The organism is Chryseobacterium urinae (genome assembly GCF_030518295.1).
Taxonomy (GTDB): Bacteria; Bacteroidota; Bacteroidia; order Flavobacteriales; family Weeksellaceae; genus Chryseobacterium; species Chryseobacterium mucoviscidosis.
Map to the genome: position 1 here is coordinate 57,672 of NZ_JAULSJ010000015.1, position 50,079 is coordinate 107,750.

Annotated in this window: 47 protein-coding genes and 4 pseudogenes (1 of these 51 cut by a window edge); 39 read left to right on the plus strand and 12 right to left on the minus strand. The window is 33.7% G+C overall.

Annotated features, from left to right (window positions below; genetic code table 11):
- Together QWT87_RS11355 and QWT87_RS11360 are read right to left on the minus strand one after the other, a co-directional pair.
- Positions 1–1,609: the beginning of a hypothetical protein gene (locus QWT87_RS11355; RefSeq protein WP_302716171.1), read on the minus strand. The gene continues 3,137 nt to the left of window position 1, outside the view; only the first 1,609 of its 4,746 coding nucleotides appear in the window; it begins with the start codon at positions 1,607–1,609; its stop codon lies off the left edge, out of view.
- Between the two features lie 303 nt (positions 1,610–1,912).
- Positions 1,913–2,311 carry a hypothetical protein gene (locus tag QWT87_RS11360; protein WP_302716172.1) on the minus strand — a complete coding sequence of 133 codons (399 nt, stop codon included), beginning with the start codon at positions 2,309–2,311 and terminating at the stop codon, positions 1,913–1,915.
- A 342-nt stretch (positions 2,312–2,653) separates the two neighbouring features.
- Here QWT87_RS11360 and QWT87_RS11365 point away from each other — a divergent pair, with 342 nt between their 5' ends.
- On the plus strand, positions 2,654–2,803 hold the full coding sequence (locus QWT87_RS11365) for a hypothetical protein (RefSeq protein ID WP_302716173.1): 150 nt from the start codon (positions 2,654–2,656) through the stop codon (positions 2,801–2,803).
- A 162-nt stretch (positions 2,804–2,965) separates the two neighbouring features.
- Positions 2,966–3,067 (plus strand): annotated as a pseudogene (locus tag QWT87_RS21290) (type II toxin-antitoxin system YafQ family toxin); the annotation flags it as partial.
- A 106-nt stretch (positions 3,068–3,173) separates the two neighbouring features.
- On the opposite strand, the gene QWT87_RS11370 reads toward QWT87_RS21290, so the two are convergent.
- Genes QWT87_RS11370 through QWT87_RS11380 form a run of 3 tightly spaced genes read right to left on the minus strand, consistent with a single transcriptional unit; the run spans position 3,174 to position 6,829 of the window.
- Entirely contained in the window at positions 3,174–5,222 is a 2,049-nt protein-coding gene (locus QWT87_RS11370) for a fibrobacter succinogenes major paralogous domain-containing protein (RefSeq protein WP_302716174.1), read from the minus strand.
- A gap of 30 nt (positions 5,223–5,252) precedes the next feature.
- Positions 5,253–6,029, minus strand: coding sequence for a hypothetical protein (locus QWT87_RS11375; RefSeq protein ID WP_302716175.1), 777 nt, complete (start codon positions 6,027–6,029; stop codon positions 5,253–5,255).
- An 11-nt stretch (positions 6,030–6,040) separates the two neighbouring features.
- Positions 6,041–6,829 carry a hypothetical protein gene (locus tag QWT87_RS11380; RefSeq protein ID WP_302716176.1) on the minus strand — a complete coding sequence of 263 codons (789 nt, stop codon included), beginning with the start codon at positions 6,827–6,829 and terminating at the stop codon, positions 6,041–6,043.
- Positions 6,830–6,925: 96 nt separating this feature from the next.
- Here QWT87_RS11380 and QWT87_RS11385 point away from each other — a divergent pair, with 96 nt between their 5' ends.
- Positions 6,926–7,312 (plus strand): helix-turn-helix domain-containing protein, encoded by a 387-nt coding sequence (locus tag QWT87_RS11385; RefSeq protein WP_302716178.1) that lies wholly within the window; start codon positions 6,926–6,928, stop codon positions 7,310–7,312.
- A gap of 16 nt (positions 7,313–7,328) precedes the next feature.
- Here QWT87_RS11385 and QWT87_RS11390 read toward each other — a convergent pair whose 3' ends face one another.
- A complete protein-coding gene (locus QWT87_RS11390; RefSeq protein ID WP_302716179.1) occupies positions 7,329–8,180 on the minus strand; it encodes a hypothetical protein in 852 nt (283 codons plus the stop codon).
- Positions 8,181–8,246: 66 nt separating this feature from the next.
- The gene (locus QWT87_RS11395; RefSeq protein ID WP_302716180.1) at positions 8,247–10,172 is read right to left on the minus strand and encodes a type IV secretory system conjugative DNA transfer family protein; all 1,926 of its coding nucleotides are present in this window, start codon (positions 10,170–10,172) and stop codon (positions 8,247–8,249) included.
- 864 nt (positions 10,173–11,036) lie between these two features.
- Between QWT87_RS11395 and QWT87_RS11400 the strand changes: the two genes are divergently transcribed.
- The 17 genes and pseudogenes from QWT87_RS11400 (at position 11,037) to QWT87_RS21260 (ending at position 19,675) form a co-directional block, all read left to right on the plus strand.
- Positions 11,037–11,282 carry a hypothetical protein gene (locus tag QWT87_RS11400; protein ID WP_302716181.1) on the plus strand — a complete coding sequence of 82 codons (246 nt, stop codon included), beginning with the start codon at positions 11,037–11,039 and terminating at the stop codon, positions 11,280–11,282.
- A complete protein-coding gene (locus QWT87_RS11405) occupies positions 11,282–11,887 on the plus strand; it encodes a hypothetical protein (protein WP_302716182.1) in 606 nt (201 codons plus the stop codon). Before QWT87_RS11400 ends, QWT87_RS11405 begins: the two co-directional genes overlap by 1 nt.
- Before the next feature lie 70 nt (positions 11,888–11,957).
- Positions 11,958–12,503, plus strand: a complete 546-nt coding sequence (locus QWT87_RS11410; RefSeq protein ID WP_302716183.1) for a hypothetical protein — start codon at positions 11,958–11,960, stop codon at positions 12,501–12,503.
- 30 nt (positions 12,504–12,533) lie between these two features.
- Entirely contained in the window at positions 12,534–12,968 is a 435-nt protein-coding gene (locus tag QWT87_RS11415) for a hypothetical protein (RefSeq protein WP_302716184.1), read from the plus strand.
- A gap of 5 nt (positions 12,969–12,973) precedes the next feature.
- Positions 12,974–13,201: a hypothetical protein gene (locus tag QWT87_RS11420; protein WP_302716185.1), complete on the plus strand. Its 228-nt coding sequence runs from the start codon at positions 12,974–12,976 to the stop codon at positions 13,199–13,201.
- Between the two features lie 19 nt (positions 13,202–13,220).
- On the plus strand, positions 13,221–13,430 hold the full coding sequence (locus tag QWT87_RS11425) for a hypothetical protein (protein ID WP_302716186.1): 210 nt from the start codon (positions 13,221–13,223) through the stop codon (positions 13,428–13,430).
- Positions 13,427–13,642, plus strand: a complete 216-nt coding sequence (locus tag QWT87_RS11430) for a hypothetical protein (RefSeq protein WP_302716187.1) — start codon at positions 13,427–13,429, stop codon at positions 13,640–13,642. Before QWT87_RS11425 ends, QWT87_RS11430 begins: the two co-directional genes overlap by 4 nt.
- Positions 13,643–13,733: 91 nt before the next feature.
- Positions 13,734–14,315 (plus strand): hypothetical protein, encoded by a 582-nt coding sequence (locus QWT87_RS11435; protein ID WP_302716188.1) that lies wholly within the window; start codon positions 13,734–13,736, stop codon positions 14,313–14,315.
- A gap of 322 nt (positions 14,316–14,637) precedes the next feature.
- Positions 14,638–14,874 carry a DNA adenine methylase gene (locus tag QWT87_RS21295; protein WP_139255407.1) on the plus strand — a complete coding sequence of 79 codons (237 nt, stop codon included), beginning with the start codon at positions 14,638–14,640 and terminating at the stop codon, positions 14,872–14,874.
- 63 nt (positions 14,875–14,937) lie between these two features.
- Positions 14,938–15,087, plus strand: a pseudogene (locus tag QWT87_RS11440) (DNA adenine methylase); the annotation flags it as partial.
- A gap of 342 nt (positions 15,088–15,429) precedes the next feature.
- Positions 15,430–15,576 (plus strand): hypothetical protein, encoded by a 147-nt coding sequence (locus QWT87_RS11445; RefSeq protein ID WP_302716189.1) that lies wholly within the window; start codon positions 15,430–15,432, stop codon positions 15,574–15,576.
- A gap of 67 nt (positions 15,577–15,643) precedes the next feature.
- Positions 15,644–16,417 (plus strand): annotated as a pseudogene (locus tag QWT87_RS11450) (DNA cytosine methyltransferase); the annotation flags it as partial.
- Positions 16,418–16,441: 24 nt separating this feature from the next.
- Positions 16,442–16,588: pseudogene (locus tag QWT87_RS21300) on the plus strand (hypothetical protein); the annotation flags it as partial.
- A 590-nt stretch (positions 16,589–17,178) separates the two neighbouring features.
- Entirely contained in the window at positions 17,179–17,418 is a 240-nt protein-coding gene (locus tag QWT87_RS11455) for a hypothetical protein (protein WP_302716190.1), read from the plus strand.
- A 30-nt stretch (positions 17,419–17,448) separates the two neighbouring features.
- Positions 17,449–17,586 (plus strand): hypothetical protein, encoded by a 138-nt coding sequence (locus QWT87_RS11460; RefSeq protein WP_302716191.1) that lies wholly within the window; start codon positions 17,449–17,451, stop codon positions 17,584–17,586.
- Positions 17,587–18,448: 862 nt separating this feature from the next.
- Positions 18,449–18,922, plus strand: coding sequence for a replication initiation protein (locus QWT87_RS21255; RefSeq protein ID WP_162088007.1), 474 nt, complete (start codon positions 18,449–18,451; stop codon positions 18,920–18,922).
- 6 nt (positions 18,923–18,928) lie between these two features.
- Positions 18,929–19,675 (plus strand): replication initiation protein, encoded by a 747-nt coding sequence (locus tag QWT87_RS21260; RefSeq protein ID WP_337250577.1) that lies wholly within the window; start codon positions 18,929–18,931, stop codon positions 19,673–19,675.
- A gap of 942 nt (positions 19,676–20,617) precedes the next feature.
- Here QWT87_RS21260 and QWT87_RS11470 read toward each other — a convergent pair.
- Together QWT87_RS11470 and QWT87_RS11475 are read right to left on the minus strand one after the other, a co-directional pair.
- Positions 20,618–24,019 carry a P-loop NTPase gene (locus QWT87_RS11470; protein ID WP_302716192.1) on the minus strand — a complete coding sequence of 1,134 codons (3,402 nt, stop codon included), beginning with the start codon at positions 24,017–24,019 and terminating at the stop codon, positions 20,618–20,620.
- A gap of 384 nt (positions 24,020–24,403) precedes the next feature.
- Positions 24,404–24,616 carry a hypothetical protein gene (locus QWT87_RS11475; protein ID WP_302716193.1) on the minus strand — a complete coding sequence of 71 codons (213 nt, stop codon included), beginning with the start codon at positions 24,614–24,616 and terminating at the stop codon, positions 24,404–24,406.
- 1,236 nt (positions 24,617–25,852) lie between these two features.
- On the opposite strand from QWT87_RS11475, the gene QWT87_RS11480 reads away from it, so the two are divergent.
- The 5 genes from QWT87_RS11480 (at position 25,853) to QWT87_RS11500 (ending at position 30,628) form a co-directional block, all read left to right on the plus strand.
- Positions 25,853–26,653: a hypothetical protein gene (locus QWT87_RS11480; protein ID WP_302716194.1), complete on the plus strand. Its 801-nt coding sequence runs from the start codon at positions 25,853–25,855 to the stop codon at positions 26,651–26,653.
- Between the two features lie 88 nt (positions 26,654–26,741).
- Positions 26,742–28,616: a hypothetical protein gene (locus QWT87_RS11485; RefSeq protein WP_302716195.1), complete on the plus strand. Its 1,875-nt coding sequence runs from the start codon at positions 26,742–26,744 to the stop codon at positions 28,614–28,616.
- Positions 28,617–28,690: 74 nt separating this feature from the next.
- A complete protein-coding gene (locus QWT87_RS11490; protein WP_302716196.1) occupies positions 28,691–29,494 on the plus strand; it encodes a hypothetical protein in 804 nt (267 codons plus the stop codon).
- A gap of 57 nt (positions 29,495–29,551) precedes the next feature.
- The gene (locus QWT87_RS11495; protein ID WP_302716197.1) at positions 29,552–29,845 is read left to right on the plus strand and encodes a helix-turn-helix domain-containing protein; all 294 of its coding nucleotides are present in this window, start codon (positions 29,552–29,554) and stop codon (positions 29,843–29,845) included.
- Between the two features lie 201 nt (positions 29,846–30,046).
- Positions 30,047–30,628 carry a hypothetical protein gene (locus tag QWT87_RS11500; RefSeq protein WP_302716198.1) on the plus strand — a complete coding sequence of 194 codons (582 nt, stop codon included), beginning with the start codon at positions 30,047–30,049 and terminating at the stop codon, positions 30,626–30,628.
- A 69-nt stretch (positions 30,629–30,697) separates the two neighbouring features.
- Here QWT87_RS11500 and QWT87_RS11505 read toward each other — a convergent pair whose 3' ends face one another.
- On the minus strand, positions 30,698–31,225 hold the full coding sequence (locus QWT87_RS11505; RefSeq protein ID WP_302716199.1) for an ImmA/IrrE family metallo-endopeptidase: 528 nt from the start codon (positions 31,223–31,225) through the stop codon (positions 30,698–30,700).
- Entirely contained in the window at positions 31,222–31,560 is a 339-nt protein-coding gene (locus QWT87_RS11510; protein ID WP_302716200.1) for a helix-turn-helix domain-containing protein, read from the minus strand. Before QWT87_RS11510 ends, QWT87_RS11505 begins: the two co-directional genes overlap by 4 nt.
- 134 nt (positions 31,561–31,694) lie before the next feature.
- Between QWT87_RS11510 and QWT87_RS11515 the strand changes: the two genes are divergently transcribed.
- The 14 genes from QWT87_RS11515 to QWT87_RS11580 all read left to right on the plus strand — a co-directional run bounded on the left by QWT87_RS11515 (position 31,695) and on the right by QWT87_RS11580 (position 46,927).
- Entirely contained in the window at positions 31,695–32,015 is a 321-nt protein-coding gene (locus QWT87_RS11515) for a DUF3892 domain-containing protein (RefSeq protein ID WP_302716201.1), read from the plus strand.
- Positions 32,002–32,970, plus strand: coding sequence for a nucleotidyltransferase family protein (locus QWT87_RS11520; protein WP_302716202.1), 969 nt, complete (start codon positions 32,002–32,004; stop codon positions 32,968–32,970). The genes QWT87_RS11515 and QWT87_RS11520 overlap by 14 nt, the downstream gene beginning before the upstream one ends.
- A 7-nt stretch (positions 32,971–32,977) precedes the next feature.
- Entirely contained in the window at positions 32,978–34,636 is a 1,659-nt protein-coding gene (locus QWT87_RS11525; RefSeq protein ID WP_302716203.1) for a ThiF family adenylyltransferase, read from the plus strand.
- Complete coding sequence (locus QWT87_RS11530) at positions 34,626–35,102, plus strand: Mov34/MPN/PAD-1 family protein (protein ID WP_302716204.1); 477 nt, start codon at positions 34,626–34,628, stop codon at positions 35,100–35,102. The genes QWT87_RS11525 and QWT87_RS11530 overlap by 11 nt, the downstream gene beginning before the upstream one ends.
- Positions 35,089–35,835: an NARF domain-containing protein gene (locus tag QWT87_RS11535; RefSeq protein WP_302716205.1), complete on the plus strand. Its 747-nt coding sequence runs from the start codon at positions 35,089–35,091 to the stop codon at positions 35,833–35,835. The genes QWT87_RS11530 and QWT87_RS11535 overlap by 14 nt, the downstream gene beginning before the upstream one ends.
- Positions 35,836–35,857: 22 nt before the next feature.
- On the plus strand, positions 35,858–36,484 hold the full coding sequence (locus tag QWT87_RS11540; protein ID WP_302716206.1) for a hypothetical protein: 627 nt from the start codon (positions 35,858–35,860) through the stop codon (positions 36,482–36,484).
- Positions 36,485–36,533: 49 nt separating this feature from the next.
- Positions 36,534–38,006, plus strand: a complete 1,473-nt coding sequence (locus QWT87_RS11545; RefSeq protein WP_302716207.1) for a caspase family protein — start codon at positions 36,534–36,536, stop codon at positions 38,004–38,006.
- Positions 38,007–38,249: 243 nt separating this feature from the next.
- A complete protein-coding gene (locus tag QWT87_RS11550) occupies positions 38,250–39,497 on the plus strand; it encodes a GTPase-associated system all-helical protein GASH (RefSeq protein ID WP_302716208.1) in 1,248 nt (415 codons plus the stop codon).
- Between the two features lies 1 nt (position 39,498).
- Positions 39,499–40,458, plus strand: a complete 960-nt coding sequence (locus tag QWT87_RS11555; RefSeq protein WP_302716209.1) for a TRAFAC clade GTPase domain-containing protein — start codon at positions 39,499–39,501, stop codon at positions 40,456–40,458.
- Between the two features lies 1 nt (position 40,459).
- Positions 40,460–41,290 carry a TRAFAC clade GTPase domain-containing protein gene (locus QWT87_RS11560; protein ID WP_302716211.1) on the plus strand — a complete coding sequence of 277 codons (831 nt, stop codon included), beginning with the start codon at positions 40,460–40,462 and terminating at the stop codon, positions 41,288–41,290.
- Positions 41,287–43,818, plus strand: a complete 2,532-nt coding sequence (locus QWT87_RS11565; RefSeq protein WP_302716212.1) for a GAP1-N1 domain-containing protein — start codon at positions 41,287–41,289, stop codon at positions 43,816–43,818. The genes QWT87_RS11560 and QWT87_RS11565 overlap by 4 nt, the downstream gene beginning before the upstream one ends.
- 4 nt (positions 43,819–43,822) lie before the next feature.
- Positions 43,823–44,968, plus strand: coding sequence for a hypothetical protein (locus QWT87_RS11570; RefSeq protein WP_302716213.1), 1,146 nt, complete (start codon positions 43,823–43,825; stop codon positions 44,966–44,968).
- A gap of 1 nt (position 44,969) precedes the next feature.
- Positions 44,970–46,007: a S1 family peptidase gene (locus QWT87_RS11575; RefSeq protein WP_302716214.1), complete on the plus strand. Its 1,038-nt coding sequence runs from the start codon at positions 44,970–44,972 to the stop codon at positions 46,005–46,007.
- Complete coding sequence (locus tag QWT87_RS11580) at positions 46,004–46,927, plus strand: DNA/RNA non-specific endonuclease (RefSeq protein ID WP_302716215.1); 924 nt, start codon at positions 46,004–46,006, stop codon at positions 46,925–46,927. The genes QWT87_RS11575 and QWT87_RS11580 overlap by 4 nt, the downstream gene beginning before the upstream one ends.
- A gap of 25 nt (positions 46,928–46,952) precedes the next feature.
- Here QWT87_RS11580 and QWT87_RS11585 read toward each other — a convergent pair whose 3' ends face one another.
- Complete coding sequence (locus QWT87_RS11585) at positions 46,953–48,845, minus strand: hypothetical protein (RefSeq protein ID WP_302716216.1); 1,893 nt, start codon at positions 48,843–48,845, stop codon at positions 46,953–46,955.
- Positions 48,846–50,079: the final 1,234 nt, after the last annotated feature.

Sequence of the window (50,079 nt, forward strand, 5' to 3'; positions counted from 1 at the left end):
CAAAATATTGTGCGGTAACATAAGGTGCTTTTGTCTGGAGTGTAAGTTCTCTAAATTGGATTCCTTTAAAATCTGCATCTTTTTTTGCATTCGGATCGCTGTTATTATCAGTTGGGCTTCCATTAGCTCCAATTGCCAAAGTTCCGGTAAGGACTGCCTTGGGTAAGAATTCTCTATTTTTAACTTTTAATTCTAAATAAGAACCTGGTGCGATGGTTGCTTTTGCACTCCAGATATCAAAACTGATCTCATCCAAGGTGGCAACCGTAATCATATATTCTTCTTCGGTAATTACTCCTTGATAACCAAGATGATTAGGTAAATTATTATTCGGATTAGCATTGTTTTGTTTCTGAACAGGTAACTGGACTTTTCCCTTTAGGTTAGCTCCTATAATCTTGGAAGCCGCTAAGTCTACACCAATCTGGTCAAGAGAATACCTCCAAGAGTTTTGCTCGCTTGTCAATCCTTTTTCTAAGGGAAACAAATTATTTGCAGAGAAACTACCCGAAACTCCATAGGAATCAATTAAAAGATTTTGTGCCTGAAAAGAAACTCTGTTATCAATATGATCTTCTGTTTTAAATTCCTGTGGAAGACCCACATACAATGATTCTACATAAAGACCACGCCATGTTTCCGTTCCTCCTATCAAATATCCATGAGTAGCATAATATTGCGGAAACAGAACATTGGAATCTGTTCTCAAGTCACTTAAATCTAGAACGGCATTATTGACATAGAAAGAGAAAAAACCTTTATCCTGATTTTTGATCTGTGATGTGATTGCAAAAGGAGTAATGCTTACATTGACTAAAATATCATTCCAGTCACTGGCTTTTAAAGCAAAGTTACCACGTACTCTATTGGTAAATCCATCATTTCCAATCTCAGGAAGTAAAGTTCCGTTACTATCTACCGGAACCAGAACGTTTCGGGAAATCTGAACATTTCCTTTTAATGACAGTTCTTTGATTCCATCACAGTCAATGACGACATAGGTTTTATCATTTATACTTTGTCCATTAAATTTATTAATCATTCCTCCCTCGAGAGTAAGCATCCATTGGTTTTGGTTAAAAGGAATATTAATGTCTCCAAGTAATGAAAGTTTTGCATCGCCGATAATTTTTCCTCCATAGGAAAGTTTAACTCCTTCAGCACCAAAATAAAGAGTTCTCCTTCCTCCTTCCGCCCCAGCTTGCGGCGTTACAACTCTTGCATATACATTAATTAAAGCATATTCAGGAGTGAATTGGGCTTTTGTTACGACAATACCATATTCAACATTCGATACATTCTCTCTAAGACCTATCGGAAACTCTGTAAGTTCATTAGGATTAATGGTATTTGTAAAATTTCCACTTCTTTCTAACTCTCCAAAAGCACCTATCGCTTTACCAATTTCTTTATCGGTTTCCGGATCATTATTGATGAATGAAGAAAAATTATCTAAGGGAAATAAAGAAACGTTTTTACCAATGCTCTTATAGTTTAAAGAATTTTTATTAATCTGAAGTGAATCCCCTCTCTCATCTAAGCTTTTAGCTTTGAAAGTGCTTAAAAAAATACACGATAAGGCAATAACTAGAGAATATATTTTAATCATCTAATTTGAGTTTTTTGCAAAAGTAGTAAAAAAAGAAAATTACCACACTCATCAACAAATTGAAAATCAATACAATTAAATCTAAAATCACAATCAAAAAAATTAGTGTATATATATTATTTTTTCAATATTTTAATAAAAACCAATTATAAACATCAAATTAATACTATTCATTAAAAAAAATAGCTTAATAAATTAACTTTAATTTCACGTTTGTTTTTCTGAATGATTTTTCTTCATTAAAAACATTTTTTGTTATCAATACTCAAAAACTCCGATGGAAAAACCAATCGGAGTTCATTTTTAATCCTTCTTACAGAATTCAGTAAGATAATACTCAACAGTTGACCAAGAGATCCCTTCGTAACGGTTGTGGTTGTTAATCATTTTATACAAAGCAGGAGTAAACTTGTCTCGGTCAAACAAGGAATACCCCGCTTTGCCTTCAAGTTCTTTGGCTTTCTGTTCAAAGTGTTCTTCCTTCCAGATGAGAACCGTTTCTAGATGAGAAAGTCTTTCAACAATCTCCTGATGTCCTAGATTTGGAAATACGGGAGTTCCCATCTTTTGAGATACAATGATCAAAACCTCGCTCTTTTTTGGAGCTAAAGGATGAGCTGCCATTTGTCCAGCTTCTTGTCCGTCCTCTGCATTGACCGTTCCGAATTCATACTTGACGAAATGAAAGTTTTTGCTTTCCATAAATTTTCTTGTTTTAAGTTAGGGGTGTACCATATCTAAAAAAACAAAAAAAGCAAGGGATTTTTTTAATTTAAGCGATGTAGAAGCAATGAAATCAACAATATTGTCCTTTTATTTACTGACAAACTAAGATTTTGAAAAACAATTTCAACCGGATCTTATTGAATTAAAATAACCTTGCAATCCATCAAAATTTGATTATAAATACCATCATAATTTATCCTTTACAAATCACAGATGCTCGCAGACCAGATGATTTCGGTAAGTGATTTAAGATATAAAACCAAATCGGTTATAGATTCTTTGAATACATGAGCCAAATATGTCCTGCTCAATAATAAATTGGAAGCGGTAATTCTTAACCCGACAGAGTACGAATATTTTCAACAGCTGCAAAAAGCGGAAGAATGGCGCTTGGATATTGAAGAAGCCAAGAAAAACAGTCCTGTATTTGATAATGCAGAAGATTTATTGTCCGAACTTTTAGCCTAAATGAAATTCCAAAGGACTTCCAAATTCAAGAGACAGTTTAAAAAGTATCAAAATCAACCAAAGGTATTGGAGAAATTTTCAGAATGCATTTCCCAATTATTGTCTTGAAATCTTTCTCCCAAACGAAAGAACCACAAGCTTCAATGAGCTTTTAAAGATTTTCGGGAACTTCATCTTGCTCCGGATATCCTATTAATCTATTATATTGAAAGCGACATTTGTTTTCTGTCTCAAATTGGAAGCCACTCAGATTTGTTTGGATAAAATCTATAAGAAAAAGGTCACCCATTCTATGAGCGACCTTACATCAAAATTACTAAAATAATAATCCCAACTAATTCACAATTGTAAATCTACATGGAGTACATTGCTAGCTTTTGATTACCCTCAGATTAAAATACGATTCAATCCATCCATAACCGGAAGGCGAATAAAAATCTATCTCATAAGGTTCTACGTTAACGGTTTGTGTGTTATGATTAATAACCAAACAGTACATATACGTTTTGCCTTGAGCATTAACAAAAGTTGTTCTTGAAGCAAAAATGGCTTTATTATTAAGGTCAGGATAATTAGGAGTTGCACCACCAAAATACCCCTGAAAATAAATATAGCCGTAAGGCTTGGCATTGAACCCTGCCTGATTGGTTAAGGTTTGGAAAGCTGAGGTTCCCAATCCTGAAAGAAGATTATCGAAATCATCTTTTGTCGGAAGGTTCCATCCCTGGGGAATTTTCACCCCTGCAATATTATCCCGGATCATTTTTCCACTGATATAGTCTCCGTAGATTGGGCTGTATAAATTGGATATGGCATTGCTTCCGTACCATCCCGCAAAATCCTGTGTTCCGTTAAATGTTCCTTTCCAGTTTTCTGCTGACCACCATCTGTTTCCCAGATTTACCGTTTTGTAATTATTGTTAAAAGTATCCGTTAAACTTGCCGTTCCGTCTGTATTCATGATGAATTCGGTTGTCCATTCGGTCGTGAAAGTTGCGGCAACGGCTTCTCCCAGATTAACTGCTGTTCCCGTAATCTCACCTGCGGCTTTTACTTTGAAAAAGGCTTTTAAAGATTTTTTAAATGCATTGACAATCTTTTCATCAGATGAGTTTTTTTTCATAATATCCAGATACAACTTGGCGTTGCTGTCATCAAGAATAAACTCTATCGTTTTATTGTAGTATATTTTATAGATTTCTTTCTTGTCGTTGTTAATTGCTGCTGTTGCGATATCGTTGTAAAATCCTGAGTCATTTTCTAAACTGCTTAGAAATTTAAGAATCAGTTTTTTTGTCGGATCATTATTGGGACGCCCTCGTAAATCAGCCAGAGATCCCCATTCTTTAAAACCTTCCACCATAGACATGGCAGGCTTGATGATGTCAAAAACCGCTGTGTGTACCACAGCTTCCAGCCCTCTTTTGTATTCTTTACTGTTAATACTTGGAAAACTTCCATTTTTAAGACCCAAGCCATAACACTTTATAAAGATTTTATCGGCGTCTTCTGTATTAACGAAAAAGTATTCGCTGTCTTTGGTAATCTGATCCTGTAGATTTAAAGTGAAAATCTGTTTCCATGCTTTTACCCAGTCAAACTCCCCGGAGTCTATTAATTGGTGGGTTTCATAGTTGCCGTTTTCTATTTTGATGTTCGTGTCAACCAATTGTCCGTTTTTATATTTTTCAGCATATACCGTGGAATATCTCTTTTTGTAATTTCTGATTTTAAATTTCAGTTCATTCCCCACTTTGCTGTTCTCAATGATCTGCATCCCGTTTTGGGTAATGTTGTAATTGGGGTTCAATGAGTTTAAGACCTCCGTTACTACGATTTTGTATTTCGGAATGGTATTCAAATCAATGTTGGGAGACTGGTTGTTTAAACTTCCGCTAATAAGGATATCTCCAATACTGTTTTTGAACTCGTTAAAAGTTGGAGCCGATTTAATTTTATCAATTAATGCCTGCGCTTCCAAAGGTTCAGACACCAGTAAATAGGGAGACATTAACAAAAGGGTTACTGCGGTGCTTTCTACGTTAAATTTGATTTCATCACCTGCTTTTGCATTTAAGCTGTATCCATACATAAATGGCTGCTCATTATTGGTAATGCTGTGTATCTGTATAGTATTGGGCTGGGTTTCAACGATACAGTATTTGGTCGTAGTTTTATTATTCAGTGTGGGAGGGGTTGAAGAAACAAGGTGGTTACTCGTACCCGATAAGATTTCCAGCGTTCCTATTTTATTGGAAGGGATGTTGTCGGGAATTTCAACATTACCCATAATTTGTAATTTTTTAACTTCGGGTACAGGTTCTTCATTTTCAAAATCCTCTTTTCGGCAAGAAGACAAAAAAGTTAACACTCCGAAAAAGAGTGCGAATAGTAGTTTCGTTTGCAGTAGTTTTTTCATGATATAAAGGTTGTTTTTATGTTTGTGCCATTAATACTCTACGGTATACACCGCAATAAAGCGATCCAGTTCTTCTTCATTCTGCCAATTGAATTTGTACGATTCGGTTTTATTTCTCGAAAGAGAAGTCCTGCAGTTATTGTCTGTGTTAAGATAGTTGACACCGCTTAAGTAAACCGGGCCAAAATAACTTTCGGCAGCGTCATAAAATAAATAGGTTGAAAACTGATTAAAATCGCAATTTCTCTTTTTTGCGGTTCTTATTGTATATCCGATTTCTATGGTAAAACTTTTTTTTGCTGAATGCTTCGGGATCTGAAACAGAAACGGCAGGCTTTCTATGGTTCTTACTGAAGTTCCGTTGGTGGGAATAATATTCGACTGCCTGTAAAACATATTGGTTGTGCCAATATCTCGGTATTGTTGTTGGCTGTACAATGCTATGCACTCGAAACAGTCGCTGTAAAATTCAATTTCACTTCCTTTGTAGTTACTTACATTTGGAACGGTAATGAGAAGATAATCACTGCTTCCATTACTGAAATTGTTGGTTCTTATTCGGTAATCGCCAATATCCTTTGTCCCGTCATTATTATAATCATTGTTTAATGTTATCGTTCGGTAAAATATTTTGTTATTGTAATAATTCCTGTTCAGCGGTTTTGAGACTACAGATTGCGTGAAAAACCAGCGTTTCTCACTGTTATCGAAATCTCCAAAAGATTTTTGTCCGCCTTCCAAATACTGAGCGAATGAATGAACAGAAAATAGTAAGCAACATCCAGTAATTAATTTCAATTTTTTCATCGTTTGTATAATTAATACTCTATGGTATGAACCGTTATAAACCGGTCTAATTCATATTCTTTTCCCCAATTGATGAGAGGTGTTTTAATAGTATGAGGCGTTTTTACCCTACTGAAATGGCAATTTTCTAAACTTTCCAAAAAGTAAGAATCACTTGCAGTAAGCCCCCGATGTTTGTTTTCATCATTGACAGGAAAAATCTGATAATCCGAATATTCATTGGATGAACAGGAGACTTTCTTTGCTACCTTTATTTTCATCCCGACTTCAATAGTGAATTTTCTGCGATTCATATAGCCCGGAATCTGTGCTAAAAGAGGAAGAGAAGTGATGGTTCTGACGTTTTCACCGTTGGTGGTAATTACTTTTGAATATCTCTTAAAGAAATTGAGATCGTTAAAGTTTTTTTGAAGACCGTTTTTATAAAAAACAATACACTCAGGGCAATCGGTATATATTTCCACTTCCGTTCCTTTATAATCTTTTACGCCCAAAACAGTCATGAGAAGCAGATCCGAAGATTGATCACGGGTGTAATTGTCTATTTTTATCGCATAATCTCCGGCATCTTTTACTCCGTCATTGTTGATGTCATATTCCATTTTTCGGGTAATGTGATAGACTTTATTGTTGTAAGAATCTCTGTTGAGAGGCTGGTTAAGGATTCTTTGCGTAAAAAACCAATCGCCTTGGTTAGGTGTAAAAATTCCGTAGTCTTTTTTACCGCCTTCCAAATACTGAGAAAATAGTTGTGTGCCAAGTAATAATGTACATCCCATTAATAATTTCAGATTCTTCATTGTGAATTTTTTATCTCACAAATATGCCTACATCTTGTTGATTTTATTACCTTTGTGAGGTTATAATATATAACCAAACCATTATAATTTATTCGTATGATTTTAGGTAATAGGGTAAAAATGATCAGGGAGCTAAAAAACTATTCACAAAAGTACGTTTCAGAGAGACTTGACATTAGTCAGGCTGCTTATAGTAAATTGGAGACTGGCGAGACCAAGATCACGGATGAAAAACTAAATCAAATTGCAGAAATTCTGGAAGTGAAGCCTGAAGATATCAAATCTTTTGACAGCCAAAAATATTTTAACAGCAATGGAAATATTGAGGGAGATTATAGTGGAAGTATTATTGTTGGATTAACAAGAGAGGATGTGGAACTTATCAAAAAACTCTATGAAGATAGGATTGTACTGCTGGAAGAACTTTTAAACCAACAAAAAAAGATAGTACAGAAATACGAATCAAAATACGGAGAGCTTTAACGGCTCTCTTTTATTTTTAAAATAGTTTGACCTGAGTTCCGTCAAACAACCACCAATCTTCAAATGCATTTTGTTTAATCTCCTCTAAAGATTTAAATAAGAAGTGAAATTTCGCTTCTGTAAAACGTTCGTCTTCAAGAAGTCTCTTCATCGCCATTTGTTTATACACCTCCAGTTCAAAAATACAGAGAATACGGCTTCCATAATCCAACCCAAACATTCTGCTCGGTTGCCCGACCGATAACGCCCTCAAATGATGAAACAGCGATTTGTGAACACGGCTTGTATCATCTCCGTTATACATTTCAATGGCATACAACTCTTTTCTTTTGGGTGTTTGCAGCATACAGATTGCATCAGCAATCAGGTAATCATTTTCAGAGACCTGAATAGACGATTCCGCTCTATAACCTTTCTTCTTTCCCGTAGAAACCTTATCAAAATAGGTCAAGAATAGAAGCATTTCACAACCGTCATTTTTGGAAATGCTTTCATGCAAAGCGATTTGAACATTAATCGTGTTCATTCTATGGAAGTAATCCTTTTGATAAAATTGACCTTCATTTTTCGGAAACCTGACAACATCTTCTCTCAAATAATCTTTAACAATTTCAGCACCCTGAGTCTTGAGAAAATGTACATTTTCGAGTTTTCCTATTGCGGGATGAACTCCGAATGCAATAGAACCCACCAACGGATCTTTTCGAAGTCTGAGTTCTGCAATTTGCTTGTTGAGATTCGCTCTGTCGGACATAATTCCGAGGCGGAGCAACTGCCCTGCTGTTAAATATTTGTAACGAGCCAAAGCTAAAAGGATTTTTTCCTGTGAAGGAGAAAGTGTTTGAAAGAATAATCTTTTGGTAACCATTTTTTTGAGTTTTAAAAAATTAAAAAAGGCGGCAAAAATGCCTTGTATTCTTTTAAGAAGTTGTGTTTATAAATGAAACTTAGGTTTAATACTTCCGCTGGACTCCGTGGAATTTTGAGATGCAGTTTCAGGATTTTCTATTGTCGGAGAATCCGGTGTTGGAGAAATTGTAGTTTCGGAATCTGATGCCGGATTTACAGTTTCATCAGTTCTATTTTCTAAAGTCGATTTGGCTTTTGAAGGAATCAAAGTTGGGGAATGAACCAGATTTAGTGTAGATTGGTTCGGTTGATTCTGGCTTTGGTTTTGAACCTGCGTTTGCAGTAGATTTGGATTTACATTAATAATATCTCTGTAAATTCCCGATTCAGACAGCAAATAGGCTTTCAATTTTTTGAGTTCTTCTTTGTTGCAAAAATATCTTTTCGGCTGTTTGATCAGAAAATCGGGGCTTTTAATTTTTATGGCTGGAAAATGGTCGTGCTTTAAATAGAATTCGTAGGGTAAAAGACTTTGCATCGCAGCATAAGAAACTCCAAAATCCCCTGCCAATTCTTTAAGAGCTGGCAAGCCATTGATTCCTGCCAATTTAACAGCTGAGTTATTCAAAACTGAATTCTTTAATGATAATGGGATTTGACCGACACTTTGTGTTCCGACAATCAAACGCAGTTTGTACTTCCTGGCCTCTGAAAATATCGTTTGGATGCTTCCGCTTTCTGTCGTGAAATTGTGAAATTCATCAATAAACAGATAACAAGGCTTTCTTGAATGTTCGGATTCGAATGCTCTTTGAAAAACAATGCTCAGAATTGTTGCCGAAACAAATCTTCCGAGTGCTCTGCTCGCATCTTCTCCCAATTTTCCTTTGGATAAATTAAACAGGATTATCCTGCCTTCCTGCATTCCTTTCTTTAGGTCGATATTGCTCTGTCCGTTCATCATGTGGTAGAACATCATATTGTTTTGGAGGTGTTGCAATCTTGTATAGATTGCCAGTTTAGTGGGAGCATACTTCTTACTGAGGAATGCCGTTTCAAAAAACTGGCGGTAAACCTGAAATGAAGATTTCTTTCCCAATTCCACCCATTTTGCATTTTGGTTATCGTCCATAAAAACTTGAAGATCGGATAATCCACATCCTCCTCTTTCCAGCAAAACTGAAAGACAAGGTTTCAACAACGCTTCCATTTGGAGAGACATTCCGGCTTCCGGAATTAATTCTGAAAATGCTTTGGCAAATTGCTGAGACATCACGTCAATCATAAATGGCTCGGTTACACGCCTCCAAAATGGATTGATGCATGGGATTTTTCCATTTTCCAACTGCGGATCAATATACCACACACGTTCAGGTTTCTGAAGATTGATGCGGAAGCCTAATAGGCTTTCAGATAGATCCCCGTGAGGATCCAAAAGAATTATTGAGTGGTGCTGTTTTAGTTGTGATTGGTGCTGGATCTGGTAAGCAATCGCTTTCATAAATTCCGTTTTCCCACTACCTGTCCTACCGCTAAGGAAACAATGCCTGTCTAAAGCGGAAACGGGAAATGGGACAGGCTTTGGAGCAAAAAATAATGAGTGTAGCGAAGGTAGACAAAGTGAAAGAAGTTTTTGATAGTCGTGTTCATCATCGCCGGTAAAAGAAGATAAAATTTTCGGATGTTTCAATAAAAGATTCCAATATTCCAAAGCAGGCGAAACGCATACTGCCCTCTCCAATTTTTCTTTGCTTGTCGCTTTCTTGGTTCTCATTTCTTCAAATTCCTTGAAGGTCAGAAATCGTTTTTGAAGTTCTTTGCGGTAATGAATTGAATTTCTATCCAGTCGGGAGAGGTTTTTATCGATTGCTTTTATTCGTTCTGAAAGTAAAGCGTCCCGACCCGAAGAATGTTCTCCGAGAAAATAATTTCCTGCTAAAATATAAGGTTCTTGGTTTTTAATTTTCCATAGAAAGGAAGTTTTGTTCCAGAATTGGATGGTTGAATTCATGATAAAATAGTTTTGGGTTTAAGTTTCAGTTTGAATTTTCAGATTAAATTTTTAAAGGATTCAGGTTTGAATTTTAAAAAATTAAGTGGTATCGCTTAACAAATTGCCTGATTCGGCAGAAGAAATAAAACAGAATAGAGGTGCATTTGTTTTTCTTGAATTAAAACTTGGCTTAAAAAAGCATGGTTTTGTAAAGGAAATAAAGAGCAGAATTATTGGCTTTTGATCGAATTTCCGAGAATGGGTTGCTAAAATATATCGGAATTGTTTCTCACAAAAGTGATGGTGCTACTTATGGATTTTTTATGCGAAGTCAAGTTCTTTCTATTAAGGTGTGCGAGTGTCGATAAAATGTCAATATACTTTAGAATACCTTATTGAGAACCTTTTAGACTACCTTTTTGGCAACCTCCAAAGGAAAGCGGAAATCGCCCTGTTTATCGAGCTTTTAACTGCAATTTCTATGCCATAATATCTTCCTTTTTCCACTTTCCATTATTACCATCTTCCTATCTCTAAAAAGTAAAAATGTAAAGTCAAACTGCATCAACTTCTCTTGCAAGTCAACCAAAAATCCATACAAGCACCATCGCCGGCAAACCTATCAAATCACTTAAAACAAAAATGTAAAGACACAAAAAATCTATCAATGTATCAATCTACCAATGTATCAAAAACAAAAATTCAAAAAATTAAAATTCTAAAACAAAATGAAACAATCCAAAACAACAAACAACCATCAACAAATTAAAACCCCTTATAACAAAGAATGAAAAAATCAATAACGTAGCAATCAACTAGTGACACAAAAATTAAAACAATCAAGAAAAACAAAATCTAAAAATTTAAAAATTCTAAAACAAAATGGAAAACAAAATCGGAAAAACACTAAACCTTGAGTTAGTCGGGGTCGACGGGAATGCTTATGCCATCATGGGAGCTTTCTCTAGACAGGCAAGGCGTGAGAAGTGGACGCAGGAGGAAATCGACTCCGTCCTGCAAGAAGCTATTGACGGAGATTATGATCATCTTCTCTCTACCATTATGACGTACTGCGAACCGCAGGATAATCCTGAAGTTGATTCTAACCCTGAAAATGAAAATTACTAATGGGAACAAGAAGCTTAACGGTTGTGGTTCACAACCAAGAAGTCAAAGTTTCTTCCTATGGGCAGTATGATGGCTATCCTGAAGTAGTAGGTTTGAAACTGTTGTGGTTTTTTAGCAATCCAAGGAACACCGAAAGCCTGAAAGAAATTCTTCCGAAAGTACGCCTTTGGAATGAACAAGACCAAAAGCAACAGGACGAGTTTCTGGAATCTATCGGCTGTACCAATGGGATTCTTAATTCAAGGCAGAAAGACAAATTCAAAGAAAGGTATCCCTTTCGTTACCGTGAACGCTACGGAAGATTAAGAGAAGGACAAATCCTAGAAGTCTTGCTGGAGTTTACTCATCTCGATGAACTGACAACCACCGATGCTTACGATTTTGCTTCCGACAGCCTGTTCTGCGAATGGGCGTATGTGATTGATTATGATAAAAATTCGTTTGAAGTCTACAAAGGTTTTAATACCGCTGGAATTTCAGAAGAAGACCGTTTCTTTCCTCTTTATGATGGAGAAAATGATTATTATCCTGTCAAAATCATTGTATCATTTCCGTTGGATCAACTTCCCGATGAAAACGAATTTTTACTTCGTTGCCAAAGGTAATTCTAATGTCTAACTCATAAAATCTAAAACAATGAACAAAAACAAAAATCGTCTTTTGGTGCAATGCTTTATGAAAATGCTCCAGCAAAGAATCGAAAGAGACAAAGTAGAAAACCTCAGTCCTGTATTCGGCAGTATCTTAAGCAAAGAAGAACTTCAAAACATTTTGAAGTGGCTATACTTGGATAAAGTACCTGAAACTTATGACTTGGAAACGATGGACAAGCAAGATTTACTTGAAGCCATTGGAGATGATATTCATATTCTGTCTTACTTCATCGAAAGATGGAAACAAGAATTGGAAGAGAAAATCACACCACAGAAAGTTTATGACGTTCTTTGCCAGTTACAAATCGAAACCCATTACCTGATGACCAAAATTTTGGCAGATTGGGACGAGTACGACCACAGCAACTTCAAGGCACTTTGCCGAAAGGCGGGAACTCCCGAACCGTTATTTGCCGTATTTGAATCTTCTATACAAGAAGAAGACAAATATATTTCTGTTCCTCTTTCCAAATATTATACAACTGAATGGGAAGCAGAGTCTAAAAAATCACTTCTCATTTCGGAAGAACAGTTTGAGGAACATCAGCTCCAGATCCTAAGCCTGTAATCTTTTATCCAATTATTTTTTAAAACAAAAATGAAACAATCAATATTAGAATTTTATAATAATCTGGATAAAGCCAGAGACAGAGCTTTATGGCTGGAGTTTGAGTACAGAAATATTCCCAAACAGTTTGTGGTGTTTGACGGACCGGAGGATAATTATGCCGTTGCAGATCTGCAAACTGCCGAAGAAATGGAAATTACGCATCAGTATTACTCGCTTCCCGAAAATTACCAGCATTGGACGTTTGGCGATCTGAAAGGAATTGCAGGCGATCCCGAAATGTTAGAGCATTGGGAAAATATCCTTGGAAAGTTCTCGGTAATGGAAGGCGAGCTGCTCAAATTTATTTTGAAGTACCAAGTTCCTTTGGATAAAATTATCCGTCATGAACTCGGTTGCAGAGGCTTTGATGCAGGCAACAGATGGATTGGCTTTAGTGAATCAGAAAAGATATGGAATCAATAAACCGTATGGACACAGAAAACAACAAGGCAACCCTTCAGGAAGTCTATGTAATTGCTCTTGCAGATATTGATGGGGAATTTGACTGGATTTACATTCATCCCAAACCCTATTATCTCACCGAAGCAGAAGCCCTAGAAATCAGAAATTTATTAATAGAAAATGAAGAATCTGTTACCGAAAGTAACTGTATCGTTAAAAAAATGTACAGGGTAAAACCCGAAAAAGAACAATAAAAAATCAATCAAAAACAAAATGAAAAACAAAAAATCGCTGCCACAGGTAATGATCCTTAACAGGAGAAAGCATTATGACAGCCATAAAGATTATGAAGCTCTTCCAAGTTTTGAAGAGTTTGTAAATATGGAATTGGGAAGTCTTTTCGATCAGGAAAGGGAAATCCTACAGATTATTCCCAATGAAAATGCCACTGAGTTTGTCATCATTTATACGATAATGATATGAACAGGCAGGATCATGGTGTATTTATCCTCACCGTGTTTATCATCGTACACAAAACCAGCGGTATGGATATCGTTTATTTTCAGCCGAAATCCTTTTATCAAAGTTACCTAAAGGCTGATCAGGTGAGACAATCCCTTATCCGAAACGGAAAACTGTCTGAAAACAATTCCTTTGTTGAAGGAGAACGCTTTATGGTGGTTTGCGCAAATTAACACGAAAACAAAACCGAAAACAAAAATCCGGCATCTGATATCTGATATCTGATATCTCATGTCTAAAGTCTAACATCTAATATCTAAATTTATGAACGAAAACAAAACGGCACTCTTGAAAATATTTTCAGCGGTGCTAAAAGAAAGAGTAAAATCTGAACCTCAGTATCAATCGATCAGTACGGAAATGGTCAAACATTTTTCCCGAAAAGAATTAATTGAAATTATTACCCACAACTTCGAGGGCGAAGTTCCATCTGAATATAACCTCGTGGAAATGGAAAATAATGAACTTTTACAGCTTATCGGAGATGACTTCAAAATTATTTCATATATGATGAGCCGTTGGAGCAAGGAAATGTCACAACTTCCAACCCTCCAAGAATGGATGCATTCCAAAGTTCATTCGTCTCCTGAAAAGGAAACGGAAGAAAACGTGGAATCAAAATCAGAAGAAACAGCATCAGAAAATTTGGAGAATCCTCTAACATCGGAAACTGTTTCAGAAAATTCTGATAAACCCAATTCGGAATCTCCGAAACCTTCGGATGTATCATCTGAAGCTAATAAATTGGAAGAGAAACAGAATTTCAATCCTGATTCTAAACCTGCTTCAGAAAAACCGCATTTCGGTAGGAAGCAGGAGGACAAGAAAACTGAAAAAAGCAAGTAAAACCTTTGGTATTCAAAGGTTGGGAATGGTTTCCGTTCCAACAATGAATTTATGGAAATAGCCCAAGTTTTTTACTCGGGCTATTTTATTTTCTTAAGCAGCACACTCCCCTGCAATAGATACATTACTTTATTTACAAAAAGTGAAAATGAACAATTTCTCTGAAAATAAAATAACAATAAAAAATAAAACTCCCCTGCTTAAAGCAAAAATGAAAACCCCGATTACGTATTATGGTGGGAAGCAGAATCTATTGAAAGAGCTTCTTTGATTGACGCCTCCCCATAGAATCTATGTAGAACCTTATTTTTGAGGCGGCGCACTGTTTCGGGCTAAAGAGCCTTCTCCTTCTGAAATTATCAATGACACCAATATGAATGTCGTTAATTTCTACGAAGTTTTGAAGAAAAACTATAAAGCATTACACGAAAAAATCGAAGCTACCCTTCACAGTAGAGAAACCTATAAAAAAGCACTTTTCATTTATGAAACTCCCCGGCTTTTTGCAGACAGTCCCGTCATAAGAGCACGAGCATTTTACGTCTCATGCAATCAATGATTTTGCAGTCGTATAGGTAGCTTTTGATATTCGAAGGACAACAAATGCCCTACAACATTTCAGAATAAAATACAAAATTTTAAAGAAGAAATGAGTAACCGTCTTTCTTACACGCAAATTGAACAGAATCAGGCGGATAAGGTCATCCAGTCGAGAGATCATGAAGATACCTTCTTTTACTGCGACCCTCCTTATATCGGAACGAACCAATGACATTACGGAGGTTATCACGAAGATGATTTCATCAGAGACCTCACGGTATTATCACAAATCAAGTGAAAATTTTTACTGAGTAATTTTCCATCTAAAATACTCGATAGGTTTGTCAAGGAGCATCAATGGTATGTAAAAACCTTTGACCAACCTTTGTCAGCCTCTCACAACAGCAAGAAAGCTCTGAACAAAAGGAAAACGGAAGTGTTGGTGGCGAATTATCCGATATAAAATGTAACAATATATCAATGTAACAGTTTGCCAATGTAGAGAATGAATCAATTAATTAATCACTAAATCTACTAATTTCTCAATCTTTTAATTGCCTAAAACAAAAATGAAATGAACACCTCAAAACCAAAATACAACCATCAAAGAAAAAATGTCGTGATGCGCAAGATCAAACCAAGAATCAAACAGAGAGTTTTCAAAAACGAAGAAATCCCCATCCATAAAATCAGAAAAGATTACGAAAAATTTAAAATATGACCGAAGCTTAAAGCATGATTACCCACCAGTTCATAATCTGAAAGTATTCTGAGCTTTTGTTGGAGGTGGTGGTTCTACTATGGGATATAAGCTCGCAGGTTTTCAACATTTGGGCGGTGTAGAAATAGATGGCAGGATGGCAAAAATCTACCAAGCCAATCACTCCCCTAAGTATTTTTACCACGAGGACATCAAGGATTTTAATCTTAAAAACGATTTACCTAAAGAACTTTATAATCTGGATATTTTGGACGGTTCACCTCCTTGCAGTGCATTCTCGATGTCCTGAAAACGTGAGGAATACCGGGGAAGAGAAAAAGTATTTAAAGAATGACAGAAAAAACAGATATTGGATGAACTCGTGTTTGTGTTCTGCGAGACCGTTGCCAAGTTCCAACCCAAAGTGGTCGTGATGGAAAATGTTCCGGGACTCGTTGCCGGAAGAGCAAAAAAATATGCGATTGAAGTTTATGACAGGCTTAGCCTGCTTTGATATCAGGTGCAAGTATTCAGGCTAAATTCCGCCACGATGGGTGTTCCCCAAGCGCGTGAACGTATTTTCTTTATTGCCAGAAGGAAGGATTTAGAATTCCCGGACTTAGTTTTAAATTTTGACGAATCCCCTGTTTACTTTGGAGCCATTGCCGACAGAAACTCTACCACCCATGCTCCGCTCCGACCTTCCATTGAAAAAAGACGACCCTATGTAGAATGCGGTGATCAAAATTTAAAGTTTGCCGATGCTAAATACAGAAATCTGAATACTTTCAATGCGTTCTTTAGTACCTATATTCTGTACGATGATATTGTTGCTCCTACATTGACTTCAAGTGGAGCATGAGTATATTACCCCGAAAAACGCAATCTTAACGACACTGAATATATCCGCATGAGCAGTTTTCCAACCGACTTCAATTTCTGCAACATATCAACCCGCTATGTCTGTGGAATGAGTGTTCCTCCATTGATGACGGCTAGAATTGCAAATGAAATAAGAAGACAACGGTTTTAATAATATGACAATCTGAAAGTTTAGCAATCTGCTAAATAAAAAATATGCTATCCAAAGCATTGTTAAACTGTTACATTGGTAGATTGTTATATTGTATATTGAATCCTCACTCCTCTCCTCTGTCTGCAACATTAACAAGGCTTTTCACAACCTTTATAAAGATTGCATTCACAGAAAAATAAGATAAATAATTGCTTTTCTGAAACAATCAACAAGGTGGTTGTCAAAGGTTGGTACACTCCTCTGCTATACTTTAACAAACCCTTGTCAGAGTCTGCCACAACTTTATCAATCCCATGACAAACCTTCTACAATGAATGTCAAGGCATTGTTAAAGTAAATCACTTGAAAAAGTGTTTTCAATGCTTATAAATCCGTAAGGGTTTGAATAACGTCTTTAAAACATTTGACAATCCATCTACCAACGTTTTATAAAGTTTTGCAAATCCCGTAACAAAGGCTTTACAAGCATTGATGCCGTTGTAATAAAGCATCAGAAAAACAAGTATTGCACTGACTTTATACTGCGTGATAACCAAAAGTTATCGGTCACTTATCAATACTGAATCATTTATCATTAATAACACGTTATGGAAATTTCAAAAGCAGAGGCAGAGAGAATGCTAGGTGTTAGTTCAACTACATTGTACAACCGAGCAAACAAACTGAACATCAAATTCATTAACAAAGTAGATTCTAAAGGAAAGAGCAGTTATCTCAACCGAGACGATCTAAAAAAAATGGGGAACGCAATGGGCAAACCTTTGAAAAAAGAATCTACTCCTGAAAAAGAAAATTCGAAAACGGAAAGCAGAGGAGCAGAGGAGTGAGAAGCCCAAGAATTTGTACAGGAAAAATTTATGCTTCAACTCAAAATCAAGGAACAGGAGGAGGAAATTAAATCCAACAATCAAATCATTGAATTTTATAAAGAAAACAATTCTCAACTGTTGATGAACCAACAGGAAGCTAAAAATCAAATCACAACTATGTACTGAGAAATGCTGGGAATATCCAAAAAAGCCACGACATACTATATTATTTCTATTGCTGTATCTGTTGTATTGCTCCTATTTGTTATTCTTGTTGCCACCGGAAACCTGAAATTTTAGAGCAGAGGAGCCTCCCACCCTGAAATTGTAGCCACTATCGAAATTATAAATTTTAGATTTTAGATGGAAAAACTCTAGTTACCCTAAAAATGTAGCTGTTCATGAAATTTAAAATTAAAGATTAACAATAGTCTTTAGACGCTGAATCTCTTTATCAAAGCCAATTCAAACACCAAAACAAACCTTTGTTAAACCTAAAACAATCTTTTGAATCTACCCTGAAAATGTAGCCGGGAAACAATTAAAAATGAATAATTAAGAATTAAAAATAGCTTCAAACATCGCTTTTAATTATTTAATAAAAAAAATATCCCTAAAAATTAGCAACAACGATTTTATTTTATCTCTGTTTAAGATGTTATATCACTTACATTCTTATATTGTTTATAGGCTTTGAGATTGGCTACTGCAAAGGCTTTACGAAGCATTGGGTATCAGATTTAGGGCAAAGGATAACAAAAACAGGGCGAAATATATCAAATTTAGGGTAAAAAGCACCGAAATTAAGGCACTACACCTACATAAAAAAGGTGGAATTGCTACTTATTCAAGGATTCTGTGAAATATAACAAATTTAGGGTTTAATGAAAAATCATCTTGAAATATACCATCCAAAAATTACAGTAGCTTGCAAAGGTAGCTTTTGAATAATGTACCAATATGAAAGTTTATCAATGTACCAATAATAAGCCAAAAACTAACCTTAAATACATTTACATCCGACATTTTACTTTGTACAATCAAAGAAATGACCCAACTTACCGTCAAGAAATCCCACGAACTCGTCACTGCAAGATATTCTTTTAATCTGATGGAAATGAGACTTTTTACCTTGATCATCAGTATGATCCAGGATAAGGATGAGGATTTTAAAACCTATAATATTCCGATTAAAAATATTATTCAGACTTTCGGAATTAAAAACAAGAATATTTATGCGGAGATTAATTCGCTCACCACTTCGATGCTCAAAAAAATTATTACCATTCCTGTAAAAGAGGAAGGTAAAGACAAAGAAATTAAAACGGCTCTGGTTTCGTCATTTAAATATTCCGTTGACGGCAGAGGAGTCTTGGAAGCTAGTTTTCATCCGGTACTCAAACCGTATTTGTTGCAATTGAAATCTAAATTTCTCTTGTACGACCTAAAAAATATTCTGAAAATTTCTTCCGGTCACAGCATCCGTTTCTATGAATTATTGAAAAGTTACGAGGGGATTTGAAAAAGAATTTTTGAAGTTCAGGAGCTCAAAGAAATTCTTTGTGTGGAAGACAAATATGCAAAATATGCCAACTTCAAAAAGAGGGTTTTACTTAAAGCACAGGAAGATATTGAAAAACATACCGACATCCGTTTTACTTTTGAGGAAATTTCCGAATTTTCTAGAAGTGTGGAAAAACTGGTTTTCACGATACACAAAAATAAAAATACGGTCATTGAAAGTAATAATACCAATAATGACACCGAAAATGAGAATGAAAGTGGTAAGGAAAATAAATGGCACGATGAAATCAGGACTTTCGGCGTGTCTCAAGTTGTTTTAGAAAATCAAATTTTGGGAGAATTCGAAGAAGAGTATATCAAACAGACCTTGAAATTTTGCAAAGATTATTTTAAAACCAATATTGTAAAGCAGAAAAGCGGATTTTTCCTCAAAGCCCTGCAAAATGGATATTACAGAGAGGAAATTGAAACCCTCTCGAAAAAATCCCAAAAGAAAAAAAATGTTGGACAGCTAAAATCTGAACAAACCGAATTGGAAAAACAAAAAAATATTGCAAAAAAACATAGGGCAGAGGAGTTAAGGGCGCAGTTTTTAACACCTGAACTCATCGAAGAGATTATTCAGGAACAAAAAGAAACCAATTTATTTATGTATAATGTTATCAATAAATCCTATCAGCAGGGGATTGTCAATCCTTTTCTGGAAGGATTGATTGATAAAAAATTATTAGAGGAGTTTGGAGACAATTAATTGATGATAATATTTGAAATCTAATTTCTAATAAAAAAGAGGATTACACATCAGAAATAATGGTCTCGATATTCAATAAAGTTTGTTCCATTGCCCGCCAAACTTTACTATGTGTCGAATCTTGGGAATAGGAAAGAATTTTTTCTATCTCGTCCAAATGGTTTTGGACAAGCAGTTCTATTTCCGTTTGGTACTGAATATAGATATCTTCCAATTCAGAGTCATCTTCTTCGTACCAAAACAAAGTATCCAGTCAGAATTCATTAACATCCGAAATAAATTCTATAGGATTATCTTGTTTTATCAATTCCTGTGAGATGAGCTTTTCGAGATTGTCTTCAGGCTGGTTCGCCATAAAATGTAATTGTTTCATTGCATTTATTTTGTTCATTGTCTAATACGGAAGAAATAAAAGAGTTAATCAAATTAACTAAATTCATTATATTCATTAAATCAGCGAATGCAAGAGAATTTTATCATTTTTTCAAAAAACAGAAAAATATAGTTTTGAACTGCGTTTTCTGTTGATACTTCTAAAAAATGCGCTTTACATTTTCGATTATTACTTTATTTTCTCTACAAGTTCTTCTATTTCCTTTTCCGTAAATCCTTGCTTTGTTGCCTGAATTTTAAAATTCTCAATAAACGTTTCAATAAATCTTTCAGATGGGGAGTTGGTAAGAATAGGCTTGATGAGTAATCCTTCCGAGGTTTCCTCTGCTATAAAAGAATGGGTATCATATTGTTCTCTCCGTTTCTTGGGGAGCGTGATCTGTCACGAATTAAACATTTTCAAAGGAAAATTCATTATTTTAATGAAATAATATAAATTCATTGTTTAGATTAATTAAACAAGAGAGTATTGCAAGAGGAAACAAAAATAAAATGTGAAATACATCTAGGAACTTTTGACTTCAATGTAGCAATTCAAAAAAAAGAGAATTAGCTTCCTATGATAAATTTTATTGGGTTCAATCTATATATTGGTAAATCTATAAAATCACTATCATAAGGCTCCCATTGCGGATATTTATCTTTATTTACAATATTATCAGCCAATTCTATAAAGCCCTCGGATAAATTAGATCCTTTATCTTGAAGCATCATTGCAGTGTGTTTTGCTTGTCGTTGTAGGCTAGGATGCCCCATCGCAACAATAAGATGCTCCCCATATTCCTTATCAGCTCCATACTGTTGGGAAATTTTTCTCAATTCAATATTCCAGCATAGCATAATATGCTTGCATAAAGTTTCAATTTCTTCAGGAAAATCCAAATGACTTCCCAATACACTGTACAATATTCTCCGATCATACATTTTCCAGTTTTCAATTATTTTTTTTGTTTCATTTTTCCAAGAAATACTATGATGAAAACTTAATTTTAACAATAGTAAATAATAAGGATTGGACTTTAAACAACGTGCAACATTGAAATCATCAATTATTTTTTTGATGGTAAATTCAACTTCATCGGGCAAAGAATCATTCCTTTCAAAACACATTAGACAACGAGAAAGTAGATCATCATGATAATTTTCATTATAACCGTGCGGAAAAAAATCTTTTGAAAATCTAAAACCACTATATATCCAATATTTCAATTGGAATGATGCCATTATCGGATCTTTTGTGATCTTCAGATATCGGCTTATCAAGTCTGTACCGGAAGTATGTTCTATCGACTCCCTAAAAATATTTTTCAATCTATCCCGTAAATTTTCATCACCAATATAATAGTGATCTAAAACGATGGAATAAAGTCGGTATGTATTTGTTGAAAGAGGTAATGCGGAAACATTTTCTATAAATTCTATTTTGAGAGCCGTCTTTGAAGTGGTTTTTAAACAATATTTTAAGATTTCATAGCTCGTTGCTTGGTAGTTCTTCTTTTTTAAAATGTTTTTGATTGTATTCTGTCGCTCTTCGCCTTCCAAGGCTTCCATCATACTTATCACAATAAAACTCTCACATTCTTCCCAATTGGCTTCCTTGAAAAATTTCTGAGCAAATTTCTGTTTGAGGTCATCATTTATAAAGCTCAGACACTCATGCAAAATAACGTTGGGAGTTTTTGAGAATCTGCTGTTAAAGATCGTATTGATGAATTTTTTCCGCACATTGGATGATGCGAGCTTCATACTAAGGTACGTGATGTCCGTATAAAATCTGGCGCAATTTACAATCTTTAAAATTTTATCTGCAAATGGCTGAAGCTCTTCCTTATTAATTCCTCCTATATCTAATAAGATCGACCATAATATACGCGGATGTACGTTTTTCCAATTCTCATCTTTTATTACATCCCCCACAGCAGATCTCACAGCACTCTCATTGTAAAAATCAGAAACAATATAATTGATTAAATTTTGATCAATTCTTATGAAATTTTCTAAACTACAAATTTTATCGAGCCAAAATTCTCGTACTGATTCTGTACACAATACCTTTCGCCAAAAGACTTTAGTATAAATCTCATTTTCCCACAACAGTTCGGCATAATGATTCAATTGTTTTTCATTATCTTGAATCAGTGACAATAATTGATGAATATAAGACGGATGATTATTTTTCTGACGAATCAGTTTATTTATATAATGTAATTTTCGATCATTATCCAATAAAAGTATGCAATATTCAAAACTTGACCATTCTCCGTCATCATCCTGGATCATGTCCATCCTTTTTCTAATTAGTGATGATAAAAATTCTGAAGCCGAATCATTATCTCCATAATCTGTAACAACATTTAGTAATTGGATCTTTATCGCGCCTCCAAATTCTTGCCAGTCAGGATAACTAATCTTGCTAAACCCATCTTCTGCTAATATTGGGCTGTTAAATTCAATAAATCCTTTTTCATCTTTAGAAAGATATTCTTTAATTATGTTCAAGACTTTACTTTCGCCACTTTCCCATTGGCTCAAAAATTCAAGATTATTTTTATCCTCTGTTTTTGCACTGAAATGATCTGCAATATGTAAAAATGTTTCATAAGAAATGGATATTTTGCTGTCTGCACAGATATTTCCGAAATAAAATAGAGCCTTTCCCAGTCCGACACTATTTTCGGCTATAAATTTTAATTGATCTTCTATTATATTTTGAAATATCTGTCGGGGTTCGGAAAGGTTTAAAGTTTTGTTATTAAAATCCTTCTGGTCAATACTGGCCAAAATGAAAAGCATTAAGAACAGAGAGGATTGGTCACTTTTATGTTTTTCTAATAACCTTTCTGAAGCTCTTTTCCAGTCGGGATGTTTTTCAACAATTTTTTCAATGATCTGCTCGTTTTCGGCAGGTAACAACTCTAATTCAAAATCGTTATTCCGATAACGTCTGTATGGTTTACCCTGAGTACTTTTATCTCCTATAACAATTCTTATATTGTTAATTTTCAGAGTACCCTCAAGAATCCCATCACTAAGCTCAGAATCGTTTTTTATTAGATGTTCCCAATCTTCAATAATAACCAAAAATCTTGCATTTTGATTTTTTTTAGCTTCTTCCTGAATTATGGCAAGTCCTTCTTCCATAAATTTTTTAGCTTCTTCCACCCAAATTATATGAATCAATTCCTGCTGAAGGTCGATGGCCAGTCTTTTGAGAAGAATACTTTTCCCACTGCCGGATGATCCGAAAACAATTGCGGTAACCTTTCCTACAACATTTTCATTAAAGCTGTTGGTAATCGTTTCTCTAAATTTTTTATAACCCTGTCTCATTACGTCAAAATCATTAATGACAGCAAACCATGGACAATCACCTTGTTTCGAACTGTAAAATTCAGGTTTGGTAAATGACTTACCAAACCTTATTGATTGAAGAAACTCTGTATTGATTATTTTAGCTCCCGGAATCAGGAACTTTTCTACCTTTTCTCCTGATAAATAAGGAATGTCCCCTTCTGTAGATGAGTATATCATTTCCACAAAAGCCTCTTCCATTTTCATGGTGTTTTTCAAAAAATCTCTCGTAATTCTGAATAATTCTTTATAACCCCCAAAATAAAAGCTATAAATAGCTATTGCTTGCCTATTCTTTAACTTGGGCAAACCATCTTTACGATGATCTGCTATTCTTTCTGCCGTATAGGCCAGATTATCAATCTTTTTCTCTTTCCCCCTAGACTTTGCCCCTGTCAAATATTGCTTTAATGGTGTATACTGTATTTTTTTTAAGAGAGCCAGCTGATAATGGTCTTTGTACCCTTTATAGTCATATGATTTCTCATAACAATCTTTCAATAATTTCAGGTTATACAACATAAAATCGGCCACCGATTGTATTTTATCTTCCGGCATGTCTTTAACAAGCTTATTGAGTTCGGCTAAAGTTTTCTCCATAAATTATTCATATCATTTGTAATAGATAAATATACTAAATTATGATTTTGCAAAAAAACAGGAATTACGATAATGTATCGTAGTTCCTGTCTCGTTAGTATTAATTTCTTACTTTTTCTCTTTACCCAATGCAGGATCAACTTCTAATAGAAATGATAAAAGGCCATCTTCCATAAATTTTTCTTTTTTGGCAAAAGGATGTGAGATGTATGGGCTGTCTAATCATTCTTGATAAGTGATTTTTGAAGCAAATCCTTTGTCATTAAACTTATATGGAAGCCATATATCTGTACCCGTTAAAGCACAGAGGCATCCTATAATATCCTCCACCTGTTCTTTATTTTTCGGATCATCCAAAAAATCCACATCTATCAATACATCCCGTCACAATTGGTTGGCAATAGTTTGCAAAATTTTGAAATGAAACGAATTGCTTTCTGCGAGCGATTCAAATGCTTTGGCATCCGACTTTTTCAGAATTTCTGAGAAGATTGGATTTTTCTTCAGGTTGGCAAACGATTTTCCTTTGGTAAAATCTTCGGGATCATTGTTCAGATCTTTCATTGTGAATGTATGGTCAATGATGGGATTGTCCATCGGTGTAAAAGTAATTCCGTTGATGTTATGAATTGTAATTCCGTATTTATTAATTCTGTTGCTGTAATTAAGTCACACCATTTTATGGAGTAATTCTCTTTTGGAATCCTCATTGTCGATATAATCTAACAGACTGTCTACCACAAATCCATGAACATTGGTATATATTCATTCATTGTGACCATCAGTATCTTGTCCTTTGATGCGGGATCTTACATAGTCCCTGATCTTGTATAATCCTAAATACTTGCCTTCATTGTATATAACGTGATTCTCATGTTTCATGTTTAAACCTTTCGGATTAGAATAAGGGTTTGGTTTAGCTACCGATTGTACCCGTGCCGGAAATTGTCATTGATATCTTTTAATGAGTCCATCGAAAAAACTGTTGTTTTCCTGCATAAATTCCAGAAAGTCCTTTCATTCCTGTGGGGTAAGTGTCTCTGTTTCATCGTCAATTTTACCTATAATCTTTCTTATGTACTGCTCTTTAAATTTACTATTAGGAGCAAGATGATCCAGGATCTTTTTTCAAAAATCACTTTGCAAAGCCTCGTAAGGTTGGGTAATAGCACATTGCTTGATCTCGGTATCAAGGTTAATATTGGCTGCCAGTGTCTTGGACATATTGGTTGTAACATTAAATAAAATAACTGATCACAACAATTCTAATCATTTTTATGATTTTGTCAATAAAATGAGTAGAATTTACGGTCTGTTGTTTTTAAATTTCTAAGGAAATTATTAGAATTTCAAGTTTTAGCGTATATCGGTGTTCTCTTTTTCAAAAAAAGCATAGTAAAAGTCAATTTTCCATCAAGATCTTTCAACCTGATTATCAATAAGTTAAAATAAGTCAGTTGGCTTGTTGTGACGATAGTTAAAAAAATACATTTATTTATCTCAAAATCAATACTTTACCTAAACATATTTCCGGCATATTTCCTAAGAATCTGTCATATTTCCTGAAAATTCCTCTATTCCTGTCATATTTCTGACATATTTCCGAAAATAAAAAAACACAATTAACTGATTTACAGATACTTAAATTTATTTTTATCACTTTTTCCTCTTACATTTGTAACAGAAAACAACAGCGAAAAAGCTCTTATATGAATCAGTTGTTTCAAGTGATCCAAAATCACCACAACTCCTTCGCCCTCATATAATTTCTCCCGATTCTAAAGGTTTTGAGGGCTTTCTTTTAAAATTAACATTTAAATAAATATAATTATTATGAACACAACTCCATTACCACAAGGTTCAACCGAAGCACCATTCTCATTCTGGTATTATCTATGCGGAAGACAAAGCGACCTGAAGCTACCGCCCAACGAGCATATTGCACTTACAACGACAGGCATCGTCAGCTTGATGGTTGCAGTTTCCTATGCTCTATTCTGCTTTATCTTCATGGATAAATGCATCGAAAATTCCACAACTCTTTTACAGGGATTTATGTTCTTAGTTATTTTGGTTTTCATCTTGTACTTTAACAGAAGTCTGTTTGTCTACATTCAAAAACGAAATAGAACCACCAAGTGGATAGCGATAAGCTCTTACTTGCTATTGTACACACTGATTTCGGTGTTGGCTGGTTATCTTTTTCTGTTTTTTTATCTCGAAACGGAAATAACTGCGCGGTTAGCCAAAACTTCATCATCTCTCAGACAAGCCGAATCTCTGCAAATTGTTTTAGCTTCTCTTACCAATGAGCAGAAATACAGTGTGGAATCGTTCCGTTGGATCATAGGCAGTGTATTCTTTGTATGGAGCTCACTCCCGCTTCTCAATATGCTCTTCTTCATCAGAAATTCCAACGTAATGATCTACGACCAGAACCTTCAATTGCTTCAGGAATTAAAATTCCGACTCCTGAAACAGAAGGAAAAATACGCTTTGTTAGGTGAAAATTTAGTAACACAACAAGATGGTTTGTTTGCAGATGAGGAGCAAAGTCCTGAGTTAATACAGCAGCAAAAGCAAGATATATTAATGCAGATACAACATTTGGAGGAATCTATCAATCTCCTTTAATTCTACAATTCTAGTTACACAGTAATTAAGTTATCCCATTTCATAATACCCATTTATTTCTAATTACTAACTCCTAATCCCTACTATTATGTTTTCAAAATTTACACAAAAATTAAGCTTTTTATTTTCTTTCCTTAAGAAAAAAGACGTTCTCGATATCTTGGAAGAACACATTGATGAAAAACTCCAGCTTGAATCCAAAGATTTCTTTGCGCTATCTTATTTATCTAAAAACAAAGTATTTACCAAGGAGTCTATTCTTTCATACTACCATTCCAATAAGTTTTCAATCATTGATGATCTCCATCATATTCGTGGAAAGTACCTGCATAAATGGGCGGAGCTTCGAAATACAAAGTTCCAATACACTTTATTAACAGCTCTTCCAAAAGATCGAAACCTTAAAAAATTTGAGGAACGCGAAAAATTCGAAGAAAAAGTAGAAACCCAAAATTCCTATGCTCAAAATGGAATGCAGTATATCCACGGCAATCTAGCTCAGGAGCATATTTTGAGCAGTGAAAACAATCTATTCCTGTCGAAAGCAGAACACCTCAAGGCTGAAAACTACTTTACTTCTATCGAAAATGCTTCCATCGGTCTGCAAATCGAAACGGCTCGAAATGAAGATATTTATGAACGAATGTATGAAAATCCTACGGAAACTTGGAGCCGTTATTCTGATCAAAATAGATCCAATGCAGATGTGGGTTCTAAAAATTCCGATAGTTCGAATAGTTCGCAGACGGTTCATGGCGTTGGTAATGCAAAGGGTTCGCACTCAATTGAATATCCCGAATTTCCGGAGCAAACCTCAGTTCCCAAACATAGTTTTGACCATGGTGATGTAAATACTTTTGTATACACACCACAAAATGCCAAACGTCCTATTGATGCCTCGGCATTTGATTCTCCGTTGGAATTTAAAAACTACGAAGATGAAGAAAGAAATATTCCCGGTTATTTACTGGAAGAATATGAACTCTTAAAATCGATTCACTCTTACGGAACTGCTTATTGCGATGCACATTGTTTTCCAAGAGAAGCACCTGAAACTGATATAACCTTGCCTCAGAATGCCAAAACCGCCACACACATCCCAAATGTGAAAGGCAATATTTTAAGTGGCGTTTCTTTAAAAACTGCACTAGCTTTTTTGATAGCAAGTTTACTGGGGATTGCTGTAGAATTCTTTGTTTTTCAATCGATCTTAACCAATTCTTTTATGCTAACAAAAGAAAAAGCAATGGTTTCGGGCGGAATTGCGGTTGCACTCAGTGAGACGATGAGCTTCTTATTTTTTGGCCAAATCAAAAGTTTTGTATTGATGGATAATGTATTAAGTTGGAAGAATCTTCCCAAATCACGGGTGTTCTATTTTCTGATAACGGCAATTTTGGTGTACACGGCATCGTTGGGAAGCGTTTATTTTTTCCACATCCAGCATAAAAAGGATGTCAGCGATTATGTGATGCTTCAATCTGAAAGACAAAGCAATATTGCTGAAGCGGAATTAAGTGAAACTCCAACAGATACTGCTGTTTATTCTGAAGCGGGCAACAAAAAACATCAGGAAGCTGAAGAAAAGGCATTAAAGGAAGAATGGTTTGTAACGGCTCTGAAAGCAATTTCAATTGGTTTAAGTTCTAGCTTGATGCTGTTGGTCAATGCAGTTCTTTTGATTATTACCATGCTGTTCTTCAATTCCTACTTTCTACAACTTAGGATTCGCAAACTTTCTGGATCTCTCGCATTGCTGGAATCGAATTTCAACAGCCGTCAGGACAGGCTGTTTTACCTAAGAACAAAAGGAAGGTACATTATCAGCTTAATTGGTCAGAAGCTCTTTATACAGTCTATCAAAGCACGTGGTTCCTACTCTTATTCAAAGACAAGAAAAAATAAAACTTCTTTCGATATGCCGTTTCCGTTGAATGGAAATGGTTCCAAGGTCCAGTTGTAAACTGTTGTACTCATTTCTTATAAACAATCAACATTTCTATTCACAAATATTATTTAACCCTAATTTTTTTTACAATGAAAACAATCCTATTATTTATCACCGTTTTATGCATCAATATTTCATGCAGTAACCCTCAAAAAAAGGCAAATTCAAAAGAACCAGAAAAAAAACTGTTGGTCTTTATCAATGACAAAAGTCAAAGCGTTCACGTCAATGGTGCTTCTGTAGATAAGCAGACGCTTTGGATCAAACGTTTCCTGCACGAGCATCAAGCTCCGAATACTGATATTTGGATCTCTACAATTGGCAGTCATTCCGCCAATCCTGCCAATGGTCATACCATCAAATGGAAGAATAAATTTTCTGATAATTCTAATCCCAGCGAAAATAACGGTTTTGAATCTGACGAGGATAAAATGCTTAGAGAAGTAACTGAGCGTAATAACTACCAAAAAGTGTTTAAAGCCAGGCAGAAAGAACTTCTTTACCATTTGTTTGAAAAGCCTGAAAAAATTAGCGGACAGACCGCTATTCTGGAACTATTGCCGGCTTTGGCTGCCAAAGTTAACAATTATAACGGAGGAGCCGATATCATAGTAATAAGCGATATGGTTCAAGAAAGTAGTTACCAAAATATGACCCGTGGGAAATTTCCTTTTCCAGACAGAAGTTATGCGGAGGAGCAAGCCGTCAAAGATTGGGAAAAGCTGCAGAAGGATCTGAAATGTTCTTCCAATGATCTTGCTTTCGTTAAATCGATTACTATTTTAGTGCCCGAAGCAGCAGAGGAAGCCTTTTTGGTCAATGCAGATGCTTACTGGAATTACTTGTTCAAACAGATGGGTTTTGAAGGTAAGGCTGAGTGGTCGAAGCCATAATATTTCTAACCACAGGAGGCAGAGTGCCTGCCTCCTTTTATTTAAAACTTTTTGATCATGGATTATAATTTCGACAATAAAAAATTTCCGCCACAGGTCTTTGTAATTGACTCAATCTCATTCTACAAATTGCTGAAGCAGGCTACCGAAAAACTGCTTAGTGAGCAGAAAGAAAAAAAAGAATGGTTAACAGCTTCCGAATGTATGGCAAAGTTGAATATTAGAAGAACGACACTCTCTAAACTACGTCAAACCGGGGCTATTTCTTATTCGAAATTTGGCCGTAAGATCCTTTACAATGCAAAATCTCTGGAGCTCTATCTTCAAGAAAATCAGCTTGAAAGGTTCTAAATTTAGATTTCTTTATTTGAGCTTCTTCGGGATTCTATTTCCAAAGCTCTCCCACTCTATTATTTTCAATATAGGTTCACAACTTTCAATTCAGTTACAGGATTTTACACGTCTTTTCTTAGGACATTCTGTATCAACCCATTTCGGGCAATCTATGCCGAAACCAATACTTTAAACTTAACAAAATCAAATTTTATTACAATGAAAAATTTATTTCAAAAAGAATTTCTGAATTCTTTATTAGACAACCACGAGTTTGCATATAATAAATACCGCAGAGAAGAGCTTATTAGTAATTTTTCGAGACTTAAAAATGATGTCCCTTTCAGTCCCAGACTCAATGAGTGGTTAACAGGTTTTTACGAAAAAAATAGAGAAGTTTTTGTTTTTACGGATTTTGATGATTTCGACAGTAGTAATATCAAACAAACGTTACAAAATCACATAAAAAGATTTAAGGATACTGGAAAAATTCATGTGTGGACCGGAAAAAGTGACAATACTATTTTTGGAACAGCAAGGCAGAACCATTTTTTTAGAGCATGGCATGAATATGTGCATATCACAAGAGCTCTAAATTTCGATTTTGTTGGAGAAAGCCTGGTTTGTGCATTCCAATGTAATATGCTGCCTAATTCATGGAGCCTGGAACGCGAAATTGTCTACATAGAGATTGTTGCCCAAAATCAGTTCTACTCGATCAATAAAAAATTCGTGGATAATCAACGACACTTTTGCATCAGTTATATGATAGATCCTGAGAAAGCTCTTACAAAACGATAAGAACAGATTCTCAGTGTTCTATCGGTAATAATTTTTGATAGAATATCTCCTTTAAGACAATTTGAAACTTTAAATTGGATTGATTATCCCTAAATTAATTAATCTATATCTCATTGATTCTTCGCTAACCAAGAATCTAGATGACAATTTGAAAACTATACTATCAATATCTTCAGTATCATTAATTTTCTCCAACTCTCTTTCAAGTAAAGGAACTGGCATTAGCAATGCGGCTGCAAAAGCATTTGCTTCCCTTTCCTGCTTCAGTTCTCCGGATGAAGATTTTTCATTACGAAAGAATTTAGAGTTATTATCTATGAAAAATTTTTGATCACTTTGTAAATGAAGCTGAAAATGCCCGAATTCATGGGCAATAGTAAATCGCTTTCTGTTTTCAGAATGGTTTTTATTATATCCTATCATTTTTATTTTTTTGTCGTTGACAAGAAAAAAACCTGACAAATTGTCTTCTGCGTCAATTGGCTCAACTTCTATGTCATAATACTGACAAATTTTCTCAATATTGACCGGAGCCTCAGAAATATTATTTTTCTCAATAATATTATTTACGATTCTTTCAATATCGTGGTAAATCATAATTTACTTTTGTTTATAACGGATAATAGGCTATTAATAGTATTTTCGTCTGTTATTCCTTTCTGAATGAAGATTTTTTTTAAGTCTTCTTCTTCAGTTTTTCTTTTATTTTGAACGTCAAAAACCGATGGCAGTATTTTCTCTAAAGGAATGTTAAATTTTTCTGCTATAGTGTAGATGTGATGCAAGAAGATGGGGTGTCTCCCATTTTCTATATTAGAAACAGATGTCCTGCTTAGCTTTAAAACATCAGCCAATTCTTGCTGGCTGATATTATATTCTTTCCTTATATCTTGTATTCGTTGGCCTACAATGGGATATAATGCTTCTTTCAAAGTAGTCTCATTTTCTATACAAAGGTACTAATGTTTATTTAATTTCACAACGTTTACCACATAAACATTACGGTTTTTCGTAAAACATATTTGGCATACTGTTTGTGAAAATTGATTCAATAAATTTTAAAAGTATGAATGAATTTAATTATTTTATTTCAGGTGTATGGAAAGATTCAGAAAGAATCACACACGTTATGTTACACAAAAAACAACCAGATGGCAGTCTTAATTGTGGTATAAAAGCTTCGGAAAAACATGTTGTCGGACTTCTCAAGAAAGGGGAAAGAGCCTGTACCATCACTTGGCAATATCCGGGATGGTTTATTGGAGCTGAAGTAGATTATGTAGAATCTGGCAACAATGAATTTTTAAGAACAGACCGAAATGACACGGCCGTAGATAATTTAGACAATTTAATTTCAATGAAAAGCATACACTATGGACAAAAGTAAACATTTAGAATCCGCAATTAAGACACACCAAATTACAAGAGAGGAGTCTTTATTACAAAAATTCAAAGACAGGAATAAAGAAGTAAAAGAAGCTTTGGAAAGATATTATGGAGATAAAATATACTCTCCTTTCAATTCTGGTTCTTATGCAAAAAACACAGCCGTCAATACAAAGTTTGACTTTGATCTGGTTTCTCCTTTCAAGAGAAATGCATTCGGGTCAAATGGTACTCTAAAAGAAATGTATGAAGATGTGCATAATTTCTTACAGGATGAGTTTGGCAATTCAGCCTATATAAAAAAGCAGAAAGTAAGTATTGGAATTGAATTTTATTCTGATTCTGACGGAGATGTCATAAAGATAGATGTAGTCCCCGGAAGAGAATTCAATCAGGATCAATATAAAGATGATCAAAATCTGAATTTATATGTTTATTCCAGCTATGGTCTTTTCTCCGCAGGCAGTGATCGCTTAAAAACAAATATTGAAGCACAAAAGAGCCACGTTAACGACAGAGCCACCAATGAAAAAGAAAAGATCAGAAAGATCATCAGGCTGCTGAAAATTTGGAAAATAGAGCACGGTAAAAAATACAAATCGTTCTTCTTGGAACTGTTTGTGATAAAGGCAGTGGAAAAAGTGGACGTAAGCGGAAACCTATGGGAAAAATTAAAAACTGTACTGCAATATATTCGTGATAACGCTACTGTAGAAAGTTTTACTTTGAAAGACCCAGGAAACTCTTCAAATAACTTGATGGACACCCTTGAAGATTTTGAAAGAACAACTTTGAGCAATGAAATGAAAAATATGCTTGAAAGAATAGAAGATAATGATGAAAATATCAAGGTCTATTTTCCTGAAAACGAAAAATTTGTAGAAGAGGAAAGTAATTCATACGGCTCTAAATCCGGCTCGTTATATTCTGTACCTCCTAAAACCAATTTTGGATAATCGTAAAATGGACAAATTAAAGTGTGTTGAAAATTTTATTCAGCAACAGACTGATATAAAAACCCTTAAACCATTTTCATATAATCCCGAATTATTAGGATTTATTGAAGGCTCAATTACTATCGAAATTGAGCCTTCTGTTGTTCTTGATTTCGAAGTATCCATCAACCCACTATACCCATTCCAATTTCAGAATCAAGAATCCATAAGTTTTAAAAATCCCGAATTGTTACCATACGGACACATTATGAAAGATGGCAGTATCTGTATTCATACCACCCATTCTGTTGATCTGGAGGAAAAACTACTATATGATTTTAACTCCCTTCGCCTTTGGATAAAGAAGTATTATATACAAGACTTGGAAGTGGGTGACAGAAAGTATGAGCATATTATGACACCTCTAACTTTATTTGAAAATTGTTATTACTCCCTATGCTTTAATAACGTTCAGAAGGATTTCATAAAAGGAGAATTCGGTCTGATTTCAGTTTCAGAGGTACAACCGGGAATGTATGATGAAAAAACAATAATACGTAATTTTTATCTGCAATCTTTTAACAACATTCATGCAAAAACATTGTATGATGTCAAATGGAATCCAAGAATAAAATCATTGCCTAAGAATAAGGGCATATATGTATATATCGAAGATATTCCAGCTGAGCATGGAAAGTTTACTTTTGAAAAATGGGGACAATTGAGACCTTATTTGAACGAAGGATTTCTGGAAATTCTTAATTATTGGAATCAAAATATCTTCAATAAAGGAGAGATAATTCCATTGATTGTAGGCTATAAAATTCCAAACGGAGAACTTCATTGGGAGGTGATTATTTTGAAAGCAGGAGATTTGCCAACTTATGGTGTTAAGGATTCCAATAAAAATTGGAAAACATCATTGGAGGAAGAAAAAGATATTGCTTGGGGCAAAACCCATAATATTAACTACAATTACTTCTTTGGAAGGGGAAAGCTTAATGATAAAATCACTAACGGCAGAATACTGCTCATTGGTATTGGTGCTGTAGGAAGTATGGTTGCAAATACCTTAGTCAGAGGTGGATGTAAAAATTTGTGTATTGTTGATTTTGATAAAAAATATCCCGAAAACATATGCAGATCAGAGTATACCTTAAGTCCTCTTGTTTGTTCAAAAACGGAAGAACTAAGAGAGCAGTTATATACAATTTCTCCTTATGTTGAAATTCCGGCTTTTGATATGGATTTAAAATTATTACTTCAAAACACGCCTGAAAAGATTCGTGCTTTTGAAGAAATTTTCAATTCCTATGATTTCGTTTTTGACTGCACGACAGACAATGACCTATTGTATCTGATGTCAAAACTCAATTTAAAAAATGATCTCTTAAGTCTTTCCATCTCAAATAAAGCAGCTCAGCTTGTTTGCGCCTGTGAAGGGAATCGATATAAATTTTCGCGTACACAGTTTAATAACGTGCTGGAATATGACATAGATGACCTTCACGATCCGGTTGGCTGTTGGAGTCCAACTTTCAAAGCGTCTTACAATGATATTGCCCTGCTTGTCCAAATTGCATTAAAACATATTAATCTTAAACTGGAAGCTAACAAAACAATAGGCAATTTTGTCATTGAGACTACATTTGAAGACAACCTGAAAATTACAATGAATGAATTCTAAATATTTTTTAAAAGAGAAAAACCTGACGATACAAATAGAAAACAAAATCATTGAAGCAATGCTTTTAGCTGCAAGGAAATATTATCCAAATGAATTTGGAGGTCTTCTTATTGGTTCTTATACCAATGAGAATAAAGATTTAATTATTACGGATATTCTTGCCCCAAAATCGTTTAAATCCAATCCTGTATATTTTGAAAGAGAAACGAAAGATCTTCAGGAAGAGCTAAAAGATTTTTATCATTCTGATCCTTCCAAATATTATGTTGGAGAGTGGCACAGTCATCCCAATGGAGGAACAAAACCAAGTGGCAAAGACATTAAAGCAATGAAACAAATTTCTAACTGTGAAGGAGTTTCTATAAATAAACCTGTGCTGTGTATCATTGGGTATACAAAGCAAAATTTTCAAATACAGTTTCACTTAATTACAAACAATAAAATCTACACTTATGAAAAAATTTAATTTATTATTCATTCTACTCATTCTTCCTGTATTTTTCTTTGCTAAGAAGGACACATTAACATTAGTTGATTTGAATGAAAGAATGTCTGTTTTGGAAAATTATAAAGAAAATATTGATAAAACAGCAAAGATTGATTATGACAACTCTATAAAAGAATTCAAAAAAAATACTGAAGAAACGTCAAAGTCTCTGTTCTGGTTATTTGGAGGATTGACTGTTGCCGCAATTGCAGCACTAGGTGTAAATTTATACAATCACTTTTGGGGATTAAACAAGAAAATCAACGAAAAAATAACTGATAAAATCGAAACAATCATTGAACAGAAAAGAGAAGATATTATTTCTATTATTAAAGATGAAGAATATGAACGAATATTAAAACGAACAAAAAAAATTCTCACCATCAGTTCTTCACAAGAGTCAGAGGAGCAGGTAAAAAATACTTTTTCAAAAATGAATTTTAACAATGTTATATTTAGGGTAAAGGATAATTTCACCACCATTCCCGACAATGACATTATTGTTTTTAACAATATAAATGGAGAACTTGACCAGCAATACATAGATACTATCGTGTCGCAAATCAATGATGAAGAGAAATGTTATATAGGATACACCATAAACAACCTTGCAAGGCACGAACAGTTCAATTTTGCTAATTCCAGATTTACATTGTACCATCAAATCTTGAACACTCTCAAATTTTCTGATCTGAGTAGCGCAATATCATAATTTTCACAAAAAACATATATAAATGATGAATTTAGATTGCAGAGGGGACAAAAACAAAGAAGCAATTGTCCGTGATTATTTGTTAAAACCCCTCATATATTCTACATTGCTAGAGGAGCAACAGAAGTTGGGGTGTTGTGGTAAACTAGAAAGAGAATACTATGTATTCAGGGCTAAGCACAAAAAAAACAATAATGAATTTTCTTTCTTTGTTGGCAAACATTGTGCAGAAAAATTTCTGTTACTTATTGATCATCCAAAATTAAATCTGTTCAATTTATTTATTTCTGAAACAAAGAATGAACACACGCAGAATAGCTCCAGTGATGGAAGTAGTGGTTTGAAAAAAATCCATCCAATCAATAAAGAATTAATTGAAGCAATCCATATATTAACGACATCTTGGAATAGTCCTCCGCCACCCTCTGTAATTAGTATTATTGAGTTTACACATAACAACGAAAGCATTGTTAACAAAAAAGGTATTAAATGGTTCAATGAAAAACTGGTTTATGACAAACAAAAGCGAACGATGACTGAAATATATCTGGATCTAAAGAATACAAATAAGAAAATCCGGAATTTTTCATTTGAAAAACTAAAATCATATTTCTCAGATAATTTTCCAAACGAAACTAACAGGTTCTAAAAATTGATATTCTTGATCAGAAAGATTGTAATAATATAAAAACTTAACTATGTCCGAAAATAGATTTGCCATACTCATTGGTATGAATAATTACGAAGGGAATGAATTACCATACTGCATAAAAGATGTCGAAGATCTGGAAAGCGTTCTCATATCCCATTGCCGTTTTCCTGAAAAGAATATATTCAAAATAACCAGCAGCGACAAACCTGTCAAAGAGCAGATTGATGAGGCTTTTGGTCTGATTGAAAAAGATTTCAAAATAAAAAAAGATCTATTATTCTTTTATTTTTCGGGTCATGGAGATTACGACAGGATCGAGGAAAAATCAAAAATTATTTTTGAGGATGATACCGAATTAACAATAGAGGATATACTTCTCAGATATTTTTATAAAATTAGACCGAAAAATCAATATCTTTTAATAGATGCATGCCATTCCGGAGCGGAAATATATTTTAAAGGAAATACTTCTGAAAAAGAAATAAGGCGGTTAAATTACAACTCTTCAGAATTATGCTTGATGTTTGCCACAGAAAGTAAAAAAAAGGCTATTCAAGGCGAGGATATACAAAACAGCTACTTCACTTATTTCTTATTGGAAGCAATAAGAAAAGATAGTTTGTATGACGAGGATGGCTTTTTAACGATACAAGCTATTGATAATTATCTTAAGAAAAGAGTGTTGGAGAAGAGTGAATTTCTGCAGATTCCTGTAAGTGAATTCAGAAGTTCTGGTTATAAAGTGTTTTCATTTAATGAAGAATTGATCGGTTCTAAAAAAAACATAAATAAAGAGGTCATGGAACAAAAAGAGAATAATAAACCCGTTGATAATTACGAACCATCATTTGAGGAAAGTTTATCTTTTCCACACAGAGAACAAGAACAAGAAAAATATTCTCAAATGATAGATCAAGTTTTGGAAAACTATATTAAGAGAGAGAATTTAGCACAATTTGATATCAAAAAAGAAAATCCATTTTTTGATATGGCGGACGCATACCAACAGAAAATCTACAAAAAGATCATTCAAAAAGCCAGACAGGAAGATCTCGAAGCCATCAATGAGCTATTCGAGGTAGAACAGGTAGAAAAACCAGCACAACCTAGCTGGATTGGAGGATTAAGCCAAATGCTAAATTTTTTACATGAGAATTCCAAGCCTGAGTATAATTATAGAATTTACACAAGTTCTGACCACATCTTTTGTACCGGAATATCTCTTAAAGCAAATTGCGTTCATCAGGTCAGTTGTGGTATTGGCATTTTGTTATATCAGGTAAAATATGGTTTTACCATTGCTTTGGTTGAATATAATTTTGATTGGGGCGGACAGAATGATAATGTTCTTAAGAATGTCAATGTTACATTGAAACCGTTTCCCCTTAACAAAGATAATTCTGAATCGGTTGTTCTATATGTATCCAAAAAGATAGAGAAATTTGACATTTCAATAAAAACCTTGTTTGAAAATCGAAGGAAAGATATTGACGATTTTATTAACAAAACAAATAAATAGTGTGTTGTTTAGGTATTATAAATATTCTAAAATCCTTCAAACCCCAATTGGAAAGCCACATCTTACTTCTTTGCACAATGCAACTTGTGCAAGGTAAAAGGAATTTCTAAATTATTTTATGAACCTAGTGGTTCTTCTAAAATTATTTATCTATATCCAGGAGGTCTTAATTAACTTATGTTAAAATAAAATTTTTAATTTTGTTATTTAACATACCTTTTTAAGCTAAAATTACAAAATACAATGATACAGAACTACTTAAGCGCAAACCTTCTTTCAGTAACCGATGATGGAGACTTCAAAAAGCTCAAAAAATCTGCGGATGAAATTGCTAAAAAATTGGCTAAAAATAAAACCAAAATCGTGTCATACACACTGTCGGCAATTGATCCAGATATATCTGTTGAAAATCCTGATATAGTTGAAGTTAAAGAAGCTATAATAAAAAACTGGAGTACATTTACAAACAATGCAAAAGACACTCCCCTAACGTACATAAGAGCTGTAATTTTTGAAGTTTTGAGTAATCTAAGCGAAGATATAAATCATGCAATGCTTATTTGGTTTGCTAGTCGTAACATTGTACAATATCATAAACTAATTGATAAAGAAAAGGAGATTATTTTTGAATTTCTTTCTAAGTTGGGTAATGATATTAACCAAAAAGCAAACAAGGAATGGACGCTATCAAATGAATCTAATACAAATAAAATTAGCATAGAACTTAAAGAAGTTACTAATTATTTAATTAATAATGATACTCTGAAAAAATATTTGGAAGATGCTTCCGGTCCAACTAATTCAGTAGGAGTTGCAAATTTTGATTCTCCCAATCCGTATTGGTCTAATAGTTCACAAAATTGGTCGTATCAATTTGCCCCACGAGCTACCAAAGGAATAAAAACTGTAGTTGATACATCTTTAAAATCCATTGTTACAGTTGTAAATGAAAATAGAATTAGCATTCAAAATAACTTAAATAAAGTTGTTGAACAGATACAAAAAGATCAAATAATTAGAGGTAAACCTTTACAGATTAGATCCGAACTCTTATGGTGGAAAGAAGCAGCGTATTCTTCTTCCATGGATAAAGGTTATAAAGAAATTGATAAAAGTATTATAGGGGTTTCGCTAGCTTATGATTATGCCTCTTTTATTCCTCCTATCTATCCTAAAAGTGCTGACTATTTTTTGAAAGAAACATATAATAATCTAAAAGGTAGTATTGATAATAAAATTACTTTTGAAGAGTATCTTAAAAACATTCATGAACATTCGGACGAATTAAAAAATATATTGCCAGAAAGTGATATTTTAAATGACAGACCAACATTATTGCTTTTCATTACTGGTTTAATATGGAATAAGTATCAACTAACTCAATTTGAAAATTTAGTAGGAATACCGATAGGCATCCAGCTATCGGAAACCAATATTGTTACTTGGTTATTTCACGATTTTGAGTTGATGAAAATTTTAAACACAAAGTAATATGTCAGGCAAATGTTCAAACCCTGATTGTGTTGCTCCTATCAGTTGTCACGAAGGAAAAGAAAATTATACAAAGTGTGAGTTTTGGAATGATGGAGGGACTCAGCAGGTCAAAAGTAAAAACAGTCAAAAAAAAGAAAGAAAATCTGAGCTACCGTGGTCCGGAGAGGCATTATCTATAGAAGAGTTATCTACAATAACTTTTAGAAATTCTCCAGTGGTAATTGGTATAATAGGAAGAGCCGACGCTGGAAAAACAACCTATTTAGCAATGCTTTTTACATTGTTATTACGTGGCGGAAAACTTAAGGAGTTTAACTTTTGTGGTACGAAAACAATAAAAGCTTGGGATGTACTATATCAAAAATTAAGTATTCAACAAGAAAAAGTTGCATTTCCTGACCCCACTCCTGTTCAGTATATCCGTTTATTACATCTTGCTACTCGAAATCAATCAAAAAAACTAAAAGATATATTTCTTACCGATGTGTCTGGTGAAGTTTTTTCTATTTGGTCAAAAAACAAAAATGACGAAAACGCAGAAAATGCAAGATGGGTTTATAAAAATGCCAATGCTTTCATTTTGTTTATCGATTGTAATGATTTAATAAGTAGAAAGGCACAAGCTAAAACAGATATTTTAGATCTTGCACAAATGTTGAAGCAGGATCTAAAAAATAGACCTGTAATTGCTGTATGGTCAAAAAGCGATAAGAAGGAAAAAGTACATCCTATAATAAGGGAAAAGCTGACAGAAGAGCTGAAAGAACTTTTTGAAGTCTACGAAGAAATAGATATTAGTAATTTTTCCTCTGATGACCCTGATATAAAAGTTCATGAAAACAATATATCAGTATTGGATTGGCTGCTTTTGAGGGTTTTCGAGACAAAGAAATCCGAAATATCAATTGAAGATGGTGAAACTGGAAAAGATATTTTTTTAAATTACAAAAGCATATAATATGGATACTTCTATATTGCTCATCGGAAAACCTCATTCGTCTAAGACGGTTTTTTTATCTCAATTTTATTCCCGATTACAGAAAAATAAGAGTAATCTTAAGCTTTATAAACCCGTTGATGATTTAACTCCAATCTCTGGAGCAAGAGATTCGTTAGCTGCTGGTATAGAGCCTCAGACAACACCTGCGGAAAAAAGCGTAAAATTCCATTTGCCTATACAGTTTGGTGAAAAGCAAGTTGATTTAAGGTGTCCAGAATATGGTGGAGAACAGGTTTTGAGTATTGTAGAAAATCGAGAATTAAATAAAGAATGGATGAACTCTATCAGGGAAAGTAATAGTTGGGTTCTGTTTATCCGATTGAATAACATAAATAAGCCTTTAGATATTAGTGAGGTAACTTTTTCTGAACAACATCAGAAAAAGCAGCAGAACGCAATTCTCGAAACTGATGACAAAATATCTGATCAGAGTTTTTTTATAGAATTATTACAGATTCTTTTACATTCAAAAGGCAATGATTATCATATTCTTAATGATACGCTAAAGTTGACTATTGTTTTAACTTGTTGGGACGAAATGAATGTGCAGGAAAAGCCTTATGATGTGTTAAAATCCAAACTCCCTCTTTTATTGGATTTTGTAGAATCTAATTGGGATAAGAATTATTTAAACATTATAGGTCTTTCTGCTCAGGGATTTGCTTTGGATACTCCTGAAAATAAAGAGAAATATCAAATTGAAGGACCGGAAGAGTTTGGATATTTGGTCTTTTCAGATGGGAATCAAACAAATGACATTACACAGCTAATTGAACAATCATTATTGTGAAAATTGTAATTCATCAATCAATTTGTGGAGAAGTAAATAAGGCATGGGGGTTAATAAAAACGACCATGTCGGATGTGAACCTGGCTAAAAATATAGCATTCAGAACAGATTTACACGAACAAACGGGTGGAGTTGATTGGCAACCGGCAATTAGAGGGTTTTCTGAAGGTAATTATTTTTTAATTATGAAGACTTTTGAAGATATTTCTCCGGATGTACGACGAGGTCGAAAATTTTCCCACGTTTTAATAATTCCTAAAAATGAGATAATACAAATAGACAATATTGAACAGATTATAAATTTACTGCCAAAGGATATAAATAAAGACATAGCTTTAGAAACGATTACATTAGAAATTTCTTCTAAAAAAAATGATGATAGTTTACAGAACAAAATACAGGAAAGATTTAAAAAGCTTATCAATGGTTATATCAATATTAAGAACTATAAAAATGTATTAATATGGATTGGGCAGGATAATTTTAGCATTGCTGTTGTTGAGCTATGGAAACGTCTTAGTTTTTCAGAGCGTCAAAATTTTCAATTTGGTGTTTTTTTCAATAACGATAATAAAGACGCAGATGGTGTAAGTCTTATGGCTGTTCCTGATAGTATCCAAAGTAAATTCATGAAATCGGACTTCTTTGTAATTGGGAAAAATGATAAATACAAACCTACTGAGCTGATAGAACAATTATTAATCGGTGATGATCTGGTGCGGGAACGCATACAAAATTTTGAAAAAACTATTGAATGTAATCCTCTTTCTCGAGAAGACATCAGTTTGGTCGCTAAGGGCATTGAAACATTTGAACAAATCAATATTGCAAAAGATCTTAAAAAGTTAAACACACTTGCACATATTGTGGCTAAATACTCTCCTTCAAATAAGCAAGGTGTGGCTTTTAAATCGCAATTACTAAATAGGATTGTCCAATTAGCAGAAAACATAGACTTTTCTGATTTAATTGTATTAAGAAATTTCAAAACACAGAGCTTTAAAAATTCTGATATAATTTTATCAACTTCCCTGATTGCTTGGCTGAAGAAATATATATTTTCTAAAAATGGTACTGATTACACTAATTTTTTTGAACGAATAAAGATTGATAATCTTAATTGGTGGGACAAGGCAATCATAAAGGAACTTGAAATGTATTTAAATTCTATTCAAGGTCAAAAGGCAACAATTGTTTATAATTGGTTAATGCAAAATCCGTCAATTCTTTCTATAATTGATATTTATATTGATAAATCCAAAGAATCTGAAAAATACTTTATAGAAAAATTACCTAATAAAATTCCTGATACTTTAATTAAAAGTCTGGAAGAATTTTCAAAAAATAACCTCTGGCTAAAATTATATGCCAAACTCTTAGATATACAATATGAGTTTAAAATGGCATTAACTGAATTATTCAAAATTGATAATAATCATATATATTTTGAGGCAATTGATATTATAACAGCCGGAAAAGATCAAAAATTAATCATTAATTACGCTGTTGATACTGGTGAACCTAGAATGATTGAATTATCCGGTAAAATATGCAATACCCATCCAAAATATCTTTCAAAGATTGAAGTTTTGGATGATAATTGGCAAGTAATCTGGTTGGGATCAATTAAGAATGGAAATCTGGTAGAAACAGGTCTTAAGGAACCACAGAAAGAAATTTTTAAATTATTTGATAGTATTGTTAACGGAAATTCTATTTCTGAAGAACTCATTGAGATAATTTCGCAATCCAAATATGGAAATATTCTCCCATATCCAAATAGAACAAATTTATGGAATCAATTATCCTTAAATGTAAGAAATAATTTTTTGACTAAAACATCTGCTGCCCTCCTTCAACAGCTTAGCGAAAACTCAACTACCGAAATTCCGGATGATGCGATTTTAAATAATTATATAAGTAAGACAGGAATTTCTGACTTCTTGTATTTTAATAGGAATAATATCAAGAGCGTAATTACAATTTTTGAAAAATTCACTCAGCTTTCTGATGAGCAACTTAGAAATTACATCAATAATTTTTCTGGAAAGATCAATGCAATTGAAGCAACTCAACTTGGAAAACTGGTTATTAGAAGGAATTTTACAAATTCAGCCTATACAATAAATAGCAAAGCAACTAAAAACAATAACTGGAAATATGCCTTAATAGAATGCCATTATCTTTTAGATTTCATTACACGAGGTTTTCTTGCTATTTCAGGTGTTATTTCGAAGGTATCTATCCCAACAGACGAATGGTGGCAAAGTGTAGAAGAGTTAATCGTAGAGTTATATCCTAATACATCATTAACCACCATTTGGAAAAAGGCTGGAGGGAAAGAAGCTGATTTGATTATGAACACTTCTGCTGCCAATACTTGGAGCGACGTACTTTATAAATTACGGAGAAATCATTTTAAGAATTTAACAATGAATGATTTACTTAAAGAAATAAAGAAACAGTATGGCGATAATCCAAAATTTAAGCTTATTTATGATTTAAGAAAAAACTATATAAAAACCTAAAACTATGAGCCTGCGAGAACTTTATAAAGGAACAAAAATTATTGAAACAATTGAGAATTATTCTTTTGCAGAACAGTTATTCCAAAATCAAGAGAATAAAAGGACTAAAAGTAGTCATCACTTCTTTAAAGATGAAGATTTTTGGCAAGAAGTGATTGCTTCTCCTTCAAAATATTGGGGACAAAAAGTGGATTTGATGAGATTTGTTATTTCAGATTGGGTTGCTCGTGTTCCAGGTTTATTCTGGTCTAAATCATCAGGGTTAATTCGGGAACATACCCTTAAAGATATAGCAAAACAAAGCAAACGATGGATTGAATTTAACCCACCAGGAAAATCTAAAAAAGTAATGGGAGGAATAGGAACATTATTATTACCACCAACGGATGACGGAAAGGTATTGTTATCTGTTAGTGCCGGATGTAATGCCTCTTCTGGAATACCTATATTATGCTTTCCTGAAGTGATTGATCAATTAGATATTAAACAAGGTGATTGCGTTGATATCATTGGTGCAAAATGGCAACCGATGGATACTCATTGGGCTTCGAAATTTGCATCCACGAAAGATATTCCTCGTGGTTACTTAGTGATTGACGATATTAATAAAATCAGAAGATTCCAAAGAAATTTTCCTATTTCATATCACCCTTTTTCTTTAATGGAATATGAGTATAAAGATAGTCTTTTTTATGATTTTGTTTATGTAACTGCTGATAGTAATACTGAGAATACAAATAGAGAAATTGAAAAATTTTTCTATGACTATAGAAAAAAAGATGGACGAAATGGCGAGTACCTCTTAAATCCAAACATTGTCTCTCCAATATTTGAAGCAAGATATTCATCCCCTTTAGAACTAACACATGCTTCGGAAAAGGCTAAACTTAAGTTGTTATATGAAAGAATTCGTGGAGTACATTTTAATAAGGAATCATTAGAGCAATTAATGATTCAATTACCACAATTATATCAAACAAGTACTTCAATAATACGGCTGACCAAAAATATAGGACTAAACGCTGCATTATTAGTAGAAGATTCTGCGGCTTCAATGTCTGCACAACTCATAAGTAAATGCATTGAAAAAGAAATGATAGAAGATCTTATAGATAGAATTGCAACAGAATACCCTAAAATTTTTAACTAATATGGCTTGGACAAAAAAACTCACACAATTAAATGATGTGTTAGGTGATTTAGTGTCAAACAAAGACGGAATCACGAAGTATGTAAAAGATTCAGGGTTAAAACCTCAATATATTAATACAAGTGGTAGTGCTTTAGATGTTTGGAGTGAGGTTTTAAGTGAAGCGGATAAAAACAATAAAGTAGATGAATTAATAAAGGTTGTTTTGCATTCTTACCCTGACAATTCATTTTTAAAAACAGCTCTAATCTCTAAAGAAATTGATTTTTCTGCAAGTCCCGATATTGATGACATCTCAGATTGGCAGGATATTTCGGAAGAAACATTAGAGGTACTAACATTAGAACAAAGTACTTTACTTCCCATTAATTTTTTAGCTAAAGGTTTACAAAAAAGTAAATCAGTGGGCAAAGTTGAAATTAAAATTGGTAATAATCAATATAGTGTAGGAACTGGCTTTTTGTTCAAAGTAAAAAATATTGATGACTTATTTTTCATTACCAATTATCATGTAATAAACAGTCAGAAAGACATAGACAAAACAAGGATAATATTTGACTATGAACTTGATATTGATGGCAATACTATACCTTCTCGAAGCTACAGTATTGACGCTGACGGTCCATGGTATTGTTCGGAAGTACAAGATTGTGATGCTACAATTTTCAAATTACTTGATAAAAACAACACTTTATCTGAATATGGGTATATTGGATTAAAGGAAATTGAGATTTCAAAAAATGATTTTGTCAACATTATTCAGCATCCTAAAGGAGAAATGAAACAAATTTCACTTTATCACAACATTGTAACCAATACAAACGATAGAGTTGTTCAATATCTTACTGATACTCTTAAAGGATCTTCAGGATCTCCTGTCTTTAATTCTGATTGGGATGTTGTTGCACTGCATCATAGTGGTGGTGGAAGCAAACCAGGCGAACCCCAACTTCCTGAAGGTAAAAAATCCCGTAATGAGGGAATTCTAATAAATAAAATCATTAAATTTATTGCTGATAACTATAAAACTAACACATGAAAAGCAAAATGTTATTCCAAGGGTATGACGAAAATTTTATTTTAAATAAAATTGTCTCATTACCGAAGCTAAATGAAGAACAAATTAATGATGTTGTACGTGATAAAGATGGTAATGATATAATAAAATACATCAATTACAGCTTACAATTGTCAGCAACTCATAAATTTCCTTTTTATACTGCGACAAATATTAATGGCTTACTTTTCAAAAAAGTTCCTAGAAAAGATAATTGGAGAAATGATGATAGAGTAGAAGGTTATCAATGGGGAAAAGAGTTGTATAGTGCTCCTAAAAGTAATTTTGATAGAGGGCATATGACTAAAAGAGAAGATGTTCAATGGGGTGAGACAATAGGTATTGCATTAAATGCCGCCGACTCAACATTCTACTACACCAATGCTGTTCCACAGCATAAAGACCTCAATCGTGATATTTGGAGAAGTTTGGAAGATTATATTCTTCATACAGAAACAAAACAGAACGAGTTGCGAGTTTGTGTTTTTACAGGACCAGTTCTTTCACGTTCAAATCCTTACTTTGTAACCCCTATAAACGATAAACAAATTCAAATTCCTTCATTATTCTGGAAAGTTGTTGTTTTTCAAAAAGAAGATGGTAATCTATACCGTGTCGGGTTTATGATGAGTCAAAACAAGTTACTTTCAAAGAATGCCATTATAGAAGAACTCGAATCCGACAATGAACTTTTTATGCAATTTGATGATGCTGACACCTATCAAGTAAATATTTCTTTAATTGAAGATATTACTGGTTTGGAAATCCCCAAGGCAATTGATTCATATTCTGATGAAAGAAGTTTGAAATTGATTTTAAAAGAAATAGATATTGACCCTGATCTGGAAAGTGATTCCATAGGATACAAATTAGGATTCTCTTTAGAAAATATTGTTCTTTAAATTTATTATCCTCAACATAAGGAGATTATTTTATCAGTTTTTTTACTTCCAGGTCTTTAAGAATCCATTCAATTGTTGCTTTGGAAATTTTAGAGGCAATTTTGTTTTTATTGATTGTAAAAATAATTTTCAAAACTTTGCTTCCAATCCAGCCCGAAAAACGCTCGAATAAATTTTCCTTGTAATATTTATTCATTAATTTTTCTGTTATTGGATGGGGATTGCTTTCTTTAGGGTCAGTAATTTTTTTATACGTCAATTCAACAATCTTCTTTACCCTTTCTTCGATTTTAGGAGATAATTTTAACAGTTCTTTGGAGTCATATTCAGGCCATTTTTCAAAAGTTCTATGATATGGGTTTATTTTTGATTTTAATTCATAAAGATTGGGAATAATTGGCAGAAAAACTTTATTAACTTTCTGTCCTTTTTCATTCTTTTTTTCTCTAGTAAATTTAAATTTATTAATCATACCCTGAGTCCAACTCCTATGTATAGGATGGACATTGTTATTTTCAGGATCATATTCGAAAGAAAAATAAACTTTAAAGAAGTTTCTGGCATTATCACGGCCTAAAAAAAAGTCGTGATGCCTGAAATTAATATCTAAAAATCCTCCAAAAGCGAAAACTGAAGAACAAGCAATATGATGATCTTCGGGAATTTTCAAACTATTATACCGAATAGGATAAATTTCTCCCCTCAAATAGCCTTTAGTATGAAACTCCATCATTTCTTTCCTTTTCACTCTAGCCTGATCCTGTAGAGTTCCTAAAATAGCGGGAATAACGGAAAAAATATCTTCCGGTTGTTCATAGTTATCATCAATGATGTGATCTGGAAAAGGATCAATCATCACAAGACCATACTTATCGTATTCTCCCTCATTTTTCTCCCCATATCTTTCTTTCAACACATTTAATACTTCTCCAATAGGCTCATTGTTAATTGCTCCTCCGTCCACACCAATAAAATCGAAAGGGTTAGCAACATTTCCAAAGTTAATTGGAGGATCAAGTGGAATATTTTCCGGCGATATTTTGTTATGAAGTAATTTTCTAGAATTATTTTTGATATAATTTACAGTAAATTCATTATTAAAAAATTCTCGAAAACGTAATCCTATCGGAAATGCACCTGTCGCCTTTGTAGTGAGTTTTAATCTATCTACAATCTCTTTTTTACTACTAAATGGATCAAAGGGTAAATAAAAATCTTTGTGCAATAGATTGTTCTCATCATAATCAAGTTTAAAATGAGAGATAATAAAATGTTCGAAAGTATTATATTTAGGATTCTTATTACTTGGATTGACATTTCCAAACGGAGTGGAAAAATCTATCGGCAGTGGAACATTTCTTAACATGGTTTGTGATAACATCACTTCCAACTGGTTAGAAATATAGTTTGGTAATTTTTTTTCATTTCCTACATCGTCTATAAATGCGTTATCACAAATCGTATCAATGAATTCTGAATTTAACAAAGAAGCTATTTTATCTCCATTTAAATCTTCTAAGAATAACGTTTTTTCAAATATTTTTTCCGGATCATTTTCAGTGTCACCCATCAATACCCAACTGTCATAAAGCAAATTTCCTTTAGTTGAAGAAGGATTTGACGGATCTTTTACGGGGTTTATTTTTCCTTTTATGGCATATATAGCAGACATAACGGTCGTCATTCCACCGGCAGAAGCTCCACCCATCACATCAATCACAGCTTTATGCATTGGAACATAATCTAGCAAGTCTTCATTCCAGCCTTCAGGAAGGCTTCCTGCTTTTGCGTTTTCCCATAATTCTAAAATTTCAAAGAGATAGTCCATAACACCGGCGGTATAGCATCCTGCCGAAACAGCTCCGGCCATGGTAATACCAATATGAAATGTTTCGTTTTCTGATAAAGAGTTGTTCATGATAATAGTTTTTGTGAGAGATTATTTGGCTTTTAATAATTCAATATTACATAATTTTAATACATTAACTAAAATTACAAAAAAATAAAAATTAGTTTATGAAGTATTCGATATTTTTCATTAAAGATAGTCAATGAAAATAAAAAGTCAATTACCCTTTTGTGTAAATAAAAATTAGATAATGTGATTTCTACTACCTAAAATATTTAGAAAAAAACGCTAAGTTTTGAACCGTCCTCCCTATTTTTGACTTGTTTTTCTGAAATGAAAAACTTTTTAGTTTGAGCAACTTTTGTTTCAAAAAAGAGTTAACTTTCTCTTGCATTTTCATAAAAGTTGTCTATTATAGACAATACAGAAATATTTATCTTTTCTGAAAAGATGCTCCAAATCAAATTTATAGGGAAAAATCTTCTTGATATGTACCAAAACCCTAATAAATGGAAAGGAGGTTATCCTCCTTGAATCATAAAAAGCTACATCAAACTCGTTATATTAATGCAAGCAGAGGGAATAAACGATGTGACAGAAATCAATAAATTCTGAAACTACCAAATCTGACCCAAACAATGAGATATGAAATGAATTTGGGCAGCTCGTTTGAATGACGGACGAAGGTTAGAATTTACAAAAAATGACTCCTGAGCCATCCAGATTATTAACCTTACCAGAATAAGCAATCATTATAAAAAATAGCTTTTATCACTTACTCATCAATTAGGATGATTAAACCCGGAATAGCATTTCATCCCTGAGAATATCTTGCAGATGCTCTCGAAGTCAAAGGATGGTCTCAAACACAGTTTGCAGAATTAATCAATATCAGCAAATATGAGATCAATGATCTTGTAAAGTGAAGAAGAAACATCACGCCTAGAATAGCAGTGCGTATTGGTGAGGCTCTTGATACGCCAAGTACTGTTTGGCTCAATCTCCAAAATATATATGATCTTTACAGGCTAGACCTGAATAAAGAAGAATTCAATCAAAAGAAGGCTATAAGGAAAAGGCTTAAGGAGCTTGTTGTTGCATAAAGATTTCATGCCCAATAAATAGTAACAATAACCCTGCGTTCATACTTTATTAAAAAATTGTCAAATTTGATTTCAAAATCCTTTGTTAAAGATGGTATTGATTACATCTCATCCTCAAAAATAGCTTTATAAACTTTCCGTTTTTGGGTACAACAATTCTGCTTTTATACCATAATAATCCGTTTTAAACCATTTAAAAC

What these genes read in the sequence shown, in the direction of transcription:
- QWT87_RS11360 (WP_302716172.1), bottom strand. Translation starts at nt 2,311, where the DNA reads ATGGAAAGCAAAAACTTTCATTTCGTCAAGTATGAATTCGGAACGGTC.
- QWT87_RS11370 (WP_302716174.1), bottom strand. Translation starts at nt 5,222, where the DNA reads ATGAAAAAACTACTGCAAACGAAACTACTATTCGCACTCTTTTTCGGA.
- QWT87_RS11375 (WP_302716175.1), bottom strand. Translation starts at nt 6,029, where the DNA reads ATGAAAAAATTGAAATTAATTACTGGATGTTGCTTACTATTTTCTGTT.
- QWT87_RS11380 (WP_302716176.1), bottom strand. Translation starts at nt 6,829, where the DNA reads ATGAAGAATCTGAAATTATTAATGGGATGTACATTATTACTTGGCACA.
- QWT87_RS11385 (WP_302716178.1), top strand. Translation starts at nt 6,926, where the DNA reads ATGATTTTAGGTAATAGGGTAAAAATGATCAGGGAGCTAAAAAACTAT.
- QWT87_RS11390 (WP_302716179.1), bottom strand. Translation starts at nt 8,180, where the DNA reads ATGGTTACCAAAAGATTATTCTTTCAAACACTTTCTCCTTCACAGGAA.
- QWT87_RS11395 (WP_302716180.1), bottom strand. Translation starts at nt 10,172, where the DNA reads ATGAATTCAACCATCCAATTCTGGAACAAAACTTCCTTTCTATGGAAA.
- QWT87_RS11400 (WP_302716181.1), top strand. Translation starts at nt 11,037, where the DNA reads ATGGAAAACAAAATCGGAAAAACACTAAACCTTGAGTTAGTCGGGGTC.
- QWT87_RS11405 (WP_302716182.1), top strand. Translation starts at nt 11,282, where the DNA reads ATGGGAACAAGAAGCTTAACGGTTGTGGTTCACAACCAAGAAGTCAAA.
- QWT87_RS11410 (WP_302716183.1), top strand. Translation starts at nt 11,958, where the DNA reads ATGAAAATGCTCCAGCAAAGAATCGAAAGAGACAAAGTAGAAAACCTC.
- QWT87_RS11415 (WP_302716184.1), top strand. Translation starts at nt 12,534, where the DNA reads ATGAAACAATCAATATTAGAATTTTATAATAATCTGGATAAAGCCAGA.
- QWT87_RS11420 (WP_302716185.1), top strand. Translation starts at nt 12,974, where the DNA reads ATGGACACAGAAAACAACAAGGCAACCCTTCAGGAAGTCTATGTAATT.
- QWT87_RS11425 (WP_302716186.1), top strand. Translation starts at nt 13,221, where the DNA reads ATGAAAAACAAAAAATCGCTGCCACAGGTAATGATCCTTAACAGGAGA.
- QWT87_RS11430 (WP_302716187.1), top strand. Translation starts at nt 13,427, where the DNA reads ATGAACAGGCAGGATCATGGTGTATTTATCCTCACCGTGTTTATCATC.
- QWT87_RS11435 (WP_302716188.1), top strand. Translation starts at nt 13,734, where the DNA reads ATGAACGAAAACAAAACGGCACTCTTGAAAATATTTTCAGCGGTGCTA.
- QWT87_RS11445 (WP_302716189.1), top strand. Translation starts at nt 15,430, where the DNA reads ATGAACACCTCAAAACCAAAATACAACCATCAAAGAAAAAATGTCGTG.
- QWT87_RS11455 (WP_302716190.1), top strand. Translation starts at nt 17,179, where the DNA reads ATGGAAATTTCAAAAGCAGAGGCAGAGAGAATGCTAGGTGTTAGTTCA.
- QWT87_RS11460 (WP_302716191.1), top strand. Translation starts at nt 17,449, where the DNA reads ATGCTTCAACTCAAAATCAAGGAACAGGAGGAGGAAATTAAATCCAAC.
- QWT87_RS21255 (WP_162088007.1), top strand. Translation starts at nt 18,449, where the DNA reads ATGACCCAACTTACCGTCAAGAAATCCCACGAACTCGTCACTGCAAGA.
- QWT87_RS11470 (WP_302716192.1), bottom strand. Translation starts at nt 24,019, where the DNA reads ATGGAGAAAACTTTAGCCGAACTCAATAAGCTTGTTAAAGACATGCCG.
- QWT87_RS11475 (WP_302716193.1), bottom strand. Translation starts at nt 24,616, where the DNA reads ATGGACAATCCCATCATTGACCATACATTCACAATGAAAGATCTGAAC.
- QWT87_RS11480 (WP_302716194.1), top strand. Translation starts at nt 25,853, where the DNA reads ATGAACACAACTCCATTACCACAAGGTTCAACCGAAGCACCATTCTCA.
- QWT87_RS11485 (WP_302716195.1), top strand. Translation starts at nt 26,742, where the DNA reads ATGTTTTCAAAATTTACACAAAAATTAAGCTTTTTATTTTCTTTCCTT.
- QWT87_RS11490 (WP_302716196.1), top strand. Translation starts at nt 28,691, where the DNA reads ATGAAAACAATCCTATTATTTATCACCGTTTTATGCATCAATATTTCA.
- QWT87_RS11495 (WP_302716197.1), top strand. Translation starts at nt 29,552, where the DNA reads ATGGATTATAATTTCGACAATAAAAAATTTCCGCCACAGGTCTTTGTA.
- QWT87_RS11500 (WP_302716198.1), top strand. Translation starts at nt 30,047, where the DNA reads ATGAAAAATTTATTTCAAAAAGAATTTCTGAATTCTTTATTAGACAAC.
- QWT87_RS11505 (WP_302716199.1), bottom strand. Translation starts at nt 31,225, where the DNA reads ATGATTTACCACGATATTGAAAGAATCGTAAATAATATTATTGAGAAA.
- QWT87_RS11515 (WP_302716201.1), top strand. Translation starts at nt 31,695, where the DNA reads ATGAATGAATTTAATTATTTTATTTCAGGTGTATGGAAAGATTCAGAA.
- QWT87_RS11520 (WP_302716202.1), top strand. Translation starts at nt 32,002, where the DNA reads ATGGACAAAAGTAAACATTTAGAATCCGCAATTAAGACACACCAAATT.
- QWT87_RS11525 (WP_302716203.1), top strand. Translation starts at nt 32,978, where the DNA reads ATGGACAAATTAAAGTGTGTTGAAAATTTTATTCAGCAACAGACTGAT.
- QWT87_RS11530 (WP_302716204.1), top strand. Translation starts at nt 34,626, where the DNA reads ATGAATTCTAAATATTTTTTAAAAGAGAAAAACCTGACGATACAAATA.
- QWT87_RS11535 (WP_302716205.1), top strand. Translation starts at nt 35,089, where the DNA reads ATGAAAAAATTTAATTTATTATTCATTCTACTCATTCTTCCTGTATTT.
- QWT87_RS11540 (WP_302716206.1), top strand. Translation starts at nt 35,858, where the DNA reads ATGATGAATTTAGATTGCAGAGGGGACAAAAACAAAGAAGCAATTGTC.
- QWT87_RS11545 (WP_302716207.1), top strand. Translation starts at nt 36,534, where the DNA reads ATGTCCGAAAATAGATTTGCCATACTCATTGGTATGAATAATTACGAA.
- QWT87_RS11550 (WP_302716208.1), top strand. Translation starts at nt 38,250, where the DNA reads ATGATACAGAACTACTTAAGCGCAAACCTTCTTTCAGTAACCGATGAT.
- QWT87_RS11555 (WP_302716209.1), top strand. Translation starts at nt 39,499, where the DNA reads ATGTCAGGCAAATGTTCAAACCCTGATTGTGTTGCTCCTATCAGTTGT.
- QWT87_RS11560 (WP_302716211.1), top strand. Translation starts at nt 40,460, where the DNA reads ATGGATACTTCTATATTGCTCATCGGAAAACCTCATTCGTCTAAGACG.
- QWT87_RS11570 (WP_302716213.1), top strand. Translation starts at nt 43,823, where the DNA reads ATGAGCCTGCGAGAACTTTATAAAGGAACAAAAATTATTGAAACAATT.
- QWT87_RS11575 (WP_302716214.1), top strand. Translation starts at nt 44,970, where the DNA reads ATGGCTTGGACAAAAAAACTCACACAATTAAATGATGTGTTAGGTGAT.
- QWT87_RS11580 (WP_302716215.1), top strand. Translation starts at nt 46,004, where the DNA reads ATGAAAAGCAAAATGTTATTCCAAGGGTATGACGAAAATTTTATTTTA.
- QWT87_RS11585 (WP_302716216.1), bottom strand. Translation starts at nt 48,845, where the DNA reads ATGAACAACTCTTTATCAGAAAACGAAACATTTCATATTGGTATTACC.